Source organism: Streptomyces formicae (assembly GCF_002556545.1).
Lineage (GTDB): Bacteria > Actinomycetota > Actinomycetes > Streptomycetales > Streptomycetaceae > Streptomyces > Streptomyces formicae_A.
This window is the reverse complement of record NZ_CP022685.1, coordinates 3,276,436-3,334,106: the sequence shown is the minus strand read 5'-3', so window position 1 is coordinate 3,334,106 and position 57,671 is coordinate 3,276,436. Positions and strand designations below refer to the sequence as shown.

Sequence of the window (57,671 nt, the reverse complement as noted above, 5' to 3'; positions counted from 1 at the left end):
CCGAACCTGGGCGTGCCCGCGCTGTTGATGCTGGCGGGCATCGTGGGCGGTCCGTGCGTGGAGTGGGCGAGCCGGATGGCGGCGCGGGGCCCCGCACGCCGCTACGGCCTCGACGTGGAACGGCGGCTGCGCGAGGCGGCCGCGGGGTGCGGGCGGGCGCGGGTCCTCGATCCGGTGGCGGCGGAACTGCTGCGGTATCGCGAGGTGCGGGAGCAGTACGTCCGGGTGGCCGGGGCTCCCTCCATCGGGTGACGGGGATTTCCACAACCGGGCGGCGGTACACAGGGCTCAGCGGGCTCGGCGCGACCGGTGCAGTCTGAGATCGCAGCCGCGAAGGGCGCGGCGGCGGAAGCGGACGCACGGGAGGGGTTCGGCATGAACGAGACCATGGTGACGGTGGTGGGGAACGTCGCGACGACGCCGGTGTACCGGGAGTTGCCGACGGGACCGGTGGCGCGGTTCCGGCTCGCGGTCCCGACGCGGAAGTACGACCGCGTGCAGAACACGTGGTCCGACGGGCACACCAACTTCTTCACCGTGTGGGCCTGGCGGGCGCTCGGCACCAATGTGCAGGGATCGGTGTCGGTGGGTGAACCGGTCATCGTGCAGGGGCGGTTGAGGGTGCGCGACGAGGAGCGCGGCGGGCAGCACTGGACGTCGGCGGACATCGAGGCGCTCGTCGTCGGGCACGACCTCTCGCGCGGTACGGCGGCGTTCCGCCGGGTGCTCAAGGCGAATCCGGCACTGACGGAACCGGTGGCCGAGCGGGACGGAAAACGCGGCGCGGAGCGTGACGGAGAGCCATCGCCGGTGGGGTGACGGGTCGTCAGTTGGGGCCTCCGCGCGGGTGCCCGAAGTGCGGCTTATTGGCGAATGAATGCCGTTGATTTGTCGATAAGCCCAGCTCGGAGCGGGTGTTGGGGGTAACGATTCCGAGTCGGATCGGTTATCCGACGGTATGACTGGGGTCGGTGGTGTGCCGCTTCCTTAGGATGCCGGAGGTAACTCACGGGGCAGTTTGGCAGGCACGGCCATGCAGGTGGCGGGTGATCCTGCCCTTTTCAATCTGCTGGCGGGACCACCCCCCCTCATGCGAACGGGTCCCGCCCGGAGGGGAATTCAGTGTTTTCAGCGTTTACTGCGCGTAGTGCGTCGTCCATGCGCGGCCGCGGCATCGGAGCCCGCCTCGCCGCTGTCGCCGCGGTCTCGGGGCTCGTCGCCGCGGGCGCGATAGCCGGAGCGGGTGCGGCCCAGGCGGAAGAGGCGCCGCAGCACCGGGGCGGAGCGGTCGCGACGCTGAACGGCCTGCAGACGTACGGCCAGGCCGTGGTCAGAGACGGCGGCAGCACGGAGCAGGTGCCCGCAGGACTCTTCGAGATGTCCGTGGAGAACGGCGGCACGCTGCAGACGTACTGCATCGACATCCACAACCCCACGCAGAAGGACGCCAAGTACCAGGAGACCCCCTGGAGCGGCACCTCGCTGAACGCCAATCGCAACGCGGGCAAGATCCGCTGGATCCTGCAGCACTCCTACCCGCAGGTGAACGACCTCGCCGAACTCGCCGAGAAGGCGGGCGCGCGCTCCCTGACCGAGGAGACCGCGGCGGCCGGTACGCAGGTCGCGATCTGGCGGTACTCGGACGGCGCCAAGGTCGACGCGATCGACCCGCAGGCCGAGAAGCTCGCCGACTACCTGCACAGGAGCGCGCGCGGCAGCGCCGAGCCCAAGGCGTCGCTGACGCTCGAACCGCAGGCCGTCTCCGGGCGCGCGGGAGAGCGCGTCGGCCCGGTCACCGTGCGGACGGACGCGGACGCGGTGACGGTGACGCCGCCCACCGATTCCGCGGCGAGCGGGGTGAAGGTCGTCGGCAAGGACGGCAAGCCCGTGAAGTCCGCGGCCGACGGCAGCCGCGTCTACTTCGACGTACCGAAGGACGCGCCGGACGGCTCGGCCGCGCTCTCCGTGCAGGCGTCGACCACCGTCCCCGTCGGGCGGGCGTTCACCTCCGAGACCAGGAGCCAGACGCAGATCCTCGCGGGCTCCAGCGAGTCGACGGTCTCGGCGACGGCCACCGCCAACTGGGCCGAGAAGGGCGCGATACCGGCGCTCTCCGCGGAGAAGAACTGCGCCAAGGGCGGCGTGGACATCACCGCGGGCAACAAGGGCGACGAGCCGTTCACGTTCCAGCTCATGGGCTTCAAGCACACGATCGAGGCGGGCGCGTCGCAGACGGTGACGATCCCGCTCCAGGAAGACCAGCCGTACGACTTCACGATCAAGGGGCCCAACGGCTTCGAGAAGCGCTTCAAGGGCGTACTGGACTGCCGCACCGAGGGCGCCTCGATCGACAACAAGGCCCAGCCCGTCTCCGAGCCGAGCCCCGCCTCGGCGGGCGGCACCTCGGGCGGCGGCGACCTGGCAGAGACCGGCAGCTCCAGCAATACGCCCCTGATCGCGGGGGTCGCGGTGGCGTTCGTCGTGATCGGCGGCCTGGCGATCTTCCTCCTCCGCAAGAAGAAGGACCCGGCGCAGGCGTCGACCGAGGAGTGAGCAGCCGGTAGTCGCGCAACCGCAGTGCGCGACGGGCGGCCTCGCAGGTGGGAGCGGTCCCGGCGGAGACGGTGAGTATCCGGTTTCCGCCGGGGGCTGGCTGTACGGCAAGATGGGGTGTATCTGCCCACACACTGATTGCCGGACGGTTTCTCTTGGCTGAGTACATCTACACCATGCGCAAGACGCGCAAGGCGCACGGCGACAAGGTGATCCTTGATGACGTCACCTTGAGCTTCCTGCCTGGCGCGAAGATCGGTGTCGTGGGACCCAACGGCGCCGGTAAGTCCACGGTGCTGAAGATCATGGCCGGCCTGGAGCAGCCGTCGAACGGTGACGCGTTCCTCACGCCCGGGTTCACCGTCGGCATCCTCATGCAGGAGCCGCAGCTCGACGAGTCCAAGACCGTCCTGGAGAACGTGCAGGACGGCGCCGCCGAGATCATGGGCAAGCTCAAGCGCTTCAACGAGGTCGCCGAGCTCATGGCGACGGACTACTCGGACGCGCTCATGGAGGAGATGGGCAAGCTCCAGGAGGACCTGGACCACGCCAACGCGTGGGACCTGGACGCCCAGCTCGAGCAGGCCATGGACGCGCTCGGCTGCCCGCCCGGCGACTGGCCCGTGGTCAACCTCTCCGGCGGGGAGAAGCGCCGCGTCGCGCTCTGCAAGCTCCTCATCGAGGCGCCCGACCTGCTCCTCCTCGACGAGCCCACCAACCACCTCGACGCCGAGTCGGTGAACTGGCTGGAGCAGCACCTCGCGCAGTACGCGGGCTGCGTCATCGCCGTCACCCACGACCGCTACTTCCTGGACAACGTCGCCCAGTGGATCCTGGAGCTCGACCGCGGCCGCGCCATCGCCTACGAGGGCAACTACTCCACGTACCTGGAGAAGAAGCAGTCCCGTCTCAAGGTCGAGGGCCAGAAGGACGCCAAGCGGGCCAAGCGCCTCAAGGAAGAGCTCGAGTGGGTGCGGTCCAACGCCAAGGGGCGTCAGGCCAAGTCCAAGGCGCGCCTCGCCCGGTACGAGGAGATGGCCGCCGAGGCCGACAAGATGCGGAAGCTGGACTTCGAGGAGATCCAGATTCCGCCGGGCCCGCGTCTGGGCTCGATCGTCGTCGAGGTCGAGAACCTCTCCAAGGCCTTCGGTGACAAGGTCCTGATCGACGACCTGAGCTTCACGCTGCCGCGCAACGGCATCGTCGGCATCATCGGTCCGAACGGCGCGGGCAAGACCACGCTGTTCAAGATGCTCCAGGGCCTCGAGGCGCCGGACTCCGGCAAGATCAAGGTCGGCGACACGGTCAAGATCTCCTACGTCGACCAGAGCCGCGCCAACATCGACCCCAAGAAGACCCTCTGGGCGGTCGTGAGCGACGAGCTCGACTACATCAACGTCGGCCAGGTCGAGATGCCCTCGCGCGCGTACGTCAGCGCCTTCGGCTTCAAGGGCCCGGACCAGCAGAAGCCCGCGGGCGTCCTGTCCGGTGGTGAGCGCAACCGCCTCAACCTGGCCCTGACGCTCAAGGAGGGCGGCAACCTGCTGCTCCTCGACGAGCCGACGAACGACCTCGACGTCGAGACCCTGTCCTCCCTGGAGAACGCGCTCCTGGAGTTCCCCGGTGCCGCCGTCGTGATCTCCCACGACCGGTGGTTCCTGGACCGGGTCGCCACGCACATCCTCGCCTACGAGGGTGAGTCGACGTGGTACTGGTTCGAGGGCAACTTCGAGTCGTACGAGAAGAACAAGATCGAGCGCCTGGGTGCGGACGCGGCCCGTCCGCACCGCGCCACCTACAAGAAGCTCACCCGGGGCTGAGGCAGCTGTGACTCGGCACATCTACCAGTGCCCGCTGCGCTGGTCGGACATGGACGCCTTCGGGCACGTCAACAACGTCGTCTTCCTGCGGTACTTGGAAGAGGCGCGCATCGACTTCATGTTCCGGCTCGCGCCCGGGGACGGTTCGCCGTCGTTCTCCGGCGGGTCCGTGGTGGCCCGCCACGAGATCGACTACGTACGGCCGTTGGTGCACCGGCACGAGCCGGTCACCGTCGAGTCGTGGGTGACGAAGATAGGCGCGGCGTCGCTCACGATCGCGTACGAGATCAAGGACGACGAGCAGGTCTACGTGCGGGCGTCGACGGTGGTCGTGCCGTTCGATCTGGAGGCCCAGCGGCCGCGCCGGATCACCACGGAGGAGAAGTCCTACCTCCAGCTGTACGTGGACGACAGTGCCGACGGTGGCTCGGGGGCGCTTGCCGCATGACCGCGCGGCTGCACTTCGCCGACGCCGGGGAGGCGGCCGATCTGGCCGCCTTCCTGGCCCGGCTCATCCACTACGACAAGGCGGCCGCGGTGCGGCTGCAGGCCGCGGGGGACACGCTCGCCGTGTTCGGGCGGCCGCCGTCGTTCGAGGTGCTCGCCATTCGTACGGCACGGCTCGCCAAGCCGTACGAGCACGGCCTCGACACCACGCTCGACGTCACCGTCTCCGCGGGTGAACTCCTGGAGTCCGTGGCCGAGTCGGCCGAGTCGGTGCGGACGGCGGGTGTCGCCGCCGTGCCGGGTGCCGTGACCGGGCCCCCGTGGGCCGGGGTGCTCCCGCCGCGCGGCGGCTGGCGGCAGGAACCGGGGCTTCCGGCTCCGGAGGCGGTGAAGGGCCTGGTGGCGGCCGCCGTCGCCGAATTCAAGTCCCGCGTCGAGGAGTTGCCGCAGGAGCGACGGGTGCGGGCCGAACTCGACCGGGTGGGTCGCGAGATCTGGTCGAGGACCATCGGGGAGACCGGGCTTCCGGTGCGGGTCGCTCATGCCGCGCAGGCTCTGGGGTTCTTGCGGGGGGACGCGCTGACCTTGCTGTCTTCCGGGGCCTGGCTCCGGTTGCGTACGGCCTATGGGTCCATTGCCGTGCGGCGGGCCGGTGGTGGGGGACTCTCCGTCATGCCCGCGTAAGCGGTGCCCGGCGCGCCCCTCCCGCAGGGGCGTTCAGTCCCGGTCGTCCGGCCACACGCCGATGTGGTCCTTCTCCAGTTCCAGCGCGACCCGGTCCCGCATGTCCAGGGCCTCCGTGTACTCGGCGGGCAGTTGCAGGCGGCCCGCGCGGTCCAGCATCGCGTATTCGCGGGAGATCAGTGACTCCTGGCCCGTCGACTCGTCGACCTCCGTGCGGCGCAGGACCTCCGTCGAGGTGCGGCCGTCGCGGATGGCGACCGTGCGGCGGACCTCGGAGGCGACCGCCTGGTCGTGGGTGACGATGACGATGGTGGTGCCGAGTTCGTCGTTGGCGGTGCGGAACGCGGCGAAGATCCGCTCCGCGGTGTGCGAGTCGAGCTCGCCCGTGGGCTCGTCGGCGAGGAGCACCGCGGGATCGTTGGCCAGCGCCACCGCGATGGCGACGCGCTGTTGCTGGCCGCCGGACATCTGGTGCGGGCGCCGGTCGCGGCAGTCGGCGACCTCCAGCATCTTCAGGAGCCGGTCGGCACGGTCGGCCTTGGCGCGCTTGGCGCGCTTGGCGAGGGCGCCGCGGCCGTGCAACTGCATGGGCAGCGCCACGTTCTGAGCGGCCGTCAGGTAGGGCAGGAGGTTGCGTGCCGTCTGCTGCCAGACGAAGCCGACCACCTCGCGGCGGTAGCGAAGGCGTTGCTTCGCGCCCATGCCGAGCAGGTCGCAGCCCGCGACGCGCGCGGCCCCCGCGGTCGGCTCGTCCAGGCCCGCGAGGATGTTCATCAGCGTCGACTTGCCGCTGCCCGACGCGCCGACCAGGGCCATCAACTCGCCGTCGCGGACGAGCAGATCGAGGCCCTGGAGCGCCTGCACCTCGACGCCGTCGGTGGCGAAGACGCGGACGAGCCGGTCGCAGGTGATCAGCGCGTCGTGGCCGTAGGCGGGCCGGTCGCGGTGCGCGGTGGCCCGCGCCTCCAGGTCGGCGAGCGAGGGGCCGGTCGTGGCAGTCGCGCCGGTCGTGGCGGAGGTGTCGGTCATCGGTTGTCTCCTGTCCTCAGGTCGACGGCGGCCGTGCGCCGGGTGGTCCACCAGGCCTGGGCGAACGCCACCCCGGCGACGAGTACGACGATGCCCGCCGCGGGGAGCAGCAGGGACCAGGGGTCGGCCCGCAGGGTGACCTCGCCGAGGCCGGTGAGGCCGCCGTGCGCGGCCAGCGCGATGCGGCGCAGATCGAGTCCGTCCGCGAGCAGGCCGATCGCCGCCCACCCCGCGAGGACGCCGCCGACCGCGGCGAGCAGCGCCTGCGGCAGGGCTTCCAGGGCGAGCAGCCCGCGGCCCTGGCGGGCGCTCAGGCCCATGGTGCGCAGTCGGCCGAGCAGCATGCGGCGCCGGGGCGCGGACTGGAGCAGGGAGAGCAGTACGGCGAGGGCGGCGTATCCGGCGGCCGCGGCGACGGCGGCCGCGTACACGTTCTCGGCACCGGACTGGAGGGGCGAACTGGTCAACGCGGCGCGCGCGTCGGCCCGCACCCGCACCTTGACGGCACCGGCACGGGGACCGGCGTCGGCCTCGGCACTGGCGTCGGCGTCGGTACTGGCACCTGCGTCGGCCTCGGCGTCGGCACTGGCACCGGCGTCGGCACTGGCACTGGCACCGGCGTCGGTACTGGCACGGGCACTGGCCTCGGCACGGGCACCGGCGTCGGCACGGGCACCGCCACCGGCCTGGGCCTCGGCACCGGCACCGGCCTCGGCCCTCGCCCCGGCCTTCGCCCCAACCAACGCGTCCTCCACGACCCCCCGCGTGATCCCGCCCCCCGTCGCGAGCAGCGTCGTGTCCTTGGCCTTCGGCAGGCCCGCGCGGTCGATCAGGAGGAAGCCGCCCTGGGTGGGCAGCGCGGGTGTCGTCGTGCGGATCGGGCCGACCTTCGCCTTGAAGCTGCCCGAAGGGGTGCGGAAGGAGTGGGTGTCGGTGCCCAGGAGCCGGGCGACGCCGGGTGAGGCCACGGCGGGCAGGGGCGCGGAATCCGCGGGGCGCGCCGCGGTGAGGTCCATCTTCGTGAGGCGGCCGAGGCCGGTCGACGCGGTCAGTCGCGCGTACGTCTCCGGCTCCACCGCCACCAGCGGTACGGACGAGCCGTCGGGCAGCGTCAGGTTCCAGTCGATGTGCACGGCCGACACCTCGCGCACCCCGGAGGCCCTGCGCAGCTCGGCCGCGAGGGAGGCGGGCAGCGGCCCGTCGGTGCGCTCCACGCGGGCGTCCGCGCCCACCGTGAGGAGCGCCGTGCGGTCGCGGGCGTCGTGCACACCGGCAAGCACCGAACCACCGAAGGCCGCCGTCGTCAGGGCGAGCAGCAGGCCGAGCAGCGGCAGGACATGGGCGGCCGAGGCCCGGCCCGCGCTCGCCATCGACAGGAAGCCGAGCGTGCCCCTGCGCCGCGCCAACGGGCGCGCGAGGAGCCGCAGCGGCAGCGGATAGAGGCGTACGAGAACGAGTGCGGCGATGCAGCCGACGAGCACCGGGGCGGCGCTGACCAGCCAGTCCACCGAGCCGGAGCCGGAACCGGAGCCGGAAGCGCCGCTTCCCGACGAGGCGTTCGACGCCGCCGAGCCCGCGTCCCCCGTACCCCGCCTGCGCAGCGTCACCACCGCGCCCACCGCGAGGACGAGCAGGACCAGTTCGGCCACCGTCCGCCGCCGCGACGGGCGCGCCGTCAGGACGTCGTCGCGGCCCGCGTGCGCCCGCGGCCTGCGGTGCGCGACCGCGGCCCGCACCGGAAGGACCACGCAGGCCAGCGCGCCCACCGCGGCCGCCGCCCAGAGAGAGGGGCCCACGCGCGCGTCCGGCACGGCGAGCACCGCGGCGAGGAGCCCGAGGCCCGCCGCGGGCACCGCCACCACGGAGGTCTCGGCGAGCAACCGGCCCGCGATGCCGCGCACGGAGCCGCCGCGCGAGCGCAGCAGTGCCAGTTCGGTGTGCCGACGCGCGGCGCTCAGCGCGCAGGTCATCAGGAGGACGACGGTCGCGACCCCGCCGACGCCGTACGCGGCCACGGCGACCACCGGCGTGACCGCGTCCCGCAGCCCCGCGTGTTCGGTGAGGACCTCGTCGAGGTCGGTGGAGACCTGGGCGCCCCGGTCCGTGAAGCCCCGCAGCCGGGTGAGCAGCGGGCCGCCCTCCAGGGACGCGATCCGTGCCTTGAGCGGGCTCATGTCGCGGGTGGTGAGGCCGTCGGAGGCGGGGGCGACGCGCCAGTACCGCTGCGGGCTCTGGTCCACGGCGGGCAGGAAGCCGCCCGCCTCGGGCGCGAGCAGCAGCCCGGCGTGCCAGCGCCGGTACTGCGGGGCGGGGCCGGGGGCGAGTTCCTTGGCGGGGGCGGCGATGAAGGGGTCGTACGACCAGTAGCCGCTACCGGGGCGCAGGGGCTCCACGATGCCGGTGATGCGCACGGTGACGCGGGGGCCGTAGGTGGACGGCAGATGGAGGGACGTGCCGACCCGCAGCTTCATCACCCGCGCGGTGTCCTCGGTCACGGCCGCCTCGACGCGGCGGCTGTCGGACGTGACGCCCGCGCCCCGGGGCAGCCGCCCCTCCCGCACGCGCGCGTGCCGGTCGAGTCCGGCCTGGGCGGCCACCGTGAACTGCGGCGGGATCGGGTCGAGCCGGGGCAGCCAGCGGTCCAGGCCGTCCGGCGACTTGACCGTCCGTGCGCCGTACGTCGACTGGCTCTCGTCCCCCCGGATCGGCGCGGGCATGGCCTTGAGCGTCTTCGTGTAGCGCTCGCGCAGCGGTCCGGGGCCCAGCGCCTCCTCGCGCGCGCGGCGGTCGGCCTCCAAGCCCGGCGCGGGGGCGGTGAGTTCGATCCCGGTGCGGGCGGGGCCCGCGTCGGCGACGGCGGTGCGGACCGCGTCGTTCTCGTACGTCTCGACGGCGCGCGGGAAGAGCGCGGCGAGGAAGGCGGTCACGGCCACCAGGGCGGCGAGGGCGACCGCGGCGCCGGGAGCGGCGCGCAACCGGGTGCGGACCCAGGGGGCAACGGCGGGTACGGGCACGTCAGTCGCCTTCCCGGGCGGTCAGGGGGCAGGTGGTGGGCTTCCGCATGTCAGTGGCCCCCTTCGTGGCGCAGCGACACCTTCGGGTCGCCGCGGCGCAGCGAGAGGGCCGCGATGATCAGGAGCGGCACCGCGGCGGTCGCGGCGAGCAGCAGGGCGACGCGGCCCACGGGCAGTTCGACCAGGACCGGCGGCACCGGCTGGGTCGCCTCGCCGGTGAGGACAATCAGGGGGACCACGGCGCGGGTCAGGACCGCGCCGAGCCCGAGGCCGACCAGGAGGGCGAGCCCGAGCAGGAAGCCCTGCTCGGCCGCGATGAGCCGGGCCAGTTGACGCCGTGGCGCACCGAGCGCGCGCAGCACCGCGAACTCCGCTGAGCGCTCGCGCAGCGATCCCGCGGCGCTCACCGCGAAGCCGACGGCGGCCAGCGCCGCGGCGGCCGCGGCCACCGCGAGCAGCGCGGCCTGCGGTCCCGCGCCGAGCGGGTCGTCGCGCAACTGGGCGGCGATCTCGTCGCGCACGAGGACCTGTTCGGGGTCGATGTCGGGGCGGGAGCGCAGCGCGGCGGCCGCCTGCGCCGCCTCGCCGTCGCCGGTGGTGAGCCACCACTCCGAGGGGGCCAGCGGCCCGGCGTCGTCCTCGGCGAGGTGGGCGTCGAGGCGCGGAAGGTCGAGCAGGACGGCGCCGCCGCCGGGTCCGGCGGCGGCCTCCGCGCCCTCGGGGGCGCCCGCCGTGGGCAGTTCGGGCACCGCGTCGGCGATGAGCACCCGGACCTTCCTGCTGCCCGCGGGCACCTGGATCCGGTCACCGACCCGGGAGCCGCTCGCGTCGAGGAAGGCGTCGGTGACCACCGCGCGCGGCTCCGCACCCGCATCGGCCCGCTGCCGGCCGGGGGCGAGCGCCGCGCTGATCGTGGCGCCGCTCCCGAGGTCCTCGCGGGTCAGGAGCCCCGGCGCGGCCTTCGCGGTGTCGAGGGCGAGCACCGTCGCCAGCCGGTTGTCCGACAGGCTCATCGTGTCGCGGACGGCGGGCGCGGCCGCGCGCACCCCGGGCAACCCGCCGAAGACCCCGGCCTGTTCGCCGTCGGCCACCCGGCTGCCGAGCACCCGGATCTGGGTGCCCGCGCGGAAGTCCGCCTGATCCTCCTGGGACCGGTCCCAGGAGGCGCCCTGTCCGACCGCCAGCATGCCCATCGCCACGGCGAGCACCAGGAGCAGCACGGGCCCGGCGCCGCGCAGCGGCCGCCTGCTGAGCTGCCACCCCGCGAGCGCCCCGGGCAGGCCGCGGCCGCGGGCCGCGCGGCGCTCGGCGAGCCGTGCCGCGGGCGGCAGAAGCCGCAGCGTCACGACGGTGCCCGCGAGGAGGGCCAGGGCGGGCGCGGCGACGAGGAGCGGGTCGATGCCGAGCTGTCCGCCGCGGTCGTCGCTGAGCGCGCCGGAGCCCGAAGTGCGGCTGTCCAGCTGCCAGTAGGCGACACCGGCGATGACGAGGAGACCCACGTCCGCGCCCGCCCGCAGCGGCGCGGGCAGTGCGGGTGCGCGCACCGAGCGGCGTACGCCCGAAGCGGTCGAGAGGGCGGGCGCGACGACCGCGAGCGCGCAGCCGAGCGCGGTGACCAGACCGGCGAGCCACACCCCGGTGCCCGCCGACACGTCGAGGCGGAGTCCGGTGCGCGCGAGGGCGCCCTGCCCGGCGAGCAGCCGGGTCAACGGGGCCGCGAGCAGCGGCGCGGCGAGGGCGGCGGGCAGCGCGAGGAGCAGCGCCTCTACGGCGGCGAGCCAGGCGATCCGGGAGCGCGAGCCGCCCCTGGCGAGCAGGAGTTCGGTCTCGCCGCCGCGCTCCGTGCTGAGCAGCCTGGCCACGAGCAGCAGGGCGTACCCGGCGAGCATGATGAGCTGGAGGGCGACGATCAGCAGGGTGGAGCGGGAGACGAGCAGGGCGCGCTCGGCCCGGTCGAGGACTTGGGGCAGGGCGGTGTCGGCGCTCGGATTGCCGCCCAGAGCGCGGTTCTCGGCGAGCGCGGCCGGTCCCTCGGTGGCGGCGTCGCGCAGCGCGTCGACGCGCCGCGTGGTCACGCCGGCGAAGTCGGCGGTGGCCAGCCACTGCGTGCCCTCCGTCGAGACACGCGACCCGGTGAGCACTGAAGGGGTCACGAGCAGCGGCCCGTACGTCATGAAGACGCCCTTGCGCACGCCGCGTCCGCCGAGTTCGTCGAGCTGCCAGTACGGGTCGGCGGGGTCGACGGGACGGTAGACGCCGGTGACGCGGACGGTGACCTCGGGGCCGGTGAGGCGGTCGGTGAGGGTGAAGGGCGCCGCGCCGGGCCCGAGCTTCAGCTTGGCGGCGGCGGTCTCGGGCAGGGCCACCTCGACGGTGCCGCCTGAACCACTCGAACCACGTGAACCGTTCGGCCAACTGCCCTTGACCAGCTTGATCCTGGACCGGTCGAGCGCCGCGAAGCGCGTCAGATCGGTCTTGTCACCCTGCCCCGCGCGCTCCTTCCGCGGCAGGGCGTAGGTGCCCGAGCGGGCCAGCGAGCGCAGCCGCACGGGAAGCCCGTCGAAGGTGCGCCGGGCGCCCTCCTCGACCTCCTCGCGCGCCGCGTCGTCCTTGTCCGGCGGGACTTGGGTGCGTACGACGAGCGCGGCGTCGGCCGCCGAGCGGGTGCGCAGGCTCTGGCGCAGGGCCGCGTCGCCGATCGCGCCGGAGAACGCGGTGAGGGTGGCGAGCACCGCCGTCGTCAGCAGGACGGCGAGGAGCGCCGCGGCCAGTAGCAGACGGTGTGCGCGTACGCGCAGAAAGACGAACCCCGTCACCCTGGTGCCCCCCGTGCCCGTGCTGTGCGCTCACGCGTATGTGCGTCGCGTACGCGGGCACGACTGATTGCCTGCGCATCGCCCCCCAGCGGTCTTTCCGGATGCTTTCAGAGGGCAGGTGGTTTGGGGAAGGGGTCAGGTGTCAGGAGACGGTTTGGGTATTACCCCTCGTCACCCCTCGGAGTTGACCATGGACGCCGCCGCGTACGTCAGGTAGTTCCACAGCGTCCGCTCGTGCTCCTCGGAGAGGCCGAGCTCGTCGACCGCGGCGCGCATGTGCTTCAGCCAGGCGTCGTGCGCCGCCCTGTCGACCGTGAACGGCGCGTGCCGCATGCGCAGGCGCGGGTGGCCGCGGTTGTCGCTGTAGGTGCGGGGGCCGCCCCAGTACTGCATCAGGAACAGCACGAGCCGCTCCTCGGCGGGCCCGAGGTCCTCCTCCGGGTACATGGGCCGCAGCAGCGGATCCTCCGCGACCCCCTGGTAGAAGAGGTGGACCAGGCGCCGGAAGGTCTCCTCGCCGCCGACCTGCTCGTAGAAGGTCTGCTCCTGAAGCGTGCCGCGTGGGATCTCGTTCACACCGTCCATGGTCTCAGACGGGGCGGCCGAGTACGGAAGACTTAGGACCTTCGAACGGGACCCGGCCCCGCCCGCCACTCGCATCGCGGGCGGCGGCGCAGCACAGTGGACACATGGAACCCGAACCCGACGCCGCCCTCGTCGCCGCGGCGCGGGCCGCCCTCGTGCGCGAGATCGACGCGACCGGGGTCTGGCAGGGCGATCCCGGCCTGCGGGCGGCGTTCGAGTCCGTGCCCCGGCACCTCTTCGTGCCGTACTACTACGTCAACGCGGGCGGCGGCCACGAGCGGCTGTGGGGCGAGGACCCGGACGCGGCGAGACGGGCGCGCTGGCTGCGCGGGGCGTACGCGGACGCGCCCCTGGCCACCCGCGTGCGCGACGGCGACCTGCTGTCGTCCAGCAGCCAGCCGTCCCTGATGGCGATGATGCTCGCCGAGCTCGACGTGCGCCCGGGGGACCGGGTCCTGGAGATCGGCGCGGGCACCGGCTACAACGCGGCGCTGCTGGCCCACCGGCTCGGCGACGACCACGTCACCACCGTCGACCTCGACCCGGAGATCACCGAGTCCGCGCGGCGGCACCTGGCCGCCGCCGGTTACCGTCCGGCCGTCGTGACCGGCGACGGGGCTGCGGGCTGCGCCGAGCGCGCGCCCTACGACCGGATCATCGCCACCTGCACCCTGGGCTCGGTCCCCAGGTCCTGGCTCACCCAGTGCCGTCCCGGCGCCCGGATCCTCGCGCCGCTGGCCACCGGCCTGATCACGCTGACGGTCCGCGACGCGGAGTACGCGGAGGGCCGCTTCCTGCACACGCCCGCCTACTTCGTGCCGCTGCGCGGCGGCAGCCGAAGGGCCCCGCACGAGCAGCACATCGGGGGGCTGCCGCGCAGGGCCCTACAGAACGAGCTCTTCCGCTTCCTGCTGGAGCTGACCGCGGGCAGCCTCGACCCCCATGAGGCGCTCGCGCTGTGGCAGCGCGAGGGGCGGCCGGTGCGCGAGCGCTTCGGGATCACCGTGAGCGGTCCTTACGAATGGGCCTGGCTCGACGACCCCGAGGGGCCGTACGTCTGGCCGCTGTGAGGACCGCCCCCGAGGGTGTCAGTCGCGGCGGATCGTGATCGTCGTCCAGGCGCCCACGTGCACCTGGTCGCCGTCCTGGAGCGGGATCGGGACGAAGGGCTGGATGGGCTCCTCGCCGTGGTTGACCGTGGTGCCGTTCGTGGAGTTCTGGTCGACGACCGCCCAGCTGCTGTCCGGCTGCTGGACCAGGACCGCGTGCTGGTGCGATACGCCCGGGTCCTCCGGCGGCACCGACAGGTCGATGTCCGGGGTGTCGCCCGTGGAGTGACGGCGGCGGCCGATGGTGATCTGGTTGCCGACCAGCGGACGCTGCTGCTCCGGCGAGTACGCGGGCAGGTTGAGGCCCGACGCCTCGGGACCGCTGCGCTGCATCATCGCCATGAAGTACTCACGGTCGGGACCGATGGTCGCCGTCCAGGTGCCGGGACCCTGCGCGGCCTGCGGCTGCGGGGGGCCCTGCTGGAACGACTCCTGCGGGAACGGCTCCTGGCGGCCGGGGGCCGGTGCGGGGGACGAGGGCGGCGAGAGCACCCAGTCGTCGCCTCCGCCACCGAAGGAGGGGCCGCCGGGGCCGGGCTGACCGGGGCCGGGCTGACCAGGACCGGTGCCCTGCGGACCCGGCGGGGGCGGGGGCGGACCCTGCGGACCGCCGGTCTCCTGCGGGAAGGCGGGCGGCGCGGGCGGACCCGGCTGCTGGAACGCCTGCGGGGCGCCGGGCGGCGTCTGACCGGGGCCGGGCTGACCAGGGCCGGGCTGACCGTGCTGGCCGGGCTGACCCGGACCGGGCTGGCCGGGACCCTGCTGGCCGAAGCCGTTTCCGTTGCCGCCGCCGTGGGCGCCGCCGTTGCCGAACGGCGGGATCGGCTCCGCGGGCCGGTTCACCTGCGAGGGGCGCGAGCCCTGGTACTCGTAGCCGGGACCGGGCGGCGGCGGGAACTGCTGCGCCGGGTTCGGCCCTGGCGGCGGCATGCCGGGTCCCGGACCCGGACCGCCGTGCGTGCCCGGCAGCGGCGGGTTCGGCGCCGCCGGGGTGTACGAGGTGGCCGTGTTGGTCAGGAAGTTCCAGCGGCACTCCTCGCAGAACGGCGCGTTCGCCTCGCGGGGCGTGCGGCACTGCGGGCAGAGCTCCGCCTCGGGCGACGGGTCCGGCACGGCGGCCAGGTGCGGTCGCGGCGGCGCGGGCTGCGGGAAGCCCGGGTCCTGACCGGGCGGCGGCGGGGGATAGCCGTACCCCGCCGCGGGCGGCGGCGGGGGCGGCGGAGGCACGGCACCGGCCATGCGGTGACCGCAGACCTCGCACCAGTCGTCGGAACCCGACTGGTGTCCGTTCGGGCAGGTCGGCATGTCGGCGCTTCCCCCTCTCCTTCTCCGGCCCGAGGGCCGTGTACTGCGCTTTTTCTTACGGAACTCTGTACGGCATCGCTGGTGGAACGCCGCGTGTGCGGCAGTCCCTCGCGCTACTGCTTCTTCACGCGAACAGTCTTCGTCGAGCGCGTCTCGAGTGTCATCTCGTCGGCCTCGGCGACCTTCGCCTTCAATCGAACAGTACCTGCCGCGGCATCGACGACGTCCACCACCTTCGAAAGCAGTTTCGCCGTATCCGCGTTGCCCGACGCACTCGCGAGCTGGACCGCGCGGCCGAGCTTCGCCGTCGCCCCGTCGACATCTCCCGTTTTACGGGCATCGAGTCCCTGCTGGATGACTTGCGCCAGTTCCGCCTGGCCCGTGTAGTGCGCCACCTGCGGATTGATCGACGTGGACGCGGCCATGTCGTCCGTCCACACCGCCCGCACCAGGCCCTGCGAAAGCGTCTGTACGGTGCCGTCGCCCCCCGGCACGACCAGCGAGACCCGGGCCGCCAGCATCTCCTGGCCGAGCTCGGCATCGGGCACCTGCACACAGATGTGGTAGTCGCGGGACTCGTCGCCCCAGGATCCCGTGGGGTAGTCCCCGGCGCGCGGCCCGGCCTCCGTGCGGCGGTCCGTCAACTCCTCGACCGTGGGCGCCACTTGCTTGACGAACTTGATCTCCGAACCGAGCGGCGTCCACAGCCGCAGACTGACGTCGGCGACCTCCTTGCCCATCGCCGTCTCCATCATCCGCGTGAAGTCGGCGGCAAGGCCCGAGGGGTCGGCGACGATGTCGGCGGTGCCGAGCAGGGCGGAGGCGATCGCGGTGACCTCCTTCACCTCCCAGTCCGTGCCGACGCCGCGGGCGTCACAGGTGAAGCGGCCCGCGCAGGAGTCGAGCGCGGCCTTGAGGGCCTCGGGCGACTCGTGTTCGTTGCGGCCGTCGGTGAGCAGGATGCCGTGCCGTACGGCGGACGGGGCGACGTCGGCGGCGGCGAGCAGCCGGTCGGCCAGGCGCAGCCAGGTGCCGATGGCCGTGCCGCCGCCCGCGCTGAGCTTGCGCAGGGCCTGCTTGGCCTGCTCCCTGGTCTGCGGATCGGCCACCGCCAGGCGGCCGTTGCCCGGGTAGACCTCCTTGGCGACGTGGGTGCCGCCGATCACCGCGAAGTGCACGCCGTCGCGGACGGCGTCGATCGCGGCGGCCGTGGCGTCCCGCGCGCCGCGCATCTTCGTCGGCGGGTAGTCCATGGAGCCGGAGCAGTCGACCATGATCGCGACGGCGGCGTCGGGGCTCTGCCCCGCGGAGTAGAGATGGGGCGCGCCGACCGCGGAACCGATGGTTCCGCCGCCGGTGGAGGTCACCGTGGCGATGGCGTTGACCTCTCTGCCGCCCTCCGGCAGGAACGCGTTCTGATAGACGTCGACCGAGAACTGCGGCACGTTCGACTTCGAGAAATTGGCCATGGATGCTGCTCCCCCTCAGACCCTCGGACAGGTCGTCCCCCGGCTTCCCCCAAGTCCGCCGGATGACGTGTGTGGTGGCGCGCACCGCTCCCGCGCGCGGGGCGGGAGCGTCCGCTCTAGGCCGATCCTGCCCCTTGCGGCACGAACGGGAACGGGACGACCGCCACTGTTACGTTGTCGTGGCCCCCGCCGTCCAGGGCGTGACCGACCAGGACCTGCGCGCTGTGCAGCGGTCGCCGGGCCGCGTCGCCGGGCACGGCGCCCGCCATCTCCTCGACGGCCTCCGCGTAGTTCCACAGCCCGTCCGTGCACACCACCACTACACCCGCACGGTCGGGCTTGAAGGAAGCGGTGTGCGGCTCCAGTTCGTACGCGTCGGCGCCGAGCCAGCCCGTGATGGCGTGCGCGCGCTCGTCCGCGTACGCCTCGGCCTCGCTCATCAGTCCCGCGGCCACCATCTGCGCGGCCCACGAGTCGTCCTCGGTCAGGCGGACGGTGGGGCCCGAGCGGTCGTCGGGGACCCAGTAGGCGCGGCTGTCGCCGACCCAGCCGACGACGAGCAGGCCGCCGGCGACGATCGAGCCGACCAGGGTGCAGGCGGGCGCGTTCTGGTGGGGGCCCTGGTCGCGGGCGGTGGCGGGCTCGGCGGCCAGCGCGTTGACCGCTTCGGCCGCGGCGATGATCGCGTCGTGCATGGCCTGCTGGGGATGCGTGCCGCGCGGCAGCGCGCCCTGCAACGACTCGTTGGCGGCCAGGGAGGCGGCGAGCGAGGCGTCGTCGGGCCTGGTCGCCGACGAGACGCCGTCGCAGACGATCGCGACGACGGCGGGCGAGCCGTCGGGCAGCGCGGCCGCGGAGATCGCGAACGCGTCCTCGTTGCGGTGGTGGCGAAGGCCCCGGTCGCTGACCGCGGCGACCGCGTCCAGCTCCTGCTCCATGTGGTCGCGCTCGCGGGGCTGGGCGTGCCCGCAGTTCTCGCAGTACCCGTCCGGGTCGACGCGGCCCGAACGGCAGGCCACGCAGAGCTTGGTGCCCGCGGGGGGCGTCGGCTCGGGGGGCGCGGTCCGCGGGTCGGCGCCCTCGGCGGGCGCGGTGCCCGGTGCGGGCAGCGGGTACTCGTCGGGCTCTGGGCCCGTGGGCCCCGGCTCGGCGGCCTGCTCCGGCTCGGGCTTCGGCTCCTGCTCCGACTCGGCGAGGTCCGTGCCCCCGGAGTCCGTGCCGGGCACGTCGTTCGGCCGGTGCGTCGGCACCGGCACGTCCGAGCTGTCCACCTCGGGGGCCTCGGGCCACCGTGCGGCGGCCCCGTCGGCCGACCCGTTGGGCGAGGCGTCGGGCCGTGCCGGGACCACCGACAGGTCGAACCCGCACGCACCACAGAACAGGTCACCCGACTCCAGCGGCTCCTCACAGCTGGGGCAGGCAGACAGTTGGGGCATCTGCGACATACTCACACCCACGTCCGGGGGCGGAAACGGTTGGCCCGCTCCACCAGTTCGATCCTCTCCTGGCCACCCTGTGCGAGCCGGGCCAGTGTCCGGTACGAACGCTCCAGACCGAACCGGAGACCACGCTCGTCCAGGTCGCTGCCGAGCAGTACGGCCCGCGTACCGGTGGTGGCCGGTGGTGCGGAAGCGTGACCAGAGTGCCTACCGGAGAGTACCCAGTCGAGCGCCGTCCCCAGAACCTCGGTCGACAGACGCTCCCTGCGCACCGCGTCGAGACCGAAGCCCGCAAGGGCCTCCACCTGCCCCGCGGCGGCCGTCAGGTCGTCGAGGAAGCCCGCTCCCGGCGCCGCCGCCGTGTCCGACGTCATACGCCGCCGCAGCCGCGCCCGCACCGCCGCGACCCGGGCCGCGGTGTAGTGGATGGACGACTCCGGCACCGACTCCAGGGTGCGCACGGCGCCCCGCCTGTCGTCCGCGGCCAGTTGCACACGGGCCAGGCCGAACGCGGAACTCACGTAGCTCGGGTCGGTGGTCCACACCAGGCGGTAGTACTCGGCGGCGTTGTCCAGCTGGCCGAGCACCTCCGCGCAGACGCCGAGCGCCAGCTTCGGCGCGGGCTCACCGGGGAACGCGTCGTAGACGGCGTCGAAGGAGAGCGCCGCGCTCTCGAAGTCCCCGGTCGCCAGGGCCGCGACGCCCCGGTACCAGACCACCCGCCAGTCGTCGGGGTGGCGGCGCTCCAGATCGGCGAGCGCCTCGGCGGCGGGCGTCAGTTCGCCCATCGCGAGGCGGGCGCGCAGGCCGCGCAGTTGCAGCTCGATCGAGTCGCCGGGCGCGGCCCCGAGGGCGCTGATCAGCTCGGCCGGCGCGGAGGCCAGCAGCCCGGCGAGGAAACCGGCGTTGGGGTCGTTCGGGTCGACGCGGGGCACCGGCAGCGCCAGGGCCGTCACGGCGGCGTCCAGCGGGCGCACGATCGTGGTGGCCTCCGTGGTCGCGCCGGGCAGCGCGGGCGGGCCGCCGTTGCGCGAGGGATCGAGCGGGCGCACCCCGAGCCGCGACTCGTCGCCCGAGAGCTCGGCGAACAACTCGGTGTCCGTGACCTTCACTTCGGGACCGAAGAGGGTGGAGAGCGCCGGACGCGGCTTGCCCGTCTGGAGCGCCACGACCTCCCGCAGGACGCCGGTGAGCTGCTCGGCCATCTCCTGCGCGGAGGCGAAGCGGCGGGCCGGGTCCGGGTCCGTGGCGCGGACCAGGAGCCGGTAGAACGACTCGTACTTCCTGAAGACCTCGATGTTGTCCGGGTCGGGCAGGGAGTCCACGAAGACGTTCGTGTAGCCCTGGAAGTCGAAGGTGAGGACGGCGAGCGTGCGCGCGACGGTGTACAGGTCGGAGGCGACCGAGGGGCCCACCTCGGAGACCTCGGGCGCCTGGTAGCCGACGGTGCCGTAGATCGCGGACTCGTCGTCGTCCATCCTGCGCACCGCGCCCATGTCGATGACCTTGAGCTGGCCCTCGGTCTGGATGGCGTTGTCGACCTTGAAGTCGCAGTACAGCACGTTGCGGCTGTGCAGGTGCCCGAGGGCTTCGAGCGCCTCGATGCCGTACGCGCAGGCCTGCTCGACGGGCAGCGGATCGCGCTTGCCCTCGGGGGTGCGGCGGCCGTTGGCGATCTCCTTGAGGGACTTGCCGCCCACGTACTCCATGACGATGTAGCCGTCCATGGAGCCGGTGCGCTGGTCGAGGTGCTCCACGAAGTTGTAGATCCGCACGATGTTGGCGTGCTCGATCTCGGCGAGGAAGCGGCGCTCGGAGATCGCCGCGGCCATCGCGTCCTGGTCGCCGGTGTCGAGCAGGCCCTTGAGGACCACCCAGCGGTCGGAGACGGCACGGTCGATGGCGAGGTAGACCCAGCCGAGTCCGCCGTGCGCCAGACAGCCCACGACCTCGTACTGGCCGTGCACGATGTCGCCCTCGTTCAGCTTCGGCACGAAGGAGTAGGGGTGGCCGCACTTGGTGCAGAACCCCTCGGTACGGCCCGGGCGTTCACCACGCGCGCGACCCACCGGGGCGCCGCAGTCCGAGCGCGAGCAGAATCGCTTCCGCTCGGGAACCTCGGGGTTCTTCTGCACCGCGCCGCGCGGGTCGGGGCGCGGCACGTCGGGGACCGCGACCAGGCCGACGCCGAGCCGTCCGCGCGCCGAGGAGGCGGCCGAGGAGCCCGAACTGCGCACCGAGACCGAGCGCGAGGTCGAACGCCCCGAAAGCGAGCGGGAAAGCCGCCCCGACACCGACCTGCGCGAGGACTGGGAGCGCGCCGAGCGCGCGGACGGCGACGACGAGCGGGAGCTGGCACTGCCCGAGCCCTTCGAGCCCTTGCCGCCCGCGGTGAGGCCGGTCGGCGGCGAGCCCACCATTCCGTTGGGCGCGACCACCGGGGCGAGACCGCAGGTGTCGCAGTACAGCTCGCCGCCGCCGACGTCCTCGTACGACCCTGTGCAGCCGGGCCGCTGACACTGCTGCTGGCTCACGATTCCTCCCTCCGGTCGGTGGGCCCGCCCTGCTGGGGGACCCGCGCCGCGATCGCGTCGGCCGCGGCCTGCTGGTAGCGCAGCACCGCCTGCTCGGCCACGCGCAGGTCGCAGGGCGCGCTCCACAGCATCCGGCGGGCCGCGTCGTACCGCTCGACGAGGAGCGGGTCCTCGGCGTGGCCGAGCCGGGCGACCTTCGCCTTGTACGCGTCCAGGCGGCCGCGCAGCTCCGCGCGGACCGCGAGCGGCGCCGTGACGGCCGTCAACGACTCGCGGGCGCGCAGGAGTTCGTCCTCGGCCTTCTGCTCGAGGGACTCCAGGAGCGGCGAGAGGCGGTGCCACTGCGCGTTCCTGCGGTAGTCGGCGGCCATCGCCAACTGCTCCTGGAGCGCGGTCGGCGGGCCGCTGACCGCGGGCACCTCGGAGGCGGCGATCTTCGCGAGGACCTCGCCGCGGGCGCTCCGCGCCTCCGCCAGGGTGCGGTCCGCGCGCGAGAGCACGTCGCGCAGCCTGCCCAGGCGCGCCTCGGCGTCCTGGCGGACGGTGAGCACCGCGTCGATCTCGCGGCGCACCTCCTCCAGGGCGCGCGCCTCGCGGTCGTAGCGCTCGGTGCCGGGGCGGCCGCCGCCGGGCGCCGAGCTGCCCTGCGCGCGCTGCCAGAAGGCGAGCGGATCGGAGACCACCTGCTCGCGCAGGGCGGTCAGGGCGCGGGTGATGCGCTCCAGGTCGTCGCCCGAGGGGTGCTCTCCTGGACGGACGCCCACGGAGTGCGCGAGCTGGCGGGTGCGGGACAGCTCGGCCGCGAGCAGGTCTATGCGGGCGGGCAGCGCCGACCAGACGGCGTCGGCGGCGACGACCATGTCGAGCGAGTGGGCGTACAGGTCGTTCATCCGGGACACGAGCTGTTCGAGCGTGAAGCGTTCGGTGAGCTTGGCGGGTCCGGTGACCGAGGGCGACGTGCCGTGCGTCGAGCCGCCGGAGACGGTCACGGACTCGCCGCGCAGCAGCTCCGTGAGCTCCACGAGGTCCTCGCGGCTCGGCCAGCGGCGGCGGTCGCGCAGCTCGTGCGCGGTGCGCAGGGCGGCCGCGTACGCGTCGAAGTACGCCCAGAGCAGCGTGATGCGGCCCTCGGCGTCGGCCCAGCGCTCCTGGGTGACGCCGGTCAGCGCGGCGCCCTCCAGGAGGCGGCGGCCCGCGTGGTCCTGGAGGGCGAGGAGCGAGGTCTCGATCGCCTCGTGCTCGGCGTCGAGGCGCGCCAGCGCACGGTCCACCTCGTCCCGGTCCAGTACCGGACCGGGGGGTCCCGTGACGCTCATCGATCACTCTCCGCTCTGCGTGTGCCGCGCTGCGTGTGCCGCAACTCTTCAGTGGTACCAGGTCGGTTGGCGGTCAGTCGCGGTACTCCGGCGCGGGCGGGGTCACCTTGGCGCTGAGGCCGCCCGCGAGCCACTTGTCGTAGGACTTCTGCCAGCCGCCGTCCTCGCGGTAGTCGTCGAGGACCTTGTTGACCCGGCGCACCAGGTCGTCCGAGCCCTTCTTCATCGCCACTCCGTAGTGCTCGGTGGTGAAGGGTTCCTTGCCCTTGAGCTCGACCGTCGGGTCCTGCGCGGCCTGTCCCGCGGCGAGTGCGCTGTCGGTCACCACGGCGTCGACCTCGCCGAGCTGGAGCCGCACCAGGCAGTCCAGCTGGTTGGGCACCTTGGTGGAGATGTCGGCGCCGAAGGACTCCTTGTCGAGCTCCTCCGCGGCGATGGAACCGGCCGCCGAGCAGACCTTCTTGCCCTTCAGCGTGTCGTTGTACCCCGTGATGTCGGACTTCTTGGGGGCGAGCACCTGCTGGCCCGTCTCGAAGTACCCGGTGGAGAAGTCGACGTCGTCCAGGCGGGCGCAGTTGATCGTCATGGTGCGGACGACCATGTCGACCTGCCCGCTCTGGATCGCGGGGATGCGCTGGTTGGTGGGTATGGCGCGGAACTTGACGGCGTCGCGCCTGCCGAAGATCTCCTCGGCGATCTTGTGTGCGAGATCGATGTCGAAGCCCTCCAGCTCACCGCCCTTCTTGTTCGGGTCGCGGTAGCCCCACTGGTAGCTGTTCTGGTCCACGCCGACGACGAGCTTCTTGACCTTGCGGTTCTTGATGGCGTCGATCGTCGGGCCGTCCTTGGGCGAGGGCCGCAGGCTCCGGTCGTTGCAGTCGTCGGCATCCGCGCGCGCGGGCGCCGCGACCGTGACACCGGAGCCGCCGCGGCCCACGCCGTCGTCCCCCGCGTCTCCGTCGCCGGGCGGCAGCGCGAGCACGAACGTCCCCGCGAGCGCGCAGGCGGCCGCCATCGCCCCCACGCCGCCCCAGCCGCGCAGCCTGACCGTGCCACGTCGTGTACGCATCGTCTGCGCGCCTCCTCTCACCTCTGGCCCCGTCACCGGTACTCCGAAAGCCTGCGGCCGATGCCGAGGACGGCGCCCGCCGCGCCGAGGACCGCGAGGACGGCGGCGCCGACGGGCAGGCCGCTCATGGCGCCCCTGCCGTCCTCGGCCGCCTGCTTGAACTCGCCCTGCTCGTGCGCCAGTGCCTGTTCGAGGGCGGCGTCCACGTTGTCGAAGCACTCTCCGGTCGGGGCGTCGGCCTTGGTGCCGATGACCTTGTTCAGCGCGTCCTGGTAGTCGCCGGAGTCGTCGCTGGCGCGCGCCTCCTTGTGCCGCAGCTTCCAGACGCCCACGTTCTTCACGGCGGCGGCGACCGGGCTCCTGCCGTTCTGGTCGTCGGCGAGGGCGGCGGCCTGCCCGAGCAGTCCGTTGTCCGCGTCGCCGAGGCGCTTCATCAGCGTGCGGTAGGAGACGTCGAACTTGTCCTGCACCTTGCCGCCCACCTCGGTGGTCTCCGCGCCCCGGCTGACCAGGGTCAGGTTCTCGTTGCCCCGGGCCTTCAGGGAGCTGATGCGGGCGTCGTTGAGGACGTTCAGGGACTGCACCCCGTTGTCGTAGGAGTCGTCGAGGCCCGATCTGGCGAAGGTGTGGCCGACCACCAGCCAGAGCATCACGACGGTCGTGGCGGCGGTGGCGGCCAGCAGCCCGTGGTTGAACACCCGGTTCGTACGGCGGTAGTTGCGGCGCTGGGCCCAGACCAGGGCGCCGAGCGCGAGGAGACCGAGGGCGATGGCGAACCACGGGTACGGCTTCGCCTTGCCGTAGTCGGAGTCGAGGCGGTTGTTCTCCGCCTTGTAGAGCTTCTCGGCGGCCGGGAGCATCTGCGTCTGCATCTTGTCGTTGGCGTAGCGCAGATAGGCGCCGCCGAGCGGCAGGCCCTGGCGGTTGTTGGCGCGGGCCCGCTCGATCAGGCCCGTGTACTGCGGAAGCAGCTTGTTCAGCTTGCCCACGGCGGCCGCCGACGAGGAGTCCGCGCCCGCGTTCGACGCGGCCTTCGCGAGCTTGTCCGAGGCCCGCTCGATGTCGCTCTCGTAGCGGGAGCGGACCGAGGCGGGCTCCTGGCCGCCCGCGAGGAAGCCGCTGGACGCCGCGGTGTTGGCGTCGGCGAGCGAGCGGTAGATGGCCGCGGCGTCGGCGCTCAGCGGCTGGCTGCGGTGCAGCACGTCGTCCGCGGCGGCCGAACGGTCCGTCATCTGCCAGGTGGTGACCGCGCCGAAGGCGACGACGAGCAGGGCGAGGAAGGCGCCGATGATCCGCAGCTTGCCGGGCTCGGTGGTGGCCGCGGCGCGCAGCCGGTCCGTCCCCTCGGCCCAGGCCGTGCGGCGCGCGGCGGCGGGCGGCGCGGGCCGCGGCGGCTGCGCGGGCGAAGGGCCCGGCGCCTGCGGCGGGACTGCGGGCAGCGCGGGCACGGGTGCGGCGGGCGGCTGCCCGGGCGCTCCCGGCGGGCCCGGCGGCACGGCGCTGCCGTTCGGCGGATGTGTCACCTTGACCTCGACCTCCCCCTTGGTCATCGGACGTTCGCGCCCCGCCCCGCGCGGCCGGCGCGGGAAGAGGGCACGGCCGCAAGTATTGCCGCAGGGACTGACATCCGCACAGGGCTTGTCTCGATCTTGTGCGGATCCCTGCCCTTGAACACGAGATTCACCGGTGTTCGGTTCCCCGCGGGCGCCGACGAGGGGGCGCGGCACGTCCGGACCGACGGGCCCGGACGTACCGCGGTTCAGGCGGCGGCCTCGTAGTGCGTCCGTACGCGCGCGTGCACCTCGGTGGGCGCCCCGACGTGGTCGAAGCCCAGGAGCGCGGCGCCGAGCACGGGCCTGGCGGCGACCACCCGGGGCACCGCCTTCGGCGCCCGCTCCTCCAGCAAGGCCCTGATGCGGTCGTCCAGTTGGGGATGGCGGGCGGCCAGGACGCTGCCGCCGAGCAGCACCGGCGCCTCCTCGTCGAGCAGGCCGAGGCGGTCGAGCGCGACGGTCGACATGGCCACCACCTCGTCGGCCATCCGGTCCACCACGGAGCGCGCCACGGTGTCGCCCGCCGCCGCGGCCGCGAAGAGCACCGGCGTCAGTTCGTGCCGCCGCACCTGCGCGATGCGCCCCAGGTGCAGCGCCTCGATCAGCGCGTACATGGACTCCAGGCCGAAGTGCGCGGGCAGCATCTCGCGCAGCGCGGTCGGCGCGCCGCGGCCGTCCTCGGCGCGCGCCGCGAACCAGAGCGCCTCCTCGGCGAGGCCGCCGCCCCCGCCCCAGTCGCCGGAGATCCGGCCGATGGCGGGGAAGCGGGCCGTGCGCCCGTCGGGCAGCATGCCCACGCAGTTGATGCCCGCGCCGCACACCACGGCGACGCCGCGCGGTTCGGCGTCCTCCAGGAGCCCGGCGCGCAGGATGGCGAAGGTGTCGTTGCGCACCTCGACCGAGGCGCCCCACGCGCGCCGCCGCACCGCGACCGCCAACTCCTCCTCCTCGACGGGCAGATCGGCGTTGGCGAGACAGGCGGAGACGTGGCCGACGGAGTCCACGCCCGCCTCGGCGAACGCCCGCGTCACCGCGTCCGCCAGGATGTCCACCGCCGGTTCGACGCCGATCCGCGGCGGCTGGAACCCGCCGCCGCGGGCCGCGCCGACGACCGTGCCGTCGGCCGACACCACCGCGACGTCGGTCTTGCTGTTGCCCGCGTCGATGGCGAGCACGCTCGTGCCTACGCCCACGCCAGGTGCTCCCGGTTGTGCGCGATGAGGCTGTCGGTGAGCTGCTCGGCGTACGCGTACTGGCCGACCAGCGGGTGGGCGAGCAGCGCCTTGAACACGCGCTCGCGGCCGCCGTGCAGCGCGGCCTGGAGCGCCATGTCCTCGTAGCCCGTGACGTGGGCGATGAGCCCGGCGTACAGCGGGTCGAGCTTCGGTACGGCGAGTGGCTTGGCGCCCTTGCCGTCGACGGTGGCCTGCACCTCGATGACCGCGTCGTCGGGCAGGAAGGGCAGCGTGCCGTTGTTGATGGTGTTGACCACCTGGTACGGGCTGCCGCCGTTGCCGAGCAGCGAGGCCGCGAGGTCCACGGCCGCCTCCGAGTAGAACGCGCCGCCGCGCTTGGCGAGCAGTTCGGGCTTCTCGTCGAGCGCGGGGTCGCCGTACATCTCCAGCAACGTCCGCTCCATCGCGGCCACTTCGGAGGCGCGCGACGGCTTGGTCCGCAGCTCCTCGACCACGGCGTCGTGCTGGTAGAAGTAGCGCAGGTAGTACGAGGGCACGACACCGAGCCGGTCGACGATCGCGCGCGGCATGCGCAGGTCCTCGGCGACCGCGTCCCCGTGCTCGGCGAGCAGCCTCGGCAGGACGTCGTCGCCGCCGGGCCCGCCGAGACGTACGCCCGTCTCCCAGGTGAGGTGGTTGAGCCCCACGTGGTCCAGGTGGACCTCGCCGGGCGCGACGTCGAGCAGCTTGGCGAACTTGCGCTGGAAGCCGATCGCCACGTTGCACAGGCCGACGGCCTTGTGCCCGGCCTGGAGCAGCGCGCGCGTGACGATGCCGACCGGGTTGGTGAAGTCGATGATCCACGCGTTCGGGTTGGTGCGGCGCACCCGCTCGGCGATGTCCAGGACGACGGGGACCGTGCGCAGCGCCTTGGCGAGGCCGCCCGCGCCGGTGGTCTCCTGGCCGACGCAGCCGCACTCCAGCGGCCACGTCTCGTCCTGGTTGCGGGCCGCCTGTCCGCCGACGCGCAGCTGGAGGAGGACGGCGTCGGCGTCCGCGACGCCCGCGTCCACGTCGGAGGTGGTGACGATGCGTCCGGGGTGGCCCTGCTTGGCGAAGATGCGCCGCGCGAGGCCGCCCACCAGATCGAGACGGTCGGTCGCCGGATCGACGAGGACGAGCTCCTCGATCGGCAAGGTGTCCCTCAACCGCGCGAATCCGTCGATGAGTTCGGGGGTGTAGGTCGACCCTCCGCCGACCACTGCGAGCTTCATATCGGTTCTCAGCCCTTTACTCCGGTGAGGGTGACGCCTTCGACGAAGGCCTTCTGTGCGAAGAAGAAGATGATGATGACGGGGGCCATGACGAGCAGCGTCGCGGCCATGGTCATGTTCCAGTTGACGCTGTGGGCGCTCTTGAACGACTCCAGGCCGTAACTGAGCGTCCAGGCGCCGGGGTTCTGGGCCGCGTAGATCTGCGGCCCGAAGTAGTCGTTCCAGCAGTAGAAGAACTGGAAGAGCGCGATGGCGGCGATGCCGGGCTTGGCCATCGGCACCACGATCTTGACCATGGTGCGGAACTCGCCGCAGCCGTCGACCTTCGCCGACTCGATGTACTCCTTGGGGATCGTCAGGAGGAACTGCCGCAGCAGGAAGATCGAGTACGCGTCGCCGAACGCCATCGGGATGATCAGCGGCCACAGCGTGCCCGAGAGGTGGAACTGCTGGGCCCACACCAGGTACATCGGGATCACGATGACCTGCGGCGGCAGCATCATCGTGGAGATGACGAGCAGCATCGCGGTGCGCCTGCCGCGGAAGCGGAACTTGGCGAGCGCGTACGCCACGGGGATCGCCGAGCAGACGGTGAAGAGGGTGCCGAGACCCGCGTACAGCAGCGAGTTGCGCCACCAGTCCAGGAAGCCCGGCGTCTCGAAGACCTCCTTGTAGTTGGACCAGTGCCAGGCGTCGGGCCACAGGTCGCCGCTCATCGCCTGCGAGTCGCTCATCACCGACGTCAGGAAGACGAAGACGAACGGCAGGACGAAGAGCAGCGCGACGGCTATCGCGACGCTGTGCACGGCGATCCAGTGCAGGACCCGCTTGCGGCGGGCGCGGGCGGCGGCGGGGCCCCGGGCGGGGGCGGTCCTCTCGGGTGCGGAAGCGGGCGCGCTGAGAGTCGTGGAAGTCATCGGTTTCCTCAGTCCTCCGCCGCGAGCAGTCCGGAGCGCTTGTGCATCAGGAGCATCGTCACGGCCATGGCGATGGCGAAGAGCACGAGCGAGAGAACGCACGCCGCACCGGTGTTGAAGTTCTGGAAGCCCATCTGGTAGACGAGCTGGGGGACCGTGAGGGTCGAGTGGTCCGGGTAGCCGGGCTGGATCACCGAGCCGGGGCCGATGTTGACGCCGGAGGCGACCTTTCCCGCGACCAGGGCCTGCGTGTAGTACTGCATGGTCTGCACGACGCCCGTGACCACCGCGAACATCACGATCGGCGTGATCGCGGGCCAGGTGACGTAGCGGAACTTGGCGAACGGCCCCGCGCCGTCCAGGTCGGCCGCCTCGTACTGCTCCTTCGGCACGTCGAGCAGCGCGGCCATGAAGATGACCATCAGGTCGCCGATGCCCCACAGGGAGAGCAGGACGAGCGAGGGCTTGGCGGTGTCCGGGTCGTTGAACCAGTTGGGCCCGGAGATCCCGATCGAGCTCAGGATCTCGTTCACCGGGCCCGTGCCCGGGTTGAGCAGGAAGACGAAGGCGACCGTGGCGGCCACCGGCGGGGCCAGGTAGGGGAGGTAGAAGGCGGTGCGGAAGAACCCGGCGCCCGTCTTGATCTTCGTGATGAGCAGCCCGAGCGAGAGCCCGAAGACCACCCGCACGGCCACCATGATCACGACCAGCCACAGGGTGTTCCACAGGGCGGGACCGAACAGGGGCATCTGCTCGAACACGTACTTCCAGTTCCTGAGGCCCACGAAGGTGGGCTCCTTGATCTGGTTGTAGTGCATGAACGAGAAGTAGACGGTGGCGATCAGCGGGTACGCGAAGAAGACGCTGAAGCCGACCAGCCAGGGGGAGAGGAAGCCCAGCGTGCGCAGTCTGCGGCGCGCGGGGTTGGAGAGGGAGATGGCCATGGCTTCGGTCCTCAGCTCTTCGACTGGAGGGTGTCGGCGTCGATCTGGTCGTCGAGCTTCTTCAGACCCTTGCGCAGATCACCCACGCGTCCGGCCTCGACGGAGTACGAGAAGTCCTGGAGCGAGACGACGTACGCGCCGCCGTTGACCGAGGGCGGCAGGGCCTTGCTGTGCTTGTTCTCCAGGATGTCGAAGAAGGTCCGGAAGGTCGGATCGGCGTCCAGCTTCGGCGACTTGAGCGCCGCGAAGGTGGAGGGCACGTTGTGGATGGCGTTCGCGAACTTCACGACCTGGTCGGTGTCCGCGGTCAGGAACCGCACCAGCTCCCAGGCAGCGTTCTGGTGCTTGCTGCTGTGCGCGATCCCGGCGACGGTACCGGTGATGAAGCCGCGTCCGTACGTCTCGGCCTGGTCGTCGGGGACGGGCAGCGGCGCCACGTCCCACCTGAACTTCGCCTTCGCCTCGTCCAGCATCAGGCCGCGCCACTCGCCGTCCAGGTGCATGGCGACCTTGCCGGTCAGGAAGGCGTTCTGGCTGGACATCTCGTCGCCGAAGGTGAGCCGGAACCGCTCCAGGTCGTCGAACCCGCCCTGGGCGTCAGCGAGTTGCTTCGCCGTCTTGAAGAACTTGTACGTCGAGGGGTCATCGGCGAGCCGTGCGTCGCCCTTGCCGTCGAAGTACTGGGGGCCCCACTGCGCGAAGAGCCGGTCGGGACTGTTCTGGTAGAAGCGGAAGTTGGGCATGAAACCGACCCGTTCGTACGAGTTCTTGCCGCTGCGCACGGTCAGCTTCTTGGCGACCTTCTTGAACTCCGACATCGTGCGCGGCGGGCGCTCGATGCCCGCCTCCGCGTACGCGTCCTTGTTGTAGTACATGCCGTAGGCGTCGGCGAGCAGCGGAAGGGCGCACTGCCTGCCCCGGTAACTCGTGTAGTCGAGCAGCGTCTTGGGGAAGACCTTCTTCTTGTCCAGGCCGGTCTTCTTCATGAACGGATCGAGGTTCGCCCACATCCCCGAGTCGCAGTACTGGCCCACGTTGTTGGTGGTGAACGAGGAGACCACGTCGGGGGCCTTGTCGCCGCCCGCCCGCAGGGCCTGGTTGGTGGTCTCGTCGGTGACGTTCCCGGTGGCCTTCACCTTGATGTTCGGGTGCAGCTTCTCGAACCGGTCGATGCTGTCGTTGACGGCCTTGACCTCGCCGGGCGTCGCCCAGCCGTGCCAGAACTTCAGGGTGACCGGCTTGGTCGGATCGTCGTTCGCGCTGCCGACGCTCGGGTTGGCACAGCCGGAGAGCAACAGACCGGCTGCGGCGAGCGCCGCGGACGCGCAGGTGGGTATGCGCCATCGCGGCATGGCGGACTTCCTTTACGGGGGAGGGGAGATGCGGTGTGCGGTACGGGAGTTCTCAGGCCGTGTCGAAGACCTGGTCGCGGGCCTGGGTGAGGGCCGAGCGCAGGGCGCCGGTGAGGATCGGGTCGCCGTCGAGCTCGCTGATGCGGATCTGCGGGCGGGGCAGCGCGAGGCCGGTGAGCTCCTCCTCGACCCGCGCGCGGAGCTTGTCCCCGCCCGCCTGGGCCACCGATCCGGAGAGCACGACGAGTTCGGGGTCGACGACGGCGACGACGGCGGCGATGCCGGTGGCGATGCGCCGGGCGACCTCGTCGAGCGCGGCGTCGTCGGCCATGACCTCGGTCAACGTCGCGCCGCCGCCGCTGAGTTCGCGTACCACGTACGCCGAGACGAGGCTCTCGAAGCCGCCGTCACCGCCGCCGTCCGCCGAGCCGCTGCCCGCGGAGCCGCCGCGCACCAGCGGGGCGCCGGGCAGCGGCATGTACCCGATCTCGCCCGCGCCGCCCGTGGCGCCGCGCAGCAGGGTGCCGCCGAGCACGATGGCGGCGCCGACGCCCTCGTCGAGCCAGGTGAGGACGTAGTTGTCGAAGTCCTGTGCGGCGCCCTCGTACTGCTCGGCGACGGCGGCCAGGTTCACGTCGTTCTCGATGGCGACGGGGGTGCCGAGGACGGCGGCGAGATCGTCGCGCAGCGTCCGGGAGTGCCAGCCCGGCAGGTGCGGGGCGTACCGCAGTTGGCCGGTGTGCGGGTCGATCGCGCCGGGGGTGCCGATCACCGCGGCCCGCAGGTCGTCGTGGCCGAGCCCGGCCTGCCGCAGCGCGCCGTCGACGGCCTCGGCGACCAGTTGCGCGGTGCGGTGGCGCATGTCCTCGGCGACGGCGTCGGCCTCGACGCGGGCCTGGCCGATGACGGTGCCGGTGATGTCGGCGACGAGGGCGGTGATGCCGGTGGGGTCGGCGGAGAGCGCGGCGACGTGCCCCGCGCCCGGATCGATCTCGTACAGCAGGGCGTTGGGGCCGGGGCGGCCGCTGAGGCTGCCGGTGGTGTGCACGAGCCCGGCGGCTTCGAGGCGGCCGAGCAGCTGCGAGGTGGTGGGCTTGGAGAGGCCGGTCAGCTCGCCGATGCGGGTACGGGTGAGGGGGCCGTGCAGGACCAGGAGGTCGAGTACGGCGCGGTCGTTCATGGCGCGCAGGACGCGCGGGGTGCCCGGTTTGCTGCCCGCTGCTGCCATGACGACACCTGCCTTCCGGCTGCGTAGGGAACGGTGAAAGCGACTGTTAGGAAACTTTCCAATTCGTGAGGACCGTACGGCTGGCGTGAATGAGGCGTCAATAGCGGGCGCCCGCCCGGCAACCAAGTCGTTACCTCTGGGGGCGGGGCGTTGCAAGGGGTGCACTTGGGTCGTTTTTCCGGCCGTCCCCTAACTTCGGCCCCCTACTGCCCAGTTGGGCAGAACCGTCACCGTCCTCCCGCGCGTCCCGAGCTTCCGGGGAGAGATCGGCAGCACTTATCCTCACGTCTGTTCGATTGACCAGCGGGATGACCGGGGGACCAGACCACCATGACCAGTGAGACCGGCGGGGTCCACGACGACGGGGTTCAGGACGACGGGGACGACAGTCTCGACGGGGGCATCAAGCCGCTGATCGCGGCGGACCCCGCCAGGTTCGGGCCCTATCTGCTGCTCGGCAGGCTCGGCGCGGGCGGCATGGGGCGGGTCTACCTCGCCCGCTCCGAGAGCGGCCGCACCGTCGCGGTGAAGGTCGTCCACGAGGAACACGTCTCGGACGCCCAGTTCAGGGCGCGGTTCCGGCGCGAGATCGATGCCGCGCGGCGCGTGGGGGAGCGCTACACCGCGCCCGTGCTCGACGCGGACCCGGACGCCGACCTGCCCTGGGTCGCCACGGGGTACGTCCCCGGGCTCTCCCTGGAACAGGTCGTGCGCGCCCACGGCCCGCTGCCCGCGAAGTCCGTCCTCGCGCTCGCCGACGGACTCCTGCACGCGCTCAAGGACATCCACTCGGCAGGGATCGTGCACCGCGACCTCAAGCCGTCCAACGTGATGCTGACCGTCGAGGGCCCGCGCGTCATCGACTTCGGCATCGCCCGCGCGATGCAGACCTCCGTCGAGTCGCTCCTCACCAGCACCGGCATGGTCATCGGTTCACCGGGATTCATGGCGCCCGAGCAGATCCAGGGCCAGAGCGCGGGTCCCGAGAGCGATGTGTTCACGCTCGGCTGCGTCCTGACGTACGCCGCGACGGGCGCGCTGCCCTTCGGCCGCGGGGCCAGCAACCAGCACGCGGTCATGTACCAGATCGTCGAGGCCGAGCCCGACCTCGGCGCGGTGGCCGACGACGGGCTGCGGGCGCTCATCGCCCGCTGTCTCGTCAAGGACGTCGACGAACGCGCGGACCTGGACGAGCTGTTGGCGACCGCCGAGGGGGCGGGCCCGCCGTCGGGCGAGGCGTCGTGGCTGCCCGCCGAGGTCGTCACGCGCCTCGCCCAGCAGGCGGCGCGGCTCCTGGACGCGGAGGCTTCGGCGCCGGTACGGGAGGCGGCGCCGGTCGCTGCCGAGGCGCCCGTGGAGTCCACGGGGCCCGAGGCGGTCGACCGGGAGACGGCGCGGCTGCGTGCGGGGGCCGGTGCGGGAGCCGCCGAGGTGGCGGCGGTGACGGGTGGGGCCGCCGCGAGTGCTCCCACCGGGGAGGGGAAGCGCGCTCGGCGCCGCCGCCCGCTGGTGATCGCGCTCCCGGTCGTGGCCGTACTCTCCGTCGGCGGCGGCACGGTCGCGATCCTGCAGCCGTTCGGCGGTGACAGCGGCGACAGCGCGTCGCCTCCGTCCAGCAGCGCATCCGTGACGCCGGGCGCGAACTCGTCGCCGTCGCCGGATGGTTCACCGTCGAAGGGCGACAAGTCCAAGGGGAAGTCCAAGGACAAGGACGGGGACAAGGACGGGGACGAGGGGGAGAAGGACAAGAAGGGCGACGGCGGGAAGGACGGCAAGGACGGGGCGGACGGCGCCGACGGGAAGGACGGCGGCGGAGGCAAGGACTCCGGGGACTCGGACGGCTCCAAGGGCGGCGGTTCCGGCTCGTCGGCGGGTGGCGGCACGTCGCCCGGGGACTCGTCGGACGGCGACTCGGGTTCCGGATCCGGTTCCGGCTCCGGCTCGGGTGACGGCGGCTCGGCGGGATCGGGGGGCGGCGGGGGCGTCGTGCCCACCTTCTTCGCGGGATCCTGGAAGTTCAGCGGCGACTTCAACCTCGGGCAGCCCGACTCGGTGACGATCTCGCGCAGCGGGGCGGTCCGGCTGTCCATGGAGAAGCAGGCTTCGTGTACGTACGCCGCGAAGGTGACGTCGTCCGGGAGCCAGGGGAGCCGGATCAACGTCGGCAAGGCGACGTTCGTGGGTAGCCGTCCGCCCATGTGCTACCCGACGCTGGACCCCTCGTACTTCACCATCAACGGCAGCGGGATCCAGCACAACGTGGGTCCTTCGCACGGGGACGGGTACTACTACGCCCGCGACTGATCGGGACCGGGTCCGATCAGTCGCGGGCGCGTGGTGGGAAGGGGTGCGGGTTACTGGGCGCCGCCCTGGCCCGCGCTGCCGATCGGGTGGACCTTGACCGGGGAGCCGGAGCCGTCGGTGACGGGGAGGGTGGCGGCGCCGGGCCACTCCAGGGAGAAGGGCTTCGTCTCGCCGGGCGGGGTCACGACGAGGCCGGTGATCTTGACGCCGGAGCCGCCCGAGTCGTTGACCGGGTAGCTGATGCTGAAGGACACGGACTCGCCGCTGTTGAGGGTCGTCGGGCTGGCGCCCTGGCCCGCGCGGGTGGCAGAGAGGTCGCCCTCGCTGGTCTTCAGGTCGACGCCCGCGAAGCCGGACAGGGCGCAGTCGGCGCCGCCGTTCTTGAACGTCACCGCGACGGAGCCGTCGGTGTCGCCGTCGATGGTGCTGTCCGACGCGGTGATGTCCAGGTCGTCGGTGCGGCACTTGGCGGCCTTGCCGCTCTGGCCGGAATCGGAGCCGGAGCCCGCGGAGTCCTTGCCCGCCGGGGCGGGCTTCTCGCCGCCGGAGTCCTTGCCCGCGGTGTCGTTCGACCCGCCCTGGTCCGAGCCGCCGCCCGAGGACGCGGAAGAGGCCGATGACGAGTCGCCGCTCGCGACGTCGTCGCCGTTGCAGGCCGTGAGCGAGAGGCTCGCGGCGACGGCCAGGGCGGCGAAGGTGGTGAGCTTGCGAACGCGCATCGTCTGGTCCCTCAGTGTCGGTTGGTGGTGCCGGTTGCTCCTCGGCACCGGCTGGTACGAGCGAGCGTTTCTGACCACCAGGAGTCATCGGGACCGGCGAACCGTTCCGCTCAACTTGCCGCCAAGACATTCCTGTTACAGGCGTGGGGTGGGTGGCGGGCGCTGTCCTGTGGGTGCTCTCGTCCTGTGAGGCGCCCTTCCGGATGCCTCTTCTTCCGCTGTTCGGCGCGAGAAATGGGGCTCGAACGCGGGTTCGTCGTGTTGGTGTGGGGTGGGTGTTCGGTGGGGCCGGGTGGGGGTTCCGGTCGGCGCTCGGCACGTTCTCTCTGTCGCGGGTCCCTGGGACAGTTCCGTAACGCGGCAGATCTTGACCGGGTGTGGTGACATGCACTCGACGACTGGGCGTCTCCGTGGGTCGGTCCCGGGGCGGCGCAGGCCGTGCGGTGCTGACTCGGCTCGGTCGCGTGCAGTGTCGAATTCCCTTTCTGCGTAAGGGTCCTTCCTCCGGGGCGCGGCAGCCGCGTGGCGCCCCCCGAAGCGCTGTCCCGAACGGGTTGATCGGGGCCGGTGGACGTCACTTCGCGTACGGGTCGGCGTTGAACCCGCATAGGGCCGCGGCCAGCGTCAGAAGGAGCAGCAGTTGATGGATGTCGCAGAGCGGGTCATCGCCGTACTGGTAAGGATGTACCGGCTTGCTCCGGAGGCGGTGCAGCCCGACCAGCCGCTGCACCGGCTGCACATCGACTCCCTGGCCCTGGAGGAGTTGCGGCTGGTCCTCGAGGACGAACTGCACGTCGACCTGGACGACGTGCAGTTGACGTCGCGCAGCACCGTGCGACAGCTGATGGACGCGGTGTGCGCCAAGGCAGCGGTGGCCTGATGGCGCAGAGCTACGGCTCCTGGTCCGCCGCGGTGACCGGGATCGGTCTGGTGACGGCGGCGGGACACAGCGCCAAGGAGACCTGGCGCGAAGTCACCACCGCCCCATCCCCCCGGGGCGTGCGCAGCCTGGCATCCCTGCGCGACCTGCCCTGTGACTTCATGTACACGGTGGAAGGGCTCGACCTCGATGGCAGACTCGGCCGGGCCACCCTGCTTCTGGACCGTTTCGCCCAGTTCGCCGTCATCGCGGCCCGCGAAGCCGTCGCCGACGCGGGGCTCGACCCCGAAACCTGGGACGGTGCCCGCGTCGCGGTCGTGGTGGGCACGGCACACGGCGGCCTGCTCTACTACGACGAGCAGCAGGCCGTCCTGAGCGAGCGCGGGGCCCGCCGGGTCGCCCCCAAGGTCGCGCCGTTGAGCATGCCCAACAACGCCACCGGCGGCATCTGCCAGGACCTCGGCGCGCGAGGGCCGAGCCTGACGGTCAGCACGGCCTGTGCCTCCGGCACCGACGCGATCGGCACCGCTCTGGGCTGGCTGCGCGCCAACCGCTGCGACATCGCCGTGGCCGGCGGGGCGGAGGCCCTGCGCTCACCGCTGATGTTCGCCAGCACCTGCCGGATGCGGGCCCTGTCCACCCGGGTGGACAACCCCGCCGCCGCCTGTCGGCCCTTCGACGCGGGCCGGGACGGCTTCGTCGTCGGCGAGGGCGCCGGACTGCTGGTCCTGGAACGCCCGGAGCACGCCAGGGCCCGCGGTGCCACCGTCCGCGCGCACCTGGCCGGGTACGGCTCCACCAGTGACGCCCTGTCCCCGGTGGCCCCCGACGAGAGCGGACAGGGCATCGAAGCGGCCCTGCGGGCCGCACTGGCCGACGCCGAGGTCGCTGCCGGGGACATTGGCCACGTCAACGCCCACGGCACCTCCACGGTCATGAACGACCTCATCGAAAGCGCGGCCCTGCACCGCGTCTTCGGTGACCGTCCGCTCGTCACGTCCACCAAGGCCATGACCGGACATGCCCTGGGTGCCACCGGCGGCATCGAAGCCGCCCTGACCGCCCTGGCGTTGGAGGAGCAGCTGGTGCCCCCGACAGTCAACCTGGACGTGCAGGACCCGGACGTGCCTGTCGACGTGGTGGCCCGCACGGCCCGCCCCGCACGGTTCGCGTGCGCGGCAAGCTCCTCGCTGGGGTTCGGAGGCCACAACGCCGTACTCGTCCTCACCAGGGCCTGAGGCGGGGGACCGGCCCATGCAATGCGTACGCACTGTGAACGTGGACGGCGTGTCCTGCAGCTATCGCCTGGTGTCTCCCACCGCTGCCCGGTCCGAACCGCTGATCGCGCTGGGCGGTGCCTTCCAGGGCATGTACGACTGGGTGCAGCTCGAAGACGCCCTGACGGACGTGTCCTGCCTGCTCACCGCGGACCTGCCCGGCGCGGGCGACTCCGACGTGCCCCGACCCGAGCACACCCTCACCCTGCTCGACGCGGCGCTCGACGCCATCGTCGACGACCTGCACGTACCGCGCGTCAACCTCTTCGGCTACTCCCACGGCGCGGTCCTCGCCTTCCGCTACGCCCAGCGCCGTCCCCGGCGCTGCGCCCGCCTCCTTCTGGGGGGCGTTCCCGCCCACCTCACCGACACCCCCTTCGCCCGCTACCGCAAAGCCGGCGAACTCCTGGCGAACGGTGACACGGAGGGCTTCGTCGCGGCTGTCTCCGCGGAGATGTTCTGCCTGGACGACAGCCGCCGGGTCCACCGCCGCGACCTGGCCCTGCGCTCTTTCCGGCGGTCCCTGCTGAGAGTTGCCAGGCGGCCGCACGCCGAGTACATGCTGGCCCGTGCCCTGGGAACGCGCACCGCCCTCACCGGCGGCCTGGTGGGTGTGCCCACCCTGGTCTTCACCGGCGAGCACGACACCCTCACCCCGCCCGACCTGCAACGCGCGTTCGCCGAGACCATCGACGGCAGCCGCTTCGTCACGATGCCCGACTGCGATCACATGCTGCTGATGGAACGGCCCGATGCTGTCGCCGCCTTGGTCAGAGCCTTCATCACCGACAGCCGGCCGCCTGCGGGCTACGGAATCCGTTCCTTCCCGGAAGCCGCCTTGTGACGTGCCGAAGACCCGGTGCCCCGGTGTCGGAGGCCCGGATGTGGCCTCTCCTGCTGCGGGCCGACTCGTAAAGGCTGGCGCAAAGCGTTCTTCGGCGACGGCCGCCCCGGCCGTGCCTAATCGTGTTGACCAGCCCCAGCAGCCAGTGCTGGAGTCACCACGTGGACAGCATCCCCGCCAACCGGCGCCTCTGGAACCAGATCAGCAGCGCCTACCAGCACGAGCACGACCCGCAGATCGGTGCCGCACCCCGGCTGTGGGGCATGTACTCCGTCCCCGACGCGCACCTGCGCGCCCTGGGCGACGTCACCGGCAAGCGCGTCCTCGAACTGGGCTGTGGCGCCGGTCAGTGGTCGAGGGCGCTCGCCGCCGAGGGGGCGAGCGTGGTCGGGTTCGACCTGTCCGAAGCCCAACTTGCCGCGGCGGCAGGCGCGATGGGAGCGGACCGCTACCCGCTGGTGCAGGGCGCCGCCGAGCAACTCCCCTTCGCCGACGCCACCTTCGACCTGGTGTTCTGCGACTTCGGTGGGCTCAGCTGGGCGCCCCCGCACCTGGCCGTCCCGCAGGCCGCGCGCATCCTGCGTCGCGGCGGGCGCCTGGTGTTCAACGTCGCCAGCCCGTGGTTCGAAGCCTGCTACGACGAAGCGGCGAGTCGCGTGACCACGACGCTGCGGCAGGACTACTTCGGTCTTGACGCCATCGCCGAGGGCGACGGCGCGACCAGCTATCAGCTCACCTACGGCGACTGGGTCCGGGTCCTGCGCGGCGCGGGCCTCGTCATCGACGACCTCATCGAGCCGCGGCCCGGACCCGGCACGCCCAACGGCTACAACGAAACCGACCCGCCCGACTGGGCACATCGCTGGCCCGCGGAACTGCTCTGGGTAACCCACAAACCGTAGGGACCCGAGCGCGACCTCTGCGACCTCGGCTTGCTCCGCTTCCTCTACTTCGCCAGGTTCGGCGGCGGTATCGGGGCCGACGCCAGGGACTGGGGAGACGTCGTCGAGGCGTACGCGGAGGGCGCCGCCATGCCCGCCGTGGGGTCGGCCGCCGTCTCCTCCGCGGCCAGCGGCAGGCCGCCGACGATGCGGATGCCCGCCTCGTCGAACGCCCGCTTGATCCGCCAGCGCAGCTCACGCTCGACGCCCAGGGACTTGCCCGGCATCGTCTTGGCGGAGACGCGGACGACCATGGAGTCGAGCAGGACGCTGTCCAGGCCGAGGATCTCGACCGGGCCCCACAGGCGCTCGTTCCACGGCTCGTCCTTGGCCATGGTCTCGCCGACCGCGGCGAGGACCTCCTTGACCTTGTCCAGGTCCTCGTCCGGGCGGACCGTGACGTCGACGCCCGCCGTGGACCAGCCCTGGGAGAGGTTGCCGATGCGCTTGACCTCGCCGTTGCGGACGTACCAGATCTCGCCGTTGTCGCCGCGCAGCTTCGTGACGCGCAGGCCGACCTCTATGACCTCGCCGGACGCGACGCCCGCGTCGATGGAGTCGCCGACGCCGTACTGGTCCTCAAGGATCATGAAGACGCCGGAGAGGAAGTCCGTGACGAGGTTGCGCGCGCCGAAACCGATCGCGACACCCGCCACACCCGCCGAGGCGAGCAGCGGTGCCAGGTTGATCTCGAACGTACCGAGGATCATGAGCGCGGCGGTGCCCAGGATCAGGAACGAGGCGACCGAGCGCAGGACCGAGCCGATGGCCTGCGAGCGCTGGCGGCGGCGCTCCACGTTGACCAGGAGGCCGCCGAGCGCGGTGCCGTCCACGGCCTGGGCCGTGCGGTTCATGCGGTCTATCAGCTTGGTGATGGCGCGGCGGACGATGACGCGCAGGACGACCGCTATCGCGACGATCAGCACGATGCGCAGGCCGATACCGAGCCAGGTGGACCAGTTCTGCTCCACCCAGCTGGCCGCGTTCGTGGCGCTTTCCTGGGCGTCCTCGAACGTGGGCGGCTTCGACGTCGACTTGTCGTCCGGGTCCGTTCCGGCAGCCGACAGGACGGACAAGAGCACGGCTGGTACCTCCAGGTATCGCGGCCTGCCCAGAAGATGCCCCGGGCAGAAGCACCACACTAACGGGGCATTGTGTGTGGATCGTTGTCATGTTCGAGGGAGAGACGGTGCTCACCTGGGGAAGAACAGGGTGACGTCCCGCCGCCCGTCGCCGCTGTGGTCGAAAACACTTCAAGGCCGTTACCGGCACATGGTGGCGCCACGACCAGGCATGAGGGGAGACTGGCAACAGATCGTCCCGGCGCGAGCCACGCGCCGCCGGCGTACAAGGAGGCATCCGCCGTGCCGCATGTCTTGGTCCTTAACGCGTCGTACGAGCCACTCGGCGTCGTACCGCTCCGCCGCGCGCTCGTCCTCGTCCTGGAGAACAAGGCTCTCTGCCTCGAGGAATCCGGCGCCTTCATGCACAGCGCTACGCGCACCGTCCCCGCACCCAGCGTGGTCCGCCTCAAGCGGTTCGTGCGGGTCCCCTACCGGGGGCCCGTTCCTCTGACCAGGCGGGCGCTGTTCGCCCGCGACGGCGGTCGGTGCATGTACTGCGGTGGCGTCGCAACCAGCGTCGACCACGTCATTCCGAAGAGCCGAGGCGGCCAGCACGCCTGGGACAACGTGGTGGCTTCCTGCCGCCGCTGCAACCACGTCAAGGCCGACCGGCACCTCCTGGAGCTGGGCTGGCGGCTGCGACACAAGCCCGCGCCGCCCTCGGGCCTCGCGTGGCGCATCATCGGGACCGGACATAGGGATCCGCGCTGGCTGCCGTACTTGCAGCCGTTCGGCGCGGAGGACGCGATGGCCCGGATCGATGGCATTTCCGCCTAGAACTCGATCCGGGCCTTCGTCGTCCTCGGAGGCATGACGCAGGCATGGCGCACGTATGACGCAGGGGGCGCACGGTTGCAGGACGGGGCGTGCGGCCCTGCGTGGCGTGCGGGAGTGCGCGGTCGTCAGTCTTCCGCGACCGCGTACGCCTCCACGGACCAGAGCGAGTAGCCGAAACGCGTAGCCCGCTCGTCGCCCTGCACCCGGACGTAGCGGGTGTCACGCGCGTCCATGCGGACCGCCTCGCGGCCGCCCCTGCCGTCCTTGACGGTGGCGGCGGTCCGCCAGGTGCGGCCGTCGGCGGAGGTCTGGACGCGGTAGGCCGCCGCGTACGCGTCCTGCCAGCGCAGGACGACCTGGCCGACGCGGACCGGGCGGCCGAGGTCGGCCTGCCACCACGCGCCGTTCTCGGCGGGGGACGACCAGCGCGTCGTCGGGTCGCCGTCGGTCGCGGCCGATGCCGGGAAGTCCTCCGTCTCGTCGCCCGACGAGGTGGCCTTCGCGCCGCGCGCCAGGTCGGGCCCCGAGGTGCGGGGGTAGGCGCGGACGGACACCGTGCGGCTTTCGTCGCCGAAGCGCACCGGGATGTCGTACGTCCCCGCGCGCGTGCCCGCGGGGACGGTGATGTCCAGCGGCACGGCGACCTCCGTGCCGCGCGGCAGTGTGGTCGCCGCGGGGGCCTTCACCTCGATGCCCTTGGGGGCCTCGGCCCGGAGCGTGCCGCGTACGTCGCCGGGGCGCAGCGGCAGCAGCTTCGCCGTGACTCGCCGGGGCGCGCCGCCGATCTCCGCGTCGGTCTCGGCGCGGGCCAGGGTCAGCCGGGCCGCGGGGGAGTCGGCGTACCAGGGCACGAGGTGGCGCACGGTGCCCGTGGTGGTGCGGGCGCGGACCGCGTCGGCGCGCACGTCCGCGAGGGCGACCTCGGTGAAGCCGCTCGCCGACAGGTCGCCGACGGTCCGCCAGCCCTTGCCGGGCACGCGCGCCTGGAGCTCGCCCCGGGTGCCGGGGTCGGTGAGCGCCGTGACGGCGGACAGGACGCGGGCGCGCGGCAGCTCCGCCGTCGCGTGGTCCGACGCCTGCGCGGCGTCGAGGCCCGCCCATCTGTCGTACGCCTTCAGGGCCCGCGTCAGGAACGGGCCGAGCACGCCCTTGCCGACGGTGGCGGGGCTCGCCCGCAGCTCCTCGTGGAGCCCGGCCAGGGCGCGCGCGGCCCGCCAGGCGGCCGCGCCGTCGCCGTCGGACTGCGCGCGCAGCATGTCCACGGCGGTCTCGCCCGCCGTGCCGTAGCGCGCCAACTGCTCGATCCAGGGCCGCACTTCGTCGCCGACGGCGGTGTCGGCGAGCCGCTCGGGGGCCCGGCGCATGACGCCGAAGGCCGCGCGCAGCCGCCGCGCGGACGCGTCGGCGCGGGCCCGGTCCTCCGTGGTGCGGGCCTGCCAGAACTCGCTCATGAGGGGGCGCAGATACGCCGATTCGTCGGCGCCGAGCACGGAGGACGCGTCATTGCCCGCGAGGGCCCGCAGGGCGCCCCTGGCGGCCGCGTCGGGGCCCGCGAGGTCGTCGATCGCGGCGAGCCAGGACTCGTGGGGGCGGTAGGCGCGCGGGTTCCAGGCGTAGTCGGCGGCGGTGAAGAGGGGGATGCGGGACGCGGACGGCTGTTCCATGGCGTTGCCGAGGAGGGCGGCGGATCCGGCGGCCACGGCGGGCTCGCGGCCGGTGTAGGGGCCGAGGAAGACGCGGTCCTGCGCGAAGTCGTTGACGGGGTAGTTGTCCATCGTGACGAGCGGATGCGGTCCGAACGCCTCGCGGGCGCCCGCCAGTTCGCGCCCGGTGATGGTCCTGGGGACCACGCCCACGCCCGTCCAGGCCACCTCGACCCGGCGGTCCAGGCCCGCGGAGAGCGCCGCGCGGTAGGCGGTCGAACCGTCCTGGAAGTACTCGGTCGGCATCAGGGAGAGCGGCTCCGCGTCCGGGTGCCGCTCGGCGAGGTGGGCCGCCACCGCGTTGGCCACCCCGGCCTGCGCCTTCGCGGCGGCCCTCGGCCCCGAACCGAACGTCTCCGCGTCCTGCCCGCAGTGCCATTCGCTGTAGCTGACGTCCTGGAACTGCAGCTGGAAGGCGCGCACGCCGAGCGCCCACATCGCGTCGATCTTGCGGGTGAGGTCCCTGACGTCCTTCTTCGACGACATGCACATCGCCTGGCCGGGGGCGACCGCCCAGGCGAGCGTGACGTGGTTGGCCCTCGCGCGCGCGGCCAGGGCGCGGAAGTCGGCGCGCTGGTCCGCGGGGTAGGGCTCGCGCCAGCGGGCCTGGCGGTAGAGGTCGTCGCCGGGGGCGTACAGATAGCGGTTCTGCTTCGTGCGCCCCATGAAGTCGAGCTGGTCCAGGCGCTGTTCGCGGGTCCAGGGGGTGCCGTAGAAGCCCTCTGTCATGCCACGCACGGCCGTGCCCGGCCAGTCACGGATCCGTACGCCGGGGAGGGTGCGGGTCTTCTGAGCGCCTGCCGCCCCCGCCAGCTGCCGCAGGGTCTGTACGGCGTGGAAGAGGCCGTCCGCGCCGACGCCGGAGAGGGCGACGGTGTCCTGCCCCGCGACCTGCCCGACGGCCAGCCGGTACCCGCCCGCCGGCAGGTCTCCACGCGCGCGTGCCCCGAGGGAACGCAGCGCCCGGTCGGCGCTCGGGCCGCCGGTGTGGACGACGAGGGCGCGGCCCGCGGGCAGCCGGGCGCCGTCGCGGACCTCGGTGATGCGGCGGGCGCCCGCGTCGTGCAGGAGGGTGCGCAGGGCGTCGAGGGCGTACGGGTCGGTGCCCGCGTCCGAGTCCGCGTCGGTGCCCGTGCCCGTGCCCGTGACGAGGGTGACGTCGTCGCCGACCGTGACGGCGGTGCCCGTGGCGCTCGTCGACTGGGGGCGCGGCCAGACCGGTGGGAGCGCGTCGTTCGCGCGGTCGTCGTCCGGCGATGCGGCGGGCGTGCCGGGTCTCCCGGGGGCGGTCGGGGTCGCGAGGGCGCCGGGGGCGCCGCCGAGCGCGCCCGCGATGACGGCGAAGGCGACGGCGGCCGCCCCCCTGCCGCGCCGGAACTGCCGCGACTGCCGTACCTGCACGGCCCGCCCCTCTCGTCGTGCCTGGGGTTTCTGACGTCACGTGTGCGTGTGAGCACGTGTGGTGATGAGCCCACCACTGTGGCAGTCGGGGTGTCAACGGGGTCGGGTGGGGGCGCACCGGAGGACTTCGGGGGGCTTCTGGGGGGCCTCGGGGGAGTGGACGTCTTCCCGGGGTGCGGGGGCGCGGGCGGCCGATCTTCCGGGCGGGAAGCGGGTGCGGGGGAACAACTCCCGTACCGGGAACCAAATGTGACCACCGTCACGTTGGACCACCGTATACGTCTGCGGCCTTGCGCACTGGGTAGGGCTGCCGTGACCTGCCCCCTGACAAGGAGCTCCACGTGGCCGCTTCTGCGAACCTTCTGCTCTCCGCACTCTCCAAACAGGTCTCCGGTCCGGACTCGGGCCTCGACGGCTCCTGCTCCTGCGGCTGCCTGGAGCCGCCGCTCACCAGCGAGCCCCCGCTCGCCGACGCCGCGCCGCTGACCAGCGAGCCGCCCCTCGCCGACGCGGCCCCGCTGACCAGCGAGCCGACCGCCACCGGCATGGCTTCGGGCCTGGACTACATGGGGGTCTGATGACCCTTTCCCGGCTGGCCGCCGCCCATGGCGTCGCCACCTCCTACTCTCCGTCCCCGGGGCGCGCCGTCCCGGCCTCCGAAGCCGCGGTGATCGCGGCGCTGGCCGCCCTGGACGTGGACGCGAGCACCCCGGAGGCGACCCGAGCGTCCCTCGCCGAGCGCGAGGCCCAGCTGTCCGGGAGCCTCCTCCCGCCGACGGTGGTGGTCTGGACCGACGACCCGGTACCGGACGCCCCGCCCTTCGCGCGGCTGGCGCGGGGGACGCGGGTGCGGGTGGAGCTGGAGGACGGCGGGACGGTCGCCTGGGAGGCGGGGACCGGGGCGGTCGCCGAGGTGCCGCCCGGCGTGCATCGCCTCGTCGTGCTCGGGCCCGACGGGCGGAGCGGGCAGGCGCATCTCGTTGCCGCTCCCCGCAGGGTCAAGGCGCCGCCCGGTCGTACGCACGGGTTCCTCGTGCAGGTGTACTCGTTGCTGTCCCGGCGCTCCTGGGGCATGGGGGACCTCGGCGACCTGGCCGAGCTGGCCGCCTGGTCGGGGCACTCGCTGGACGCGGGGTTCGTCCAGGTCAACCCCCTGCACGCGGCCGTGCCGGGCCCGCCGGGAGGTCAGGGCGGGGACCCCTCTCCGTACCGGCCCTCCTCGCGCCGCTTCCCCGACCCCGTCCACCTCCGCGTCGAGGACGTTCCCGAGTACGCCCAGCTGCGGGGCGCGGCCCGCGAGCGCGCCGAGGAGCTGCGCGGCGGGGCCGGGCGATTACGCGCGTCCGTGCTGCGCGAGGGCGAGCTGATCGACAGGGACGCGGTCTGGGCCCTCAAGCGCGAAGCCCTCGAACTGCTCTACGACGTCCCCCTCGGCCCCGGCCGCCGCGCCGCCTACAGCGCGTTCCTCGCCGAGCAGGGCACCGCCCTCGAGGACCACGCCACCTGGTACGCGCTCGCCGAGGTGCACGGCCCCGACTGGCACTCCTGGCCCGCCGCCCTGCGCGACCCCGCCTCGCCCGAAACCACCCGCGCGCGCCGGGATCTGATGGACCGCGTGGACTTCCACAGCCGCCTCGCCTGGCTCACCGACGCCCAACTGGCCACCGCCCAGCGGACCGCGCGCGAGGCGGGCATGGCCATCGGCCTGGTGCACGACCTCGCCGTCGGCGTGCACCCCGGCGGCGCCGACGCCTGGGCGCAGCAGCGGCACTTCGCCCCGCGCATGAGCGTCGGCGCCCCGCCGGACGCGTTCAACGCGCGCGGGCAGGACTGGGGCCTGCCGCCCTGGCGCCCCGACCGCCTCGCCGAGTCCGGCTACGCGCCCTACCGCGCGCTCCTGCGCGGCCTGCTGCGGCACGCGGGCGCGCTCCGCGTCGACCACGTCATGGGCCTGTTCCGGCTCTGGTGGATCCCCGAGGGCCGCGAGCCCACCGAGGGCACCTACGTCCACTACGACGCGGAGGCGATGCTCGCCGTCCTCGCCCTGGAGGCGCACCGCGCGGACGCCCTCGTCATCGGCGAGGACCTCGGCACCGTCGAGCCGGGTGTCCGCGAGACCCTGCGCGAGCACGGCGTGCTCGGCACGTCCGTGCTCTGGTTCGAGCGCGACTGGGAAGGCACGGGCCGCCCGCTGCCCGCCGACGCCTGGCGGGCGGACTGCGTGGCGACGGCCACCACGCACGACCTGCCCCCGACGGCCGCGCGGCTCACCGGCGAGCACGTCCGACTCCGGTACGACCTCGGCCTGTTGACCCGAGAGCTCGGGGTGGAGCGTGCCGAGGCCGCCGCGGACGTGCACGAGTGGCTCGCGCTGCTCGGCAGGCTCGGCATGCTGCCGGGCGGCATGGGCTGCGAGGAGGACGAGATCCGCGCCGTGCACCGCTTCCTGCTCGCCACCCCGGCCAGGATGGTCGGCATCTGGCTGCCGGACACGGTCGGCGACCGCCGCCCGCAGAACCTGCCGGGCACCTGGGACCAGTATCCGAACTGGCGGCTGCCGATCGCCGACGCCACCGGACGCCCCGTCACGCTGGAGGAACTCGCCGCCTCGCCGCGCCTGCACGCGTTCATGACGGTCTTCAGACCGGGCGCGGTGACGGCCGTGGGAAGTGCCGAGACGACCCGTACGGCACCCCCGGGCGCGCACCCCGTTTAGGAGTTCGCTACGTTTGCACCGTGGACAAGAAGAACGCTCTGCGCGCCGGCGCCCTGGCCTCCGGCACGACGCTGATGATGCTGCTCATGTCGTCCCCCGCGCTCGCGCTCACGCGCGACGACGGCGACGACCCGGGTCCCGGCCTGAGTGTCATCGACACGCTCGGCCTCTATGTCGTGGCGCCCATCGTGCTGTTCCTGGTGATCGCGGGCCTCGTGATGGTCGGCGACAAGTCCCGCAAGCAGCAGAAGCAGGGCTGACCGGGCCGATCAGGGGGCTCACGCCACCCTTTCGTACGCTCCGTCGAGGGCGCGCTTCACCACGTACGCGGGGTGAAGCGCGCCCTCGACGTGTTCACGCCCCTCCACCGGACGGGCCCTGGGCCCGTTCCGCCGTCAGATAGCGCTGGACCGTCGGCGCGAGCCAGTCGGTGATCTCCTCCCGGCTCAGCGCGGCCGAGGGGGCGAACCGCAGGACGTACCGGGTCAGGGCGAGCCCCAGCACCTGCGACGCGCAGAGCGCGGCCCGCGTCGGGGCCTGCGCGGGGTCGGGGCAGACCGCGCGCGCCACCGGCAGCAGCTGGCGCGTGAAGATGTCCCGCATGCGCTCGGCGCCCGCCTGGTTGGTGATGCCCACGCGGAGCAGCGCGGTGAGCGTCCCGCCGTCCTCCCACAGGTCGAGGAAGTGGGAGACGAGCACCCTGCCGACGTCCTCGCGCGGCACCCGCGCGAAGTCCGGCATCATCAGGTCCGCCGAGGTGGCCGCGGCGAAGAGGCCCTCCTTGTTGCCGTAGTAGCGCATCACCATGGACGGGTCGATCCTGGCGTCCCTGGCGATGGCGCGGATCGTCGCCCGCTCGTAGCCGTCGGCGGCGAACCGCTCGCGGGCCGCGACGAGGATGGCGGCCCGGGTGGCGTCGGAGCGGCGTGCGCCCTGGGAGGCCGCGGTGCCGTCCGGGGCCGTGTCGGTCATGCCGATGCCGTTTCAGTCATGCCAACAAACGTAGGCCAACACCTGTTGACAGTCCATAGCGGCAGTTCTACGTTGGCCAACAAGCGTTGACCAACAGTTGTTGGCACCCGGCGTACGCGTCATCAGGTCACCAGGGCCTCAGGAGGCAGCCATGAACGGCACCACCGGAACCATGGGCACCACGGGCACCACCGATCACCCCACCGGCCGCGGCGTCGTCGTCGTGGGCGCGGGCCCCACCGGACTCCTCCTCGCGGGCGACCTCGCCGCCGCGGGTGTCCCCGTCACGCTCGTCGAGAAGCGTCCGCGCGGCATCAGCAACCTCTCCCGCGCGCTGGTGGTGCACGCCCGCACCCTGGAGCAGTTCGACGCCCGGGGCATCGCCGACGAGCTGGTGGCCAGGGGCGAACCCCTCGACAGGCTCCGCCTCTTCGACCGGCTCTCCCTCGACCTCGCGAACCTGCCGTCCCGCTTCCGGTACGTCCTCGTCCTGCCGCAGTACGAGGTCGAGCGGGTCCTGGAGCGGCGCGCGGTCGAGGCGGGGGTCCGGTTCGCGTACGAGACGGAGCTCGTCGGCCTCACCCAGGACGCCGACGGGGTGACGCTCGAAGTCCGTGGCCCGGGGGGCGGGTCGAGCACGCTCGACGCGGCCTACGCGGTCGGCGCCGACGGCCTGCGCAGCGGTGTGCGCCGGGCGGTCGGGCTGCCCTTCCCCGGCAGGTCCGTCATCCGCTCCCTCGTCCTCGCCGACGTCAAGCTCGCCAGGCCGCCGAAGGCGCTGCTCGCCGTCAACGGCGTCGGTGACGCCTTCGCCTTCATCGCGCCCTTCTCCGACGGCTACCACCGCGTCATCGGCTGGAACCGCGCCCGCAACGTCCCCGACAGCGAGCCGCTCGACATCGAGGAGGTCAAGGAGATCGTCAGGGCGGCGCTCGGCCAGGACTTCGGCATGCACGACGCCCGCTGGATGTCCCGCTTCCACAGCGACGAACGGCAGGCCCCCGCCTACCGCGTGGGCCGGGTCTTCCTCGCGGGGGACGCCGCGCACGTCCACTCTCCGGCCGGTGGCCAGGGCATGAACACCGGTCTCCAGGACGCCGCGAACCTGAGCTGGAAGCTGATCGCCGCCGTCAACGGGCGTGCGCCGCAAGGGTTGTTGGACAGCTATCAGAGCGAGCGGCACCCGGTCGGCAAGATGGTCCTGCGCACCAGCGGCGGACTCGTCAGGCTCGCGATGGCCAAGCGCCCCTGGACGCTCGCCGCCCGTGCCGCGCTCGCCGCGGGCGTCTCGCGGCTGCGCCCGGTGCGGGCGCGGGCCGTCGGCCAGATCACCGGCATCGGCGTCGCCTACCCGGCGCCGAGGGGCGCCCATCCGCTCGTGGGGCGGCGGGCGCCGGACGTCGCGCTCAAGGAGGGGCGCCTCTACGAGGCCCTGCGCGAGGGCCGGTTCGTGCTCGTCGCGCCGGAGGGCGCACCGCTGCCGACGGGCCGCGCGGTGGCGGCGCACTGGACGAGCGGGCGCCGTACGACGCTGCTCGTCCGGCCCGACGGGTACGTGGCGTGGGCCGCCGAGGACGCGGGAGCGGAGGCGGTGGGCGCGGCGCTCGGGGAGTGGGGGATCGGCGTCCACTGAACGTTCGTATCTACTTCAAAGATCAGGCTGAAAGATTCGATGGACCTGATAGGTGTGCTGGTGTCACGGTAGTCCCGCAACGCACCGAGATCCCCGCAAAGACGGGGAGAGAGGCAAGGGATACCACGTGACCGTCCTGGACCGGACCCCCGTCACCACCACCGAGAGCGGCCGCGGAGCCGTCGACGCCGTCGCCCGCCCGCTCGGCGTCGGCCTCGCGCTCGCGGCTCTCGCCACCGTCGTCTGGTCGGGCAGCTTCGTCACCTCCCGTGCCCTGCACGACACCGTGCCGCCCGTCCAGCACGCGTTCTGGCGCTGGATCATCGCGATCGCGGCGGTGGCGCCGTTCGCGGTGCGGGAGACCTGGCGGCAGCGGGCGCTGCTGCGGCGGCACGTCCGCTTCCTCCTTCTCGCGTCGCTGCTCGGCGTCACGGTCTACAACACCCTCGTGAACCAGGCGGGCATGACGACCACCGCGGGCAACATGGGCATGATCATGGCCGCGTCGCCCGTCCTGATGGCCGTCTACGAACGGATCGGCGGCACCCGGCTCGGCGCCCGCCGCGTCACCGGCATGTTCGTCGCCTGCGGCGGGGTGCTGCTCCTGGTCAGCAAGGGCTCCCTCGACATGGACTTCGCGGTCGGCGATCTGTGGGTGATCGCGGGCGCGTTCTCCTTCGGCTCCTACAGCGCGCTCCTCAAGCGCAGGCCCGCGGAGATCGGTGGACTGCCCTTCCTCTTCTCGACGTTCGTGCTCGGCGCGCTGATGCTGCTTCCGGTGTTCGTCGCCAGCTATGCGATCCAGGGCGGCTTCGCTCCGACGGCCGGTACGGTCTCGCCGCTCCTGTACGTCGGTGTGGTCTCCTCCGCGGTCGCCTTCTTCGCCTGGAACAAGGCCGTCTCGATCATCGGCGCGGCCCGCGCCGGGGTCGTCTACTACCTCCAGCCGGTCTGTGTGGCGCTCCTCTCCTTCGCGCTCCTCGGCGAGGCGATGGGGTGGCTGCAGGTGCTGTGTATGGGGCTGATCCTGGGCGGCGTCGTCCTCGGCTCGGCCGCGGGGACCCCCTCGGTACGCGTCCGCGACCGCGGCTGACGTGGCGGGTACCGGGGGTCTGTACGTTGACCCCATGAGCGAGTGGGACATCAAGAAGCTGCAGATCCTGCGGACGTTGAGCGAGCGGGGCACGGTCACGGCGACCGCGGGCGCCCTCCAGATGACGCCGTCCGCCGTGTCCCAGCAGCTGTCCAACCTCGCCAAGCAGCTCGGCGTACCCCTCCTCGAGGCGCACGGGCGCCGCGTCAGGCTCACCGACGCGGCGCATCTCGTGCTGCGGCACGCGGAGGCGGTCTTCGCCCAACTGGAGCGGGCCGACGCGGAGTTGGCGGCGTATGTGCACGGGGAGGCGGGGGAGGTGCGGGTCGGGGCGTTCTCCACCGCGGTGCCCGCGCTCGTCGTTCCCGCGGTGCGGGCCCTGCGGGAGGCCGCGCCGGGCATTTCCGTACGGGTACGGGAGACGGAGGCGGCGGAGGCGTACGAGTTGCTCGCGGCCGGTGAGGTGGACATCGCGCTCTCCCTCGCGGCGCAGGCGCCCGCCGCGGCCGACGCGGACACGCGCTTCACCCGCGAGTCGCTGCTCGCCGACCCGCTGGACGTGGCGCTTCCCGGGGAGCATCCGCTGGCGTCGGCCGCCGCGCCCCGGCTCGCCGATCTCGCGGGTGAGCCGTGGATCTTCGGCGGGAGCGGCCCCTGGTCGGAGATCACCAGGGCGGCGTGCGAGGGCGCGGGCTTCACCCCGGAGCAGGCCCACTCCGCTTCCGGCTGGACCGCGATCCTCGCGATGGTGGAGGCGGGGATGGGGGTGGCGCTCGTTCCCCGGATGGCGGCGGTACGCCGGGACGGCGTCGTCATGCGGGAACTGGTCGCGGACCGGCCGTGCCGTCACGTCGTCGCGGCGGTGCGGTGTGGGGCGGCGGGCGGGGCGGCGGTGTCCCGCGTCCTGACCTCCCTCCGGGAGGCGGTCCCCACGCGGGTGGGGTAGCTGCTCGTCGCTCGGCCGCGGGCGCATCGTGGCTTGTCGCGCAGTTCCCCGCGCCCCTTGAGAAGCCACTGCCGTCGCTTGGCTGCGGGTCTGTTGTGGCTGAGCGCGCATCCCCGCGCCCCTGACGGTGCGCCCCGTCAGGGGCGCGGGGAACTGCGCGACAAGCCCCCACCGGTCCCGCGGCCGGGAACACCACCGAGGCCCCCCAGGCCCGGGTGGAGGAGCCGGAATCGGGTCCTCCACCCGGGCCACCTGCTACACGTCCGCGGAGCGGGCCCGCAGCGCCCGCTCGACACCCGCACGGGACTCCGTGACGAGACGGCGCAGCGCGGCCGAAGGATCGGACGACGCGAGCCACGCGTCCGTCGCGTCCAGCGTCGCCTGGGAGACCTGGAGCGAGGGGTACAGGCCCGTCGCGATCTGCTGAGCCATCTCGTGGGAGCGCGAGTCCCACGCGGTCTTGACCGAGGAGAAGAACTTCTCCGTGTAGGGCGCGAGGAGTTCGCGCTGGTCGACCTGGACGAAGCCGCTGATCACCGCTTCCTGGATGGCGTTGGGGAGGGAGTCGGACTCCACCACGGAGGCCCAGGCCGCGGCCTTCGTCTCCTCGGTGGGCCGCGCCGCCCGCGCGTACGCCGCGTGCCGCTCGCCCGCCGCCGTCCTGTCCCGCGCGAGCTCCGCCTCGATGCCCGCCTCGTCGAGCCGTCCGGTCGCCGCGAGCCGTGCCACGAGGGCCCAGCGCAGCTCCGTGTCGACGGCCAGTCCTTCGATCGACTCCGAGCCGTCCAACAGGGCTTCCAGGAGGGCGAGGTCCGCGTCCGTGCGGGCCGTCGCCGCGAAGGCGCGGGCCCACGCCAGCTGGTGGTCGCTGCCCGGCTCCGCGGCCCGCAGGTGTTCGAGCGTGGCCTCGGTCCAGCGGGCCAGCGCCGCGTCCCGGCCCGCGGGGGCCGCGTACAGGTCGAGCGCCAGCTTCACCTGGCGGTGCAGCGACTGCACGACGCCGATGTCCGACTCCTTGGCGATGCCGGACAGGACCAGGGAGAGGTACGCGCTCGTCGGGAGCTCCGCGTCGCGCGTCATGTCCCACGCCGACGCCCAGCTCAGCGCGCGAGGAAGCGACGCCTCGAAGTCGCCGATGTGGTCCGTGACGAAGGCGAGGGACTCGGAGTCCAGACGGACCTTCGCGTAGGAGAGGTCGTCGTCGTTGAGGAGGATCACCGCGGGACGGTGCTTGCCCACCAGGGCGTCCACCGCCGTGAGTTCGCCGTCGACGTCCAGCTCCACGCGGTCCGTGCGAAGGAGCTTGCCGGACTCGTCGTCCAGGTCGTAGAGGCCGATGGCGATCCGGTGCGGGCGCAGGGTCGGCTCGCCCTTGGCGCCCTCGGGCAGCGCGGGCGCCTCCTGCTTGACGGCGAAGGACGTGATGACGCCCGCCGTGTCGACGTCCACGACCGGACGCAGGACGTTGATGCCCGCCGTCTCCAGCCACTTCTTCGACCAGGTCTTCAGGTCGCGGCCGCTGGTCTCCTCCAGGGCGCCCAGCAGGTCGGACAGGCGCGTGTTGCCGAACGCGTGGCGTTTGAAGTACGCCTGCACGCCCTGGAAGAACTCGTCCTCGCCGACGTAGGCGACGAGCTGCTTCAGGACCGAGGCGCCCTTGGCGTACGTGATGCCGTCGAAGTTGACCAGGACGTCGTCCAGGTCACGGATGTCGGCCATGATCGGGTGCGTGGAGGGCAGCTGGTCCTGGCGGTACGCCCACGTCTTCATGGAGTTGGCGAAGGTGGTCCAGGAGTGCGGCCACTTCGAGCCGGGCGCGTACGCCTGGCAGGCGGCCTCCGCGTAGGTGGCGAACGACTCGTTCAGCCACAGGTCGTTCCACCACTCCATGGTGACCAGGTCGCCGAACCACATGTGGGCCAGCTCGTGCAGGATCGTGGCCGCGCGCACCTCGTACGCCGCGTCCGTCACCTTCGAACGGAACACGTACTGGTCGCGGATGGTCACCGCGCCCGCGTTCTCCATCGCGCCCGCGTTGAACTCCGGCACGAAGAGCTGGTCGTACTTGGGGAAGGGGTACGCGTAGTCGAACTTCTCCTGGAACCAGTCGAAGCCCTGCCGGGTGACCTCGAAGATCGCGTCCGAGTCGAGGAACTCCGCGAGCGAGGGGCGGCAGTAGATGCCCAGCGGCACCGACTGGCCGTTCGGGCCCTCGTAGGAGGAGTGCACCGAGTGGTACGGGCCGACGATCAGGGCCGTGACGTACGTCGACATGCGCTGCGTCGGCTCGAAGTGCCAGACGTCGTCCTTGGGCTCGGGCGTCGGCGAGTTGGAGATCACCGTCCAGCCGCTCGGCGCCTTCACGGTGAACTGGAAGGTGGCCTTCAGGTCCGGCTGCTCGAAGGAGGCGAAGACGCGGCGCGCGTCGGGCACCTCGAACTGCGTGTACAGGTACGCCTGCTGGTCGACCGGGTCGACGAAGCGGTGCAGGCCCTCGCCGGTGTTGGTGTATTCGCAGTCGGCGACGACCTTCAGCTCGTTGGGGCCCGCCTCCAGGTGCCGCAGCGCGATGCGCGAGTCGCGGAACACCGCGCCCACTTCGAGCGCGTGGCCGTTCAGGACGACCTCGTGGACCGCGGGGGCCACCAGGTCGATGAAGGTCTCGGCGTTCGCCTCCGCGGAGTCGAAGCGCACCGTGGTCACGGACCGGTAGGTGCCGCCCTCTTGCGCGCCGGAGAGGTCGAGTTCGATCTCGTACGAGTCAACGGTGAGCAGCTTCGCCCGCTGCTGCGCCTCTTCGCGGGTCAGATTGGTGCCGGGCACGCGGTCATCTCCTCGGGTACGACGTGTCGTGCGCCGCGTCGTACACCGGTGGGTTCGACGGGTACGACTTGTGGCGTTTCCGGCCATCCTTCCATGCGCGTTCGTACGGCCGCCCGGGCCATTGTCCTCCCGCTGTCGTCCGGTTACGCTCCGCGCGTCGACTGATGCCCCACGATCGCCGCGACCGACCGCGCGACGGTCGTGCCGACGCCCGGGGGGAACCGGAATGCCGGGGACGAACAGACCGCTTCGCAGCCGGTTCCGGTTACGGGGCCGGACGGTACGTCGGCCGTGATCGACGTACTGGTGGCCGGAGCCGGCATCGGCGGGCTCACGACCGCCCTCAGCCTGCACGCGGCGGGCATCGGCGTCCGCGTGGTCGACGCGGTCGAACAGCTGCGCCCGGTCGGTGTGGGCATCAACCTCCTGCCGTACGCGGTGCGCGAGCTGACCGAACTGGGCCTCGGCGCCGAACTCGCCGCGACCGCGGTACCGCCCGACGAGATGGTCCACTTCGACCGGCACGGCAACCGCATCTGGGGCGAGCCGCGCGGCCTCGCCCTCGGCTACCACTGGCCGCAGTACTCGGTCCACCGCGGCGCCCTCCAGCTGCTGCTGCTCGACGCGGTGCGCGACAGGCTCGGCGAGCGCGCGGTGCACACCGGCACCGCGTTCGTGCGCATGGCCGATCGGGAGGGGGCCGCGCTGCGGGTCGTCCTGCGGGACAGGGGACGGGCCAGGGAGTACTCGGTACGGGTGGCTGCCCTGGTCGGGGCGGACGGGCTGCACTCGGCCGTGCGGGCCCAGCTGCACCCCGGGGAGCGGCCGCCGCTGTGGAACGGCATCCGGATGTGGCGCGGCACCGCCGACTGGCACCCCGTGCTCGGCGGGCGGACCGTCGCGGTGGCCGGTTCCAACGCCACCGCGAAACTCGTCGTCTACCCGATCTCGCGGCACGCCGAGGAGCGCGGCCGCGCGCTGCTCAACTGGGTGGCCGAGGTGCGCTTCCCCGTCGAGCACCACCTCGGGCTCGCCGGACCCGCCGACTGGAACCGCTCGGGGCGCCTCTCGGACGTACTGCCGCACTACGCGGGCTGGCGCATCGGCGACCTCGACGTGCCCGCGCTGCTCGCCGCCACCCGGCACATCCTGGAGTACCCCATGGTCGACAGGGACCCGCTGCCGTTCTGGGGCCGGGGCCCGGTGACCCTGCTCGGCGACGCCGCCCACCCGATGTACCCGGTGGGGTCCAACGGCGGCTCCCAGGCGATCCTGGACGCCCGGGTCCTGGCCCGCTGCCTCGCGCTCGCCTCGCCCGACAGGGAGGCGGGCCTGCGGGCGTACGAGTCGGTGCGCCGCGAGGCGGTGAACGCGGTGGTGCTCGCCAACCGCGACATGCCCGCCGACCGCGTCCTGCAGACCGTGGCCGAACGGGCCCCCGAAGGCTTCGCCCACGTCCAGGACGTCCTGACCCCGGACGAACTCGCCGCGATCGACGAGGCGTACCGCAGCACGACGGGCATGGACGTGGCCGAGCTGAACGCGCGGGGGTCGTGGGGAGTGGGGTGAACGGGAGGGGCGTGCGGGTGAGGCGTACGGGTGGGGTGAACTCCCCGTCCGAATCCCGCCAGCCTCCGCCGCGTCCACGCGCGAGGCTCGACCCATGAACACCACGTACACGCCACGCGCCATCGCCCCCGACACCCTCGAGCAGCTCCGCGACACCGACGACGCGGGCCGCCCCTGCGTCCCGTACGTCGACGCGGAAGGCGGCTCTCCGCTGCGCTGCTGTCTGCGGCCCGTCGCCCCCGGCGAGCGCGTCGCCCTCGTCTCGTACGCGCCGCTGCGCCGCTGGGCGCGGGAGACCGGCGCGGCGCCCGGTGCCTACGACGAGCAGGGCCCGGTCTTCATCCACGCCGAGCCCTGCGAGGGGCCGCAGGGCGAGCGGGCCGGTTACCCGTTCTCGCGGGCCGGGGCCCTGCGCACGGTCCGGCGCTACGACGCCCGGGGGCACATCGTCGGCGGGCGCCTCATGGAGATCCCCGAGGACGAGGAGCAGGGCTTCGACGGCGTGTTCGCCGAGGCGTTCGCCGACCCCGAGGTCGCCCTCGTACACGTCCGCGCGGTCGAGTACGGCTGCTTCCACTTCGAGGTGCGCAGGCCCTGACCCGGCAGGCGTGCCTCACTCCACCGCGGCGAGTGCCCGCGCGAAGGCCCGGATCCGCTCCGTCTCGCCGTCGCGGTGCCAGACCATGCCGAGCACGGAGTCGGGGACGCCTTCGACCGGGACGTACACGACGTCGCGGCGGCCGTGGTACGAGGCCGTGGGACGGCACAGGAGCATCGCGCCCCGGCCCGCCGCGACCATCGTCAGTCCCTCCTGGAGCGTGCGGACCTCCAGGGCCTCGCCGGACGACGGGGCTTGGGCCTTCCGCCAGTACGCGGGCGCCGGCGCGGTCGCCGCGATGAGCGTGGTCCGCTCCAGGTCGGCCACCGTGAGCGAGTCGCACGCCGCCAGGGGATGCCGCACGGACACGGCGACGGTCTGCTCCTGTCGGGAGAAGACCGGGCCGAGGACGAGGTCCGGCTCCTCGACGGGGAGCAGCACGATCGCCGTGTCCACCTCACCGTGCCGCACCGCGCCGAAGGGGTCGGCGAAGGGGATCTCCACGATCTCCGTCACACAGGCCGGGTGCCGCTCCTGGAAGGCGGCGATCGCCGCCATGAGCCGGGCGTCGGCGGTCCCCTGGAAGCCGAGCCGCAACGTACCGTCGACGCCCCGTGCGGCCTCCCGCGCGCGCCGCACCGTCGCCGCCAACTCGTCGTACGAAGGCCGCAGTTCGGCCAGGAAGCGTTCGCCCAGCATGGTCAGCCGCACCCGGCGGCTGGTACGTTCCACGAGCCGGGCGCCGATGCGCTGCTCCAGGGCGGCGAGCAGCTGGCTGACACGGCTCTGCGAGACGTAGAGCCGCTCGCCCGTCCGCCCGAAGTGCAGTTCCTCGGCGAGTACGAGGAAGCACTCCAGCTCCCGGATCTCCAGTCCGTTCATGGTGCGCCGTTCCCTCTCCCCGCATCGATCAGTCCAGCTCATACAAGGATGAGATCTTCCATGTTGTTCCCCGCACGTGGGCGGCGGAGGGTGGACGTCATGTCACAGAGCACCAAGAGCATGCAACTCCCCGCAATGCAGGGCGAGTTGAAGAAACCGAGCGGCCGTCTCGCCGTCGTCGCCACCGCCACCGCGACCTTCTCCGTCGTCACCACGGAGATGCTCCCCGTCGGACTCCTCACCTCCATCGGCTCGGGGCTGCGCGTCTCGGACGGCACCGCGGGCCTCGCCGTCACCCTTCCCGGCCTCGTCGCGGCGTTCGCCGCCCTGCTGCTGCCCGGCGCGGCGCGGCGCGTGGACCGCCGCACACTCCTGTGCGCGCTGATGGCGCTGCTCGCCGTCGCCAATCTGCTCTCCGCGCTCGCCCCCGCCTTCGGCGTCCTGCTCGCCGCGCGCCTCCTGGTGGGCGTGTGCATCGGCGGAGTGTGGGCCATCGCGGCAGGACTCGGCGTACGCCTGGTCCGCGAGGAGGCCGCGGGGCGGGCCACCGCGGTGATATTCAGCGGGATCGCGGTGGCGTCCGTCCTCGGCGTCCCCGCGGGCACCTTCCTCGGCGAACTCGCGGGCTGGCGCTGGGCGTTCGCCGCCGCTTCGGTGTTCTCCCTGGCCGTGGCGGGGCTGCTGGCCGCCGCGCTGCCCGCGCTGCCCGCGCGGGAGGCGGCCGGGCCCGGTGCCTACCCCGGACTGCTGCGCATCGCCGATCTGCGGGCGGGTCTGGTCGCCCTGATGCTCGTGGTGACCGGGCACTTCGCCGCGTACACCTATGTCAGGCCCCTC

45 protein-coding genes (2 of these 45 only partly in view) are annotated in these 57,671 nt (G+C 72.7%); 22 read left to right on the top strand and 23 right to left on the bottom strand.

The features are described from left to right. The 6 genes from KY5_RS14220 to KY5_RS14195 form a co-directional block, all read left to right on the top strand. Nucleotides 1-252: the 3' portion of a YfjP family GTPase gene (locus tag KY5_RS14220; protein ID WP_098242597.1), read on the top strand. 1,617 nt of this gene lie to the left of the window's left edge; 252 of the gene's 1,869 nt are visible here — the last part of the coding sequence; its start codon lies beyond the left edge, outside the window; it ends in the stop codon at nucleotides 250-252. 123 nt (nucleotides 253-375) lie between these two features. Then, nucleotides 376-819, top strand: a complete 444-nt coding sequence (locus KY5_RS14215; RefSeq protein WP_098242596.1) for a single-stranded DNA-binding protein — start codon at nucleotides 376-378, stop codon at nucleotides 817-819. Nucleotides 820-1,158: 339 nt separating this feature from the next. Next, entirely contained in the window at nucleotides 1,159-2,553 is a 1,395-nt protein-coding gene (locus tag KY5_RS14210) for a Cys-Gln thioester bond-forming surface protein (RefSeq protein WP_098242595.1), read from the top strand. Between the two features lie 155 nt (nucleotides 2,554-2,708). Beyond that, a complete protein-coding gene (gene ettA, locus KY5_RS14205; protein ID WP_098242594.1) occupies nucleotides 2,709-4,373 on the top strand; it encodes an energy-dependent translational throttle protein EttA in 1,665 nt (554 codons plus the stop codon). A 7-nt stretch (nucleotides 4,374-4,380) separates the two neighbouring features. Next, nucleotides 4,381-4,821 carry an acyl-CoA thioesterase gene (locus tag KY5_RS14200; protein WP_098242593.1) on the top strand — a complete coding sequence of 147 codons (441 nt, stop codon included), beginning with the start codon at nucleotides 4,381-4,383 and terminating at the stop codon, nucleotides 4,819-4,821. Next, on the top strand, nucleotides 4,818-5,504 hold the full coding sequence (locus KY5_RS14195) for a hypothetical protein (protein WP_098242592.1): 687 nt from the start codon (nucleotides 4,818-4,820) through the stop codon (nucleotides 5,502-5,504). Before KY5_RS14200 ends, KY5_RS14195 begins: the two co-directional genes overlap by 4 nt. 33 nt (nucleotides 5,505-5,537) lie before the next feature. Here KY5_RS14195 and KY5_RS14190 read toward each other — a convergent pair whose 3' ends face one another. The 4 genes from KY5_RS14190 to KY5_RS14175 form a co-directional block, all read right to left on the bottom strand. After that, complete coding sequence (locus tag KY5_RS14190; protein WP_098242591.1) at nucleotides 5,538-6,533, bottom strand: ABC transporter ATP-binding protein; 996 nt, start codon at nucleotides 6,531-6,533, stop codon at nucleotides 5,538-5,540. Further along, nucleotides 6,530-9,547 carry an FtsX-like permease family protein gene (locus KY5_RS14185; protein WP_098242590.1) on the bottom strand — a complete coding sequence of 1,006 codons (3,018 nt, stop codon included), beginning with the start codon at nucleotides 9,545-9,547 and terminating at the stop codon, nucleotides 6,530-6,532. Before KY5_RS14185 ends, KY5_RS14190 begins: the two co-directional genes overlap by 4 nt. A 50-nt stretch (nucleotides 9,548-9,597) precedes the next feature. After that, nucleotides 9,598-12,363, bottom strand: a complete 2,766-nt coding sequence (locus KY5_RS14180; protein ID WP_098242589.1) for an FtsX-like permease family protein — start codon at nucleotides 12,361-12,363, stop codon at nucleotides 9,598-9,600. Between the two features lie 171 nt (nucleotides 12,364-12,534). Continuing rightward, nucleotides 12,535-12,948 (bottom strand): globin, encoded by a 414-nt coding sequence (locus KY5_RS14175; RefSeq protein ID WP_098242588.1) that lies wholly within the window; start codon nucleotides 12,946-12,948, stop codon nucleotides 12,535-12,537. Nucleotides 12,949-13,052: 104 nt separating this feature from the next. Here KY5_RS14175 and KY5_RS14170 point away from each other — a divergent pair, with 104 nt between their 5' ends. Beyond that, nucleotides 13,053-14,018: a methyltransferase domain-containing protein gene (locus KY5_RS14170; RefSeq protein WP_098242587.1), complete on the top strand. Its 966-nt coding sequence runs from the start codon at nucleotides 13,053-13,055 to the stop codon at nucleotides 14,016-14,018. An 18-nt stretch (nucleotides 14,019-14,036) separates the two neighbouring features. Here KY5_RS14170 and KY5_RS14165 read toward each other — a convergent pair whose 3' ends face one another. The 13 genes from KY5_RS14165 to KY5_RS14105 all read right to left on the bottom strand — a co-directional run bounded on the left by KY5_RS14165 (nucleotide 14,037) and on the right by KY5_RS14105 (nucleotide 31,632). Further along, entirely contained in the window at nucleotides 14,037-15,362 is a 1,326-nt protein-coding gene (locus tag KY5_RS14165) for an FHA domain-containing protein (RefSeq protein WP_098242586.1), read from the bottom strand. 113 nt (nucleotides 15,363-15,475) lie between these two features. Continuing rightward, nucleotides 15,476-16,831, bottom strand: coding sequence for a vWA domain-containing protein (locus tag KY5_RS14160; protein ID WP_098242585.1), 1,356 nt, complete (start codon nucleotides 16,829-16,831; stop codon nucleotides 15,476-15,478). A 116-nt stretch (nucleotides 16,832-16,947) separates the two neighbouring features. Beyond that, on the bottom strand, nucleotides 16,948-18,276 hold the full coding sequence (locus KY5_RS14155; RefSeq protein ID WP_098242584.1) for a PP2C family protein-serine/threonine phosphatase: 1,329 nt from the start codon (nucleotides 18,274-18,276) through the stop codon (nucleotides 16,948-16,950). Nucleotides 18,277-18,278: 2 nt separating this feature from the next. After that, a complete protein-coding gene (locus tag KY5_RS14150; protein ID WP_234362727.1) occupies nucleotides 18,279-20,804 on the bottom strand; it encodes a serine/threonine-protein kinase in 2,526 nt (841 codons plus the stop codon). After that, entirely contained in the window at nucleotides 20,801-22,120 is a 1,320-nt protein-coding gene (locus KY5_RS14145; protein ID WP_098242583.1) for a hypothetical protein, read from the bottom strand. Before KY5_RS14145 ends, KY5_RS14150 begins: the two co-directional genes overlap by 4 nt. A gap of 73 nt (nucleotides 22,121-22,193) precedes the next feature. After that, the gene (locus KY5_RS14140) at nucleotides 22,194-23,189 is read right to left on the bottom strand and encodes a glutamate ABC transporter substrate-binding protein (RefSeq protein WP_098242582.1); all 996 of its coding nucleotides are present in this window, start codon (nucleotides 23,187-23,189) and stop codon (nucleotides 22,194-22,196) included. Nucleotides 23,190-23,221: 32 nt separating this feature from the next. Next, nucleotides 23,222-24,739, bottom strand: a complete 1,518-nt coding sequence (locus KY5_RS14135) for a hypothetical protein (protein ID WP_234362726.1) — start codon at nucleotides 24,737-24,739, stop codon at nucleotides 23,222-23,224. A 209-nt stretch (nucleotides 24,740-24,948) separates the two neighbouring features. Continuing rightward, nucleotides 24,949-25,935: an N-acetylglucosamine kinase gene (locus tag KY5_RS14130; protein WP_098242581.1), complete on the bottom strand. Its 987-nt coding sequence runs from the start codon at nucleotides 25,933-25,935 to the stop codon at nucleotides 24,949-24,951. Further along, the gene (locus tag KY5_RS14125; RefSeq protein WP_098242580.1) at nucleotides 25,926-27,191 is read right to left on the bottom strand and encodes a 6-phospho-beta-glucosidase; all 1,266 of its coding nucleotides are present in this window, start codon (nucleotides 27,189-27,191) and stop codon (nucleotides 25,926-25,928) included. The genes KY5_RS14130 and KY5_RS14125 overlap by 10 nt, the downstream gene beginning before the upstream one ends. Nucleotides 27,192-27,199: 8 nt before the next feature. Then, entirely contained in the window at nucleotides 27,200-28,108 is a 909-nt protein-coding gene (locus KY5_RS14120) for a carbohydrate ABC transporter permease (RefSeq protein WP_098242579.1), read from the bottom strand. An 8-nt stretch (nucleotides 28,109-28,116) separates the two neighbouring features. After that, nucleotides 28,117-29,052, bottom strand: coding sequence for a carbohydrate ABC transporter permease (locus tag KY5_RS14115; protein WP_098242578.1), 936 nt, complete (start codon nucleotides 29,050-29,052; stop codon nucleotides 28,117-28,119). An 11-nt stretch (nucleotides 29,053-29,063) separates the two neighbouring features. Continuing rightward, nucleotides 29,064-30,404 (bottom strand): ABC transporter substrate-binding protein, encoded by a 1,341-nt coding sequence (locus KY5_RS14110; protein ID WP_098242577.1) that lies wholly within the window; start codon nucleotides 30,402-30,404, stop codon nucleotides 29,064-29,066. Nucleotides 30,405-30,456: 52 nt separating this feature from the next. Beyond that, nucleotides 30,457-31,632 (bottom strand): ROK family transcriptional regulator, encoded by a 1,176-nt coding sequence (locus KY5_RS14105; RefSeq protein ID WP_098242576.1) that lies wholly within the window; start codon nucleotides 31,630-31,632, stop codon nucleotides 30,457-30,459. Between the two features lie 330 nt (nucleotides 31,633-31,962). Between KY5_RS14105 and KY5_RS14100 the strand changes: the two genes are divergently transcribed. Next, nucleotides 31,963-33,936 carry a serine/threonine-protein kinase gene (locus KY5_RS14100; protein ID WP_098242575.1) on the top strand — a complete coding sequence of 658 codons (1,974 nt, stop codon included), beginning with the start codon at nucleotides 31,963-31,965 and terminating at the stop codon, nucleotides 33,934-33,936. Between the two features lie 50 nt (nucleotides 33,937-33,986). On the opposite strand, the gene KY5_RS14095 is transcribed toward KY5_RS14100, so the two are convergent. Further along, the gene (locus KY5_RS14095; RefSeq protein ID WP_098242574.1) at nucleotides 33,987-34,655 is read right to left on the bottom strand and encodes a DUF4232 domain-containing protein; all 669 of its coding nucleotides are present in this window, start codon (nucleotides 34,653-34,655) and stop codon (nucleotides 33,987-33,989) included. A 643-nt stretch (nucleotides 34,656-35,298) separates the two neighbouring features. On the opposite strand from KY5_RS14095, the gene KY5_RS14090 reads away from it, so the two are divergent. The 4 genes from KY5_RS14090 to KY5_RS14075 all read left to right on the top strand — a co-directional run bounded on the left by KY5_RS14090 (nucleotide 35,299) and on the right by KY5_RS14075 (nucleotide 38,558). Then, nucleotides 35,299-35,535: an acyl carrier protein gene (locus KY5_RS14090; protein ID WP_098242573.1), complete on the top strand. Its 237-nt coding sequence runs from the start codon at nucleotides 35,299-35,301 to the stop codon at nucleotides 35,533-35,535. Beyond that, nucleotides 35,535-36,773: a beta-ketoacyl-[acyl-carrier-protein] synthase family protein gene (locus KY5_RS14085; RefSeq protein WP_098242572.1), complete on the top strand. Its 1,239-nt coding sequence runs from the start codon at nucleotides 35,535-35,537 to the stop codon at nucleotides 36,771-36,773. Before KY5_RS14090 ends, KY5_RS14085 begins: the two co-directional genes overlap by 1 nt. A 49-nt stretch (nucleotides 36,774-36,822) precedes the next feature. Next, nucleotides 36,823-37,656, top strand: a complete 834-nt coding sequence (locus tag KY5_RS14080; protein ID WP_234362725.1) for an alpha/beta fold hydrolase — start codon at nucleotides 36,823-36,825, stop codon at nucleotides 37,654-37,656. Between the two features lie 161 nt (nucleotides 37,657-37,817). Continuing rightward, nucleotides 37,818-38,558: a class I SAM-dependent methyltransferase gene (locus KY5_RS14075; protein ID WP_098242570.1), complete on the top strand. Its 741-nt coding sequence runs from the start codon at nucleotides 37,818-37,820 to the stop codon at nucleotides 38,556-38,558. A gap of 44 nt (nucleotides 38,559-38,602) precedes the next feature. On the opposite strand, the gene KY5_RS14070 is transcribed toward KY5_RS14075, so the two are convergent. Beyond that, on the bottom strand, nucleotides 38,603-39,679 hold the full coding sequence (locus KY5_RS14070) for a mechanosensitive ion channel family protein (RefSeq protein WP_199843071.1): 1,077 nt from the start codon (nucleotides 39,677-39,679) through the stop codon (nucleotides 38,603-38,605). A 282-nt stretch (nucleotides 39,680-39,961) separates the two neighbouring features. Here KY5_RS14070 and KY5_RS14065 point away from each other — a divergent pair, with 282 nt between their 5' ends. Continuing rightward, nucleotides 39,962-40,498, top strand: a complete 537-nt coding sequence (locus tag KY5_RS14065) for an HNH endonuclease (protein ID WP_055555610.1) — start codon at nucleotides 39,962-39,964, stop codon at nucleotides 40,496-40,498. 125 nt (nucleotides 40,499-40,623) lie between these two features. On the opposite strand, the gene KY5_RS14060 is transcribed toward KY5_RS14065, so the two are convergent. After that, nucleotides 40,624-43,602 carry a beta-N-acetylglucosaminidase domain-containing protein gene (locus KY5_RS14060; protein WP_098242568.1) on the bottom strand — a complete coding sequence of 993 codons (2,979 nt, stop codon included), beginning with the start codon at nucleotides 43,600-43,602 and terminating at the stop codon, nucleotides 40,624-40,626. A 341-nt stretch (nucleotides 43,603-43,943) separates the two neighbouring features. On the opposite strand from KY5_RS14060, the gene KY5_RS14055 reads away from it, so the two are divergent. From KY5_RS14055 to KY5_RS14045, 3 genes are read left to right on the top strand one after another with little or no spacing between them, the layout of a single operon-like run. Continuing rightward, a complete protein-coding gene (locus tag KY5_RS14055) occupies nucleotides 43,944-44,180 on the top strand; it encodes a hypothetical protein (protein WP_055554223.1) in 237 nt (78 codons plus the stop codon). Then, the gene (gene malQ, locus KY5_RS14050; RefSeq protein WP_098242567.1) at nucleotides 44,180-46,318 is read left to right on the top strand and encodes a 4-alpha-glucanotransferase; all 2,139 of its coding nucleotides are present in this window, start codon (nucleotides 44,180-44,182) and stop codon (nucleotides 46,316-46,318) included. Before KY5_RS14055 ends, malQ begins: the two co-directional genes overlap by 1 nt. Nucleotides 46,319-46,338: 20 nt before the next feature. After that, entirely contained in the window at nucleotides 46,339-46,578 is a 240-nt protein-coding gene (locus KY5_RS14045; protein ID WP_098242566.1) for a hypothetical protein, read from the top strand. Between the two features lie 94 nt (nucleotides 46,579-46,672). On the opposite strand, the gene KY5_RS14040 is transcribed toward KY5_RS14045, so the two are convergent. After that, a complete protein-coding gene (locus KY5_RS14040; protein WP_098242565.1) occupies nucleotides 46,673-47,290 on the bottom strand; it encodes a TetR family transcriptional regulator in 618 nt (205 codons plus the stop codon). A 121-nt stretch (nucleotides 47,291-47,411) separates the two neighbouring features. On the opposite strand from KY5_RS14040, the gene KY5_RS14035 reads away from it, so the two are divergent. The 3 genes from KY5_RS14035 to KY5_RS14025 all read left to right on the top strand — a co-directional run bounded on the left by KY5_RS14035 (nucleotide 47,412) and on the right by KY5_RS14025 (nucleotide 50,962). Then, on the top strand, nucleotides 47,412-48,923 hold the full coding sequence (locus tag KY5_RS14035) for an FAD-dependent monooxygenase (protein WP_234363174.1): 1,512 nt from the start codon (nucleotides 47,412-47,414) through the stop codon (nucleotides 48,921-48,923). Between the two features lie 127 nt (nucleotides 48,924-49,050). Continuing rightward, nucleotides 49,051-50,016: a DMT family transporter gene (locus KY5_RS14030; protein ID WP_418952773.1), complete on the top strand. Its 966-nt coding sequence runs from the start codon at nucleotides 49,051-49,053 to the stop codon at nucleotides 50,014-50,016. A 34-nt stretch (nucleotides 50,017-50,050) separates the two neighbouring features. Continuing rightward, nucleotides 50,051-50,962: a LysR substrate-binding domain-containing protein gene (locus tag KY5_RS14025; protein ID WP_098247241.1), complete on the top strand. Its 912-nt coding sequence runs from the start codon at nucleotides 50,051-50,053 to the stop codon at nucleotides 50,960-50,962. A gap of 255 nt (nucleotides 50,963-51,217) precedes the next feature. Here the strand turns inward: KY5_RS14025 and pepN are convergent, their stop codons facing one another. Continuing rightward, nucleotides 51,218-53,785 carry an aminopeptidase N gene (gene pepN, locus KY5_RS14020; RefSeq protein WP_098242563.1) on the bottom strand — a complete coding sequence of 856 codons (2,568 nt, stop codon included), beginning with the start codon at nucleotides 53,783-53,785 and terminating at the stop codon, nucleotides 51,218-51,220. Between the two features lie 294 nt (nucleotides 53,786-54,079). Here pepN and KY5_RS14015 point away from each other — a divergent pair, with 294 nt between their 5' ends. Together KY5_RS14015 and KY5_RS14010 are read left to right on the top strand one after the other, a co-directional pair. After that, on the top strand, nucleotides 54,080-55,354 hold the full coding sequence (locus KY5_RS14015; RefSeq protein WP_098247240.1) for a flavin-dependent oxidoreductase: 1,275 nt from the start codon (nucleotides 54,080-54,082) through the stop codon (nucleotides 55,352-55,354). A 94-nt stretch (nucleotides 55,355-55,448) separates the two neighbouring features. Further along, nucleotides 55,449-55,952, top strand: a complete 504-nt coding sequence (locus KY5_RS14010) for a DUF1203 domain-containing protein (protein ID WP_098242562.1) — start codon at nucleotides 55,449-55,451, stop codon at nucleotides 55,950-55,952. Nucleotides 55,953-55,967: 15 nt separating this feature from the next. Here KY5_RS14010 and KY5_RS14005 read toward each other — a convergent pair whose 3' ends face one another. Continuing rightward, complete coding sequence (locus tag KY5_RS14005; RefSeq protein WP_098242561.1) at nucleotides 55,968-56,834, bottom strand: LysR family transcriptional regulator; 867 nt, start codon at nucleotides 56,832-56,834, stop codon at nucleotides 55,968-55,970. Nucleotides 56,835-56,933: 99 nt separating this feature from the next. Here KY5_RS14005 and KY5_RS14000 point away from each other — a divergent pair, with 99 nt between their 5' ends. Beyond that, nucleotides 56,934-57,671, top strand: the 5' portion of a protein-coding gene (locus KY5_RS14000; protein WP_098242560.1) for an MFS transporter. The gene runs 471 nt beyond the window's last position; the window shows 738 of its 1,209 coding nt (coding positions 1-738); its start codon is at nucleotides 56,934-56,936; its stop codon lies off the right edge, out of view.

Excerpts from the sequence above, each read along its gene's own strand:
- KY5_RS14215 (WP_098242596.1), top strand. The coding sequence starts at position 376 with ATGAACGAGACCATGGTGACGGTGGTGGGGAACGTCGCGACGACGCCG.
- KY5_RS14210 (WP_098242595.1), top strand. The coding sequence starts at position 1,159 with ATGCGCGGCCGCGGCATCGGAGCCCGCCTCGCCGCTGTCGCCGCGGTC.
- KY5_RS14195 (WP_098242592.1), top strand. The coding sequence starts at position 4,818 with ATGACCGCGCGGCTGCACTTCGCCGACGCCGGGGAGGCGGCCGATCTG.
- KY5_RS14190 (WP_098242591.1), bottom strand. The coding sequence starts at position 6,533 with ATGACCGACACCTCCGCCACGACCGGCGCGACTGCCACGACCGGCCCC.
- KY5_RS14175 (WP_098242588.1), bottom strand. The coding sequence starts at position 12,948 with ATGGACGGTGTGAACGAGATCCCACGCGGCACGCTTCAGGAGCAGACC.
- KY5_RS14170 (WP_098242587.1), top strand. The coding sequence starts at position 13,053 with ATGGAACCCGAACCCGACGCCGCCCTCGTCGCCGCGGCGCGGGCCGCC.
- KY5_RS14165 (WP_098242586.1), bottom strand. The coding sequence starts at position 15,362 with ATGCCGACCTGCCCGAACGGACACCAGTCGGGTTCCGACGACTGGTGC.
- KY5_RS14160 (WP_098242585.1), bottom strand. The coding sequence starts at position 16,831 with ATGGCCAATTTCTCGAAGTCGAACGTGCCGCAGTTCTCGGTCGACGTC.
- KY5_RS14155 (WP_098242584.1), bottom strand. The coding sequence starts at position 18,276 with ATGTCGCAGATGCCCCAACTGTCTGCCTGCCCCAGCTGTGAGGAGCCG.
- KY5_RS14145 (WP_098242583.1), bottom strand. The coding sequence starts at position 22,120 with ATGAGCGTCACGGGACCCCCCGGTCCGGTACTGGACCGGGACGAGGTG.
- KY5_RS14140 (WP_098242582.1), bottom strand. The coding sequence starts at position 23,189 with ATGCGTACACGACGTGGCACGGTCAGGCTGCGCGGCTGGGGCGGCGTG.
- KY5_RS14135 (WP_234362726.1), bottom strand. The coding sequence starts at position 24,739 with ATGACCAAGGGGGAGGTCGAGGTCAAGGTGACACATCCGCCGAACGGC.
- KY5_RS14125 (WP_098242580.1), bottom strand. The coding sequence starts at position 27,191 with ATGAAGCTCGCAGTGGTCGGCGGAGGGTCGACCTACACCCCCGAACTC.
- KY5_RS14120 (WP_098242579.1), bottom strand. The coding sequence starts at position 28,108 with ATGACTTCCACGACTCTCAGCGCGCCCGCTTCCGCACCCGAGAGGACC.
- KY5_RS14115 (WP_098242578.1), bottom strand. The coding sequence starts at position 29,052 with ATGGCCATCTCCCTCTCCAACCCCGCGCGCCGCAGACTGCGCACGCTG.
- KY5_RS14110 (WP_098242577.1), bottom strand. The coding sequence starts at position 30,404 with ATGCCGCGATGGCGCATACCCACCTGCGCGTCCGCGGCGCTCGCCGCA.
- KY5_RS14105 (WP_098242576.1), bottom strand. The coding sequence starts at position 31,632 with ATGGCAGCAGCGGGCAGCAAACCGGGCACCCCGCGCGTCCTGCGCGCC.
- KY5_RS14100 (WP_098242575.1), top strand. The coding sequence starts at position 31,963 with ATGACCAGTGAGACCGGCGGGGTCCACGACGACGGGGTTCAGGACGAC.
- KY5_RS14095 (WP_098242574.1), bottom strand. The coding sequence starts at position 34,655 with ATGCGCGTTCGCAAGCTCACCACCTTCGCCGCCCTGGCCGTCGCCGCG.
- KY5_RS14090 (WP_098242573.1), top strand. The coding sequence starts at position 35,299 with ATGGATGTCGCAGAGCGGGTCATCGCCGTACTGGTAAGGATGTACCGG.
- KY5_RS14085 (WP_098242572.1), top strand. The coding sequence starts at position 35,535 with ATGGCGCAGAGCTACGGCTCCTGGTCCGCCGCGGTGACCGGGATCGGT.
- malQ (WP_098242567.1), top strand. The coding sequence starts at position 44,180 with ATGACCCTTTCCCGGCTGGCCGCCGCCCATGGCGTCGCCACCTCCTAC.
- KY5_RS14040 (WP_098242565.1), bottom strand. The coding sequence starts at position 47,290 with ATGACCGACACGGCCCCGGACGGCACCGCGGCCTCCCAGGGCGCACGC.
- KY5_RS14025 (WP_098247241.1), top strand. The coding sequence starts at position 50,051 with ATGAGCGAGTGGGACATCAAGAAGCTGCAGATCCTGCGGACGTTGAGC.
- KY5_RS14010 (WP_098242562.1), top strand. The coding sequence starts at position 55,449 with ATGAACACCACGTACACGCCACGCGCCATCGCCCCCGACACCCTCGAG.
- KY5_RS14005 (WP_098242561.1), bottom strand. The coding sequence starts at position 56,834 with ATGAACGGACTGGAGATCCGGGAGCTGGAGTGCTTCCTCGTACTCGCC.